The 57,671-nt window shown below is 34.6% G+C and carries 58 protein-coding genes (1 of these 58 running past the window's edge); 26 read left to right on the top strand and 32 right to left on the bottom strand.

The features are described from left to right. From FC97_RS02890 to FC97_RS02855, 8 genes are all read right to left on the bottom strand, one after another. Nucleotides 1-714: the 5' portion of an efflux RND transporter periplasmic adaptor subunit gene (locus tag FC97_RS02890; RefSeq protein ID WP_054642955.1), read on the bottom strand. It extends 198 nt beyond the left edge of the window; 714 of the gene's 912 nt are visible here — the first part of the coding sequence; the start codon lies at nt 712-714; its stop codon lies off the left edge, out of view. A gap of 123 nt (nt 715-837) precedes the next feature. Beyond that, nucleotides 838-2,247 (bottom strand): Na+/H+ antiporter NhaC, encoded by a 1,410-nt coding sequence (gene nhaC / locus FC97_RS02885; protein WP_054642954.1) that lies wholly within the window; start codon nt 2,245-2,247, stop codon nt 838-840. Nucleotides 2,248-2,637: 390 nt separating this feature from the next. After that, complete coding sequence (locus tag FC97_RS02880; RefSeq protein ID WP_054642953.1) at nt 2,638-3,291, bottom strand: amino acid ABC transporter permease; 654 nt, start codon at nt 3,289-3,291, stop codon at nt 2,638-2,640. A gap of 12 nt (nt 3,292-3,303) precedes the next feature. After that, entirely contained in the window at nt 3,304-3,942 is a 639-nt protein-coding gene (locus FC97_RS02875) for an amino acid ABC transporter permease (protein WP_054642952.1), read from the bottom strand. After that, nucleotides 3,935-4,765 (bottom strand): glutamate ABC transporter substrate-binding protein, encoded by an 831-nt coding sequence (locus FC97_RS02870; protein ID WP_087882340.1) that lies wholly within the window; start codon nt 4,763-4,765, stop codon nt 3,935-3,937. Before FC97_RS02870 ends, FC97_RS02875 begins: the two co-directional genes overlap by 8 nt. Nucleotides 4,766-4,778: 13 nt before the next feature. Beyond that, nucleotides 4,779-5,516, bottom strand: coding sequence for an amino acid ABC transporter ATP-binding protein (locus FC97_RS02865; RefSeq protein ID WP_054642950.1), 738 nt, complete (start codon nt 5,514-5,516; stop codon nt 4,779-4,781). A gap of 444 nt (nt 5,517-5,960) precedes the next feature. Beyond that, nucleotides 5,961-7,751 (bottom strand): FtsX-like permease family protein, encoded by a 1,791-nt coding sequence (locus FC97_RS02860; RefSeq protein ID WP_056967770.1) that lies wholly within the window; start codon nt 7,749-7,751, stop codon nt 5,961-5,963. Nucleotides 7,752-7,762: 11 nt separating this feature from the next. Then, a complete protein-coding gene (locus FC97_RS02855) occupies nt 7,763-8,515 on the bottom strand; it encodes an ABC transporter ATP-binding protein (RefSeq protein WP_025086267.1) in 753 nt (250 codons plus the stop codon). A gap of 231 nt (nt 8,516-8,746) precedes the next feature. On the opposite strand from FC97_RS02855, the gene FC97_RS02850 reads away from it, so the two are divergent. Continuing rightward, nucleotides 8,747-9,694, top strand: a complete 948-nt coding sequence (locus tag FC97_RS02850; RefSeq protein WP_054642949.1) for a DHH family phosphoesterase — start codon at nt 8,747-8,749, stop codon at nt 9,692-9,694. Nucleotides 9,695-9,766: 72 nt separating this feature from the next. On the opposite strand, the gene FC97_RS02845 is transcribed toward FC97_RS02850, so the two are convergent. Beyond that, on the bottom strand, nt 9,767-10,222 hold the full coding sequence (locus FC97_RS02845) for a hypothetical protein (protein ID WP_054642948.1): 456 nt from the start codon (nt 10,220-10,222) through the stop codon (nt 9,767-9,769). Beyond that, nucleotides 10,209-10,421, bottom strand: coding sequence for a helix-turn-helix transcriptional regulator (locus FC97_RS02840; protein WP_054642947.1), 213 nt, complete (start codon nt 10,419-10,421; stop codon nt 10,209-10,211). The genes FC97_RS02845 and FC97_RS02840 overlap by 14 nt, the downstream gene beginning before the upstream one ends. Before the next feature lie 547 nt (nt 10,422-10,968). Between FC97_RS02840 and FC97_RS02835 the strand changes: the two genes are divergently transcribed. Continuing rightward, the gene (locus FC97_RS02835; protein ID WP_054642946.1) at nt 10,969-11,250 is read left to right on the top strand and encodes a LasU family protein; all 282 of its coding nucleotides are present in this window, start codon (nt 10,969-10,971) and stop codon (nt 11,248-11,250) included. A gap of 67 nt (nt 11,251-11,317) precedes the next feature. Here the strand turns inward: FC97_RS02835 and FC97_RS02830 are convergent, their stop codons facing one another. The 7 genes from FC97_RS02830 to FC97_RS02800 all read right to left on the bottom strand — a co-directional run bounded on the left by FC97_RS02830 (nt 11,318) and on the right by FC97_RS02800 (nt 16,131). Beyond that, nucleotides 11,318-12,187 carry a helix-turn-helix domain-containing protein gene (locus FC97_RS02830; RefSeq protein ID WP_054642945.1) on the bottom strand — a complete coding sequence of 290 codons (870 nt, stop codon included), beginning with the start codon at nt 12,185-12,187 and terminating at the stop codon, nt 11,318-11,320. 66 nt (nt 12,188-12,253) lie between these two features. Next, a complete protein-coding gene (locus FC97_RS02825; RefSeq protein ID WP_054642944.1) occupies nt 12,254-12,811 on the bottom strand; it encodes a hypothetical protein in 558 nt (185 codons plus the stop codon). 168 nt (nt 12,812-12,979) lie between these two features. Further along, nucleotides 12,980-13,168: a hypothetical protein gene (locus FC97_RS02820; protein WP_143442725.1), complete on the bottom strand. Its 189-nt coding sequence runs from the start codon at nt 13,166-13,168 to the stop codon at nt 12,980-12,982. Between the two features lie 349 nt (nt 13,169-13,517). Next, nucleotides 13,518-14,252, bottom strand: coding sequence for a hypothetical protein (locus tag FC97_RS02815; protein WP_054642942.1), 735 nt, complete (start codon nt 14,250-14,252; stop codon nt 13,518-13,520). Nucleotides 14,253-14,262: 10 nt separating this feature from the next. After that, nucleotides 14,263-15,060: a hypothetical protein gene (locus FC97_RS02810; RefSeq protein ID WP_054642941.1), complete on the bottom strand. Its 798-nt coding sequence runs from the start codon at nt 15,058-15,060 to the stop codon at nt 14,263-14,265. Beyond that, nucleotides 15,057-15,764 (bottom strand): ATP-binding cassette domain-containing protein, encoded by a 708-nt coding sequence (locus tag FC97_RS02805; RefSeq protein WP_054642940.1) that lies wholly within the window; start codon nt 15,762-15,764, stop codon nt 15,057-15,059. Before FC97_RS02805 ends, FC97_RS02810 begins: the two co-directional genes overlap by 4 nt. Further along, complete coding sequence (locus tag FC97_RS02800; protein WP_054642939.1) at nt 15,757-16,131, bottom strand: GntR family transcriptional regulator; 375 nt, start codon at nt 16,129-16,131, stop codon at nt 15,757-15,759. Before FC97_RS02800 ends, FC97_RS02805 begins: the two co-directional genes overlap by 8 nt. A 196-nt stretch (nt 16,132-16,327) precedes the next feature. Here FC97_RS02800 and FC97_RS02795 point away from each other — a divergent pair, with 196 nt between their 5' ends. Then, nucleotides 16,328-16,912, top strand: a complete 585-nt coding sequence (locus tag FC97_RS02795) for a hypothetical protein (RefSeq protein ID WP_054642938.1) — start codon at nt 16,328-16,330, stop codon at nt 16,910-16,912. Here the strand turns inward: FC97_RS02795 and FC97_RS02790 are convergent. Beyond that, nucleotides 16,902-17,600 (bottom strand): hypothetical protein, encoded by a 699-nt coding sequence (locus FC97_RS02790; protein ID WP_143442724.1) that lies wholly within the window; start codon nt 17,598-17,600, stop codon nt 16,902-16,904. The two genes, FC97_RS02795 and FC97_RS02790, sit on opposite strands and share 11 nt — an antisense overlap. 110 nt (nt 17,601-17,710) lie before the next feature. Then, nucleotides 17,711-17,920 carry a hypothetical protein gene (locus tag FC97_RS02785; protein WP_054642936.1) on the bottom strand — a complete coding sequence of 70 codons (210 nt, stop codon included), beginning with the start codon at nt 17,918-17,920 and terminating at the stop codon, nt 17,711-17,713. A gap of 216 nt (nt 17,921-18,136) precedes the next feature. Between FC97_RS02785 and FC97_RS02780 the strand changes: the two genes are divergently transcribed. The 4 genes from FC97_RS02780 to FC97_RS02765 all read left to right on the top strand — a co-directional run bounded on the left by FC97_RS02780 (nt 18,137) and on the right by FC97_RS02765 (nt 22,147). Further along, nucleotides 18,137-19,402, top strand: coding sequence for a GHKL domain-containing protein (locus FC97_RS02780; RefSeq protein ID WP_220096032.1), 1,266 nt, complete (start codon nt 18,137-18,139; stop codon nt 19,400-19,402). Next, the gene (locus FC97_RS02775) at nt 19,389-20,663 is read left to right on the top strand and encodes an ATP-binding protein (RefSeq protein WP_056967768.1); all 1,275 of its coding nucleotides are present in this window, start codon (nt 19,389-19,391) and stop codon (nt 20,661-20,663) included. The genes FC97_RS02780 and FC97_RS02775 overlap by 14 nt, the downstream gene beginning before the upstream one ends. A gap of 3 nt (nt 20,664-20,666) precedes the next feature. Further along, nucleotides 20,667-21,413: a response regulator transcription factor gene (locus FC97_RS02770; RefSeq protein WP_054642933.1), complete on the top strand. Its 747-nt coding sequence runs from the start codon at nt 20,667-20,669 to the stop codon at nt 21,411-21,413. Between the two features lie 146 nt (nt 21,414-21,559). Beyond that, the gene (locus FC97_RS02765; RefSeq protein WP_054642932.1) at nt 21,560-22,147 is read left to right on the top strand and encodes a hypothetical protein; all 588 of its coding nucleotides are present in this window, start codon (nt 21,560-21,562) and stop codon (nt 22,145-22,147) included. 29 nt (nt 22,148-22,176) lie between these two features. Here the strand turns inward: FC97_RS02765 and FC97_RS02760 are convergent, their stop codons facing one another. Then, nucleotides 22,177-22,524: a hypothetical protein gene (locus FC97_RS02760; RefSeq protein WP_054642931.1), complete on the bottom strand. Its 348-nt coding sequence runs from the start codon at nt 22,522-22,524 to the stop codon at nt 22,177-22,179. A 120-nt stretch (nt 22,525-22,644) separates the two neighbouring features. On the opposite strand from FC97_RS02760, the gene FC97_RS02755 reads away from it, so the two are divergent. After that, entirely contained in the window at nt 22,645-22,845 is a 201-nt protein-coding gene (locus tag FC97_RS02755) for a hypothetical protein (protein WP_054642930.1), read from the top strand. Between the two features lie 569 nt (nt 22,846-23,414). Here FC97_RS02755 and FC97_RS02750 read toward each other — a convergent pair. After that, the gene (locus tag FC97_RS02750) at nt 23,415-23,699 is read right to left on the bottom strand and encodes a bacteriocin immunity protein (RefSeq protein ID WP_054642929.1); all 285 of its coding nucleotides are present in this window, start codon (nt 23,697-23,699) and stop codon (nt 23,415-23,417) included. Nucleotides 23,700-23,945: 246 nt separating this feature from the next. On the opposite strand from FC97_RS02750, the gene hflX reads away from it, so the two are divergent. From hflX to FC97_RS02695, 11 genes are all read left to right on the top strand, one after another. Next, nucleotides 23,946-25,241: a GTPase HflX gene (gene hflX / locus FC97_RS02745; RefSeq protein WP_054642928.1), complete on the top strand. Its 1,296-nt coding sequence runs from the start codon at nt 23,946-23,948 to the stop codon at nt 25,239-25,241. 139 nt (nt 25,242-25,380) lie between these two features. Then, a complete protein-coding gene (locus FC97_RS02740) occupies nt 25,381-27,015 on the top strand; it encodes a peptide ABC transporter substrate-binding protein (RefSeq protein WP_054642927.1) in 1,635 nt (544 codons plus the stop codon). Nucleotides 27,016-27,037: 22 nt separating this feature from the next. Beyond that, nucleotides 27,038-27,970 carry an oligopeptide ABC transporter permease gene (gene opp3b / locus FC97_RS02735; RefSeq protein WP_025085030.1) on the top strand — a complete coding sequence of 311 codons (933 nt, stop codon included), beginning with the start codon at nt 27,038-27,040 and terminating at the stop codon, nt 27,968-27,970. Beyond that, on the top strand, nt 27,970-28,995 hold the full coding sequence (locus FC97_RS02730) for an ABC transporter permease (RefSeq protein ID WP_025085029.1): 1,026 nt from the start codon (nt 27,970-27,972) through the stop codon (nt 28,993-28,995). Before opp3b ends, FC97_RS02730 begins: the two co-directional genes overlap by 1 nt. A gap of 16 nt (nt 28,996-29,011) precedes the next feature. Next, entirely contained in the window at nt 29,012-30,058 is a 1,047-nt protein-coding gene (locus FC97_RS02725) for an ABC transporter ATP-binding protein (protein WP_054642926.1), read from the top strand. Further along, nucleotides 30,058-30,987, top strand: coding sequence for an ABC transporter ATP-binding protein (locus FC97_RS02720; protein WP_056967766.1), 930 nt, complete (start codon nt 30,058-30,060; stop codon nt 30,985-30,987). The genes FC97_RS02725 and FC97_RS02720 overlap by 1 nt, the downstream gene beginning before the upstream one ends. A gap of 443 nt (nt 30,988-31,430) precedes the next feature. Continuing rightward, the gene (locus FC97_RS02715) at nt 31,431-33,386 is read left to right on the top strand and encodes an elongation factor G (protein WP_056967763.1); all 1,956 of its coding nucleotides are present in this window, start codon (nt 31,431-31,433) and stop codon (nt 33,384-33,386) included. A 1,214-nt stretch (nt 33,387-34,600) separates the two neighbouring features. Continuing rightward, nucleotides 34,601-35,113 carry a YagU family protein gene (locus FC97_RS02710; RefSeq protein ID WP_025085025.1) on the top strand — a complete coding sequence of 171 codons (513 nt, stop codon included), beginning with the start codon at nt 34,601-34,603 and terminating at the stop codon, nt 35,111-35,113. 8 nt (nt 35,114-35,121) lie between these two features. Further along, nucleotides 35,122-36,435 carry an MFS transporter gene (locus FC97_RS02705; protein WP_054642925.1) on the top strand — a complete coding sequence of 438 codons (1,314 nt, stop codon included), beginning with the start codon at nt 35,122-35,124 and terminating at the stop codon, nt 36,433-36,435. 12 nt (nt 36,436-36,447) lie between these two features. Further along, complete coding sequence (locus tag FC97_RS02700; RefSeq protein ID WP_054642924.1) at nt 36,448-37,782, top strand: replication-associated recombination protein A; 1,335 nt, start codon at nt 36,448-36,450, stop codon at nt 37,780-37,782. 65 nt (nt 37,783-37,847) lie between these two features. Continuing rightward, entirely contained in the window at nt 37,848-38,345 is a 498-nt protein-coding gene (locus FC97_RS02695; protein WP_054642923.1) for a hypothetical protein, read from the top strand. A gap of 114 nt (nt 38,346-38,459) precedes the next feature. Here FC97_RS02695 and rpiA read toward each other — a convergent pair whose 3' ends face one another. The 3 genes from rpiA to FC97_RS02680 form a co-directional block, all read right to left on the bottom strand. Then, nucleotides 38,460-39,113 (bottom strand): ribose 5-phosphate isomerase A, encoded by a 654-nt coding sequence (gene rpiA, locus FC97_RS02690; RefSeq protein ID WP_054642922.1) that lies wholly within the window; start codon nt 39,111-39,113, stop codon nt 38,460-38,462. A gap of 95 nt (nt 39,114-39,208) precedes the next feature. Further along, on the bottom strand, nt 39,209-39,928 hold the full coding sequence (locus FC97_RS02685) for a C40 family peptidase (protein WP_054642921.1): 720 nt from the start codon (nt 39,926-39,928) through the stop codon (nt 39,209-39,211). Nucleotides 39,929-40,144: 216 nt separating this feature from the next. Beyond that, nucleotides 40,145-40,702 (bottom strand): guanylate kinase, encoded by a 558-nt coding sequence (locus tag FC97_RS02680; RefSeq protein WP_054642920.1) that lies wholly within the window; start codon nt 40,700-40,702, stop codon nt 40,145-40,147. Between the two features lie 84 nt (nt 40,703-40,786). Here FC97_RS02680 and FC97_RS02675 point away from each other — a divergent pair, with 84 nt between their 5' ends. Beyond that, nucleotides 40,787-40,996, top strand: coding sequence for a hypothetical protein (locus FC97_RS02675; RefSeq protein ID WP_025085017.1), 210 nt, complete (start codon nt 40,787-40,789; stop codon nt 40,994-40,996). A 193-nt stretch (nt 40,997-41,189) separates the two neighbouring features. Here the strand turns inward: FC97_RS02675 and FC97_RS02670 are convergent, their stop codons facing one another. After that, entirely contained in the window at nt 41,190-41,816 is a 627-nt protein-coding gene (locus tag FC97_RS02670) for an LVIS_2131 family protein (RefSeq protein WP_054642919.1), read from the bottom strand. A 270-nt stretch (nt 41,817-42,086) separates the two neighbouring features. Between FC97_RS02670 and nrdH the strand changes: the two genes are divergently transcribed. The 4 genes from nrdH to nrdF are packed head-to-tail and all read left to right on the top strand — an operon-like array spanning nt 42,087 to nt 45,893. Further along, nucleotides 42,087-42,317 (top strand): glutaredoxin-like protein NrdH, encoded by a 231-nt coding sequence (nrdH, locus tag FC97_RS02665; protein WP_025085015.1) that lies wholly within the window; start codon nt 42,087-42,089, stop codon nt 42,315-42,317. A 2-nt stretch (nt 42,318-42,319) separates the two neighbouring features. Continuing rightward, nucleotides 42,320-42,694: a class Ib ribonucleoside-diphosphate reductase assembly flavoprotein NrdI gene (nrdI, locus tag FC97_RS02660; protein ID WP_056950835.1), complete on the top strand. Its 375-nt coding sequence runs from the start codon at nt 42,320-42,322 to the stop codon at nt 42,692-42,694. Next, nucleotides 42,675-44,852, top strand: a complete 2,178-nt coding sequence (nrdE, locus tag FC97_RS02655; protein WP_162200764.1) for a class 1b ribonucleoside-diphosphate reductase subunit alpha — start codon at nt 42,675-42,677, stop codon at nt 44,850-44,852. Before nrdI ends, nrdE begins: the two co-directional genes overlap by 20 nt. A 15-nt stretch (nt 44,853-44,867) precedes the next feature. Then, nucleotides 44,868-45,893, top strand: coding sequence for a class 1b ribonucleoside-diphosphate reductase subunit beta (gene nrdF, locus FC97_RS02650; RefSeq protein WP_054642918.1), 1,026 nt, complete (start codon nt 44,868-44,870; stop codon nt 45,891-45,893). 40 nt (nt 45,894-45,933) lie between these two features. Here nrdF and FC97_RS02645 read toward each other — a convergent pair whose 3' ends face one another. After that, nucleotides 45,934-46,386 carry a MarR family winged helix-turn-helix transcriptional regulator gene (locus tag FC97_RS02645; protein WP_054642917.1) on the bottom strand — a complete coding sequence of 151 codons (453 nt, stop codon included), beginning with the start codon at nt 46,384-46,386 and terminating at the stop codon, nt 45,934-45,936. A gap of 244 nt (nt 46,387-46,630) precedes the next feature. Here FC97_RS02645 and FC97_RS02640 point away from each other — a divergent pair, with 244 nt between their 5' ends. Further along, nucleotides 46,631-48,916: an L-type lectin family protein gene (locus FC97_RS02640; protein WP_056967761.1), complete on the top strand. Its 2,286-nt coding sequence runs from the start codon at nt 46,631-46,633 to the stop codon at nt 48,914-48,916. A gap of 154 nt (nt 48,917-49,070) precedes the next feature. Then, nucleotides 49,071-51,392, top strand: coding sequence for an L-type lectin family protein (locus FC97_RS02635; RefSeq protein ID WP_056967759.1), 2,322 nt, complete (start codon nt 49,071-49,073; stop codon nt 51,390-51,392). Nucleotides 51,393-51,513: 121 nt separating this feature from the next. On the opposite strand, the gene FC97_RS02630 is transcribed toward FC97_RS02635, so the two are convergent. From FC97_RS02630 to FC97_RS02605, 6 genes are all read right to left on the bottom strand, one after another. Continuing rightward, nucleotides 51,514-51,879: a DUF1634 domain-containing protein gene (locus FC97_RS02630; RefSeq protein WP_054642913.1), complete on the bottom strand. Its 366-nt coding sequence runs from the start codon at nt 51,877-51,879 to the stop codon at nt 51,514-51,516. Continuing rightward, complete coding sequence (locus FC97_RS02625; protein ID WP_054642912.1) at nt 51,879-52,721, bottom strand: sulfite exporter TauE/SafE family protein; 843 nt, start codon at nt 52,719-52,721, stop codon at nt 51,879-51,881. The genes FC97_RS02630 and FC97_RS02625 overlap by 1 nt, the downstream gene beginning before the upstream one ends. Continuing rightward, nucleotides 52,721-53,197: a hypothetical protein gene (locus FC97_RS02620; RefSeq protein ID WP_054642911.1), complete on the bottom strand. Its 477-nt coding sequence runs from the start codon at nt 53,195-53,197 to the stop codon at nt 52,721-52,723. The genes FC97_RS02625 and FC97_RS02620 overlap by 1 nt, the downstream gene beginning before the upstream one ends. 9 nt (nt 53,198-53,206) lie before the next feature. Beyond that, entirely contained in the window at nt 53,207-54,103 is an 897-nt protein-coding gene (locus FC97_RS02615; protein ID WP_054642910.1) for an alpha/beta hydrolase, read from the bottom strand. Nucleotides 54,104-54,116: 13 nt separating this feature from the next. After that, nucleotides 54,117-55,307 carry an MFS transporter gene (locus tag FC97_RS02610; RefSeq protein WP_056967757.1) on the bottom strand — a complete coding sequence of 397 codons (1,191 nt, stop codon included), beginning with the start codon at nt 55,305-55,307 and terminating at the stop codon, nt 54,117-54,119. Between the two features lie 249 nt (nt 55,308-55,556). Then, on the bottom strand, nt 55,557-57,179 hold the full coding sequence (locus FC97_RS02605; protein WP_225868739.1) for a helix-turn-helix domain-containing protein: 1,623 nt from the start codon (nt 57,177-57,179) through the stop codon (nt 55,557-55,559). Between the last annotated feature and the right edge of the window lie 492 nt (nt 57,180-57,671).

Raw genomic sequence — 57,671 nt, 5'->3', positions numbered from 1 at the left:
TAATTTCTCTTCTGTTGAAACGCGGAAATGATAGTAGGAAACGTTATGTGTACTGTAAGGAATACTATCCTTCTGTTCATAATTTCCTGAAATCTTAGTTCCATCATTCTCAACTACTGTTACATTGTCGCCGACTTTAATTTTATCTAGACTATATTCGTTAACATTACCTTGAATAACTGGAGCACCGTAAATGAACTCACGTCCAGTATCATCCTTATAGTAAGTACCATCAATCGGTGCAGTCACTTGGCGATTTTGTGCTTGATTAAGCTTAGTCAATTTAGCCTGGGCCTCTGATAACATCTCTTGATTCTTACTCAATTCAATCTGATCATCCGTTTTTTTATCTGACGAATTGTACTCTTGAATGGCTAATTGTGCTTGATGGATCTCAGCATTAACACTACTGATATCACTACTCATATCTTTGTAAAAGCTAAATAGTACCTGACCTTTAGTTACGTGCTGACCGTTCGTAACACGCGTTGCAACTAAAGTTTCGTCTTCTGACTTAGGTTCGTCGCTAACTACCTTTTTGTCCGTTTCTTGGACAATACCATTGAAATAATTAGTATTATCACGCTGAACAGTATAAGTACTGTAATCATTTTTATTGTCATTATTCTTGAAGCCGTTTCCCAAAACTAGAAAAAGAATAATTGCAATTAAAACAACGTTGATTCCCCAAATAGCTATTTTAATTTTCTTCATAATAATCTCCCTAAATTTGCTTGTCTTTCTAAGCTTAACAGTCTTAAGCTTACGATTAATTGGCATTCTGTCAAATCAAAGAACAAAAAAATAGAGCATTTCTGCTCTATTTTTTTATATTAATTAAGCTGTAACTACTTTGTCACTGCTCGCCTTATCAGTCTCTGGAAGTTTTCTTAATCCAATTCCTGTGAATCCACTAATAATAGAAAGAACCGGTGAAAGTAGACTGAAGAAACAGAATGGTAAGAATGATAATGTTGGTACGCCTAAAGTATTGGCAGCAAAGGCTCCGGCAACACCCCATGGTATCAAGTAGTTAATTACAGTACCACCATCTTCTAGTACACGGCTTAAAGCTAAATTATCTAAGCCTCGTTTATTAAAGGTTGTTTTGAAAGCTTTACCAGGCAAAATAACTGATAAGTATTGTTCACCAACGAAAATATTAACGCCAATTCCGGAAAGGATTGTTGCTGTTACGACTGATCCTGGTGTCTTAAGACGTTGGGCTAATGGTTCCATGGCTGTTTGAATAACGTCAAACTTCATTAATAGTCCACCTAAGGACAATGTTAAGAAAATCAATGAGACTGTACCCATCATGGAAGTAATTCCTCCACGAGTTAATAGAGCATCAACGCTGGTGTTTCCTGTCTTAGATACGAAACCATTTTCGATAAAACCGGCAATGTCTTTAACTGGTGTATTTGGTTTTTCAATGAAAATCATTCCTACCGTTACGGTAACATTCAAAATTAAAGTAGCAATAGCTGGAATTTTCATAATCGCACAGATGAATAACAATGCAATTGGTAGAATAGCCCACCATGAAATCACGAAATTACTATTTAAAACATTTAGAGTTGTATTGATTTTACCCATACCGGCTTTAGTACCGCTGTTACCAATCACAGCGTACAGTATCAAAGAAATAATGAATGCAGGAATCGTGGTCCACATTAAATTCTTAATGTGAGCGAATAAATCATCTTCGGCAATGGCGGCGGCCAAATTAGTTGAATCTGAAAGTGGTGAAGTCTTATCACCAAAGATTGCTCCAGAAATGATGGCTCCGGCTACCAAAGCTGGATTCATACCTAAAGTTTGTCCCATACCGAAAAGTGCGATTCCAATTGTTGAAATAATTGTAAAGGCACTACCAATCGAAGTACCAATTAATGCACAAACTAGAAATACCGATGGAATAAACCAACGAACAGAAATCATATGGAAACCAGCTACCATCATTGATGGAATAATTCCAGCTGCAATCCATGTACCAATCAATGCACCAATCAGAATAAAGATAAAGATTGGTATGATACCATTTTTAACTCCGCTGACAATCCCATCAGAAATATCATCCCAACTACTGCCACGAAGCTTGGCCCATAAAACTAACAATCCAATTACTACTAGGACAGGTGTCTGTGGTGAAAGGCCAAATTTGATAACCCCTACCCCTAAAATAATTAACATTACTGCCAACATGATGATGGCTTCTTTAAAATTTATACTCTTTTTACTCATAATTAATTCCTCCAAATTTTTGTTCTGATTTTCTTGAAGAATTAATATCGAGGATTGCCCCCGCATGTATTTATCATCATTTTACTTACCCCTTGGTATAAAAAAAGTCCCTGCTGCAACAATGCAACAGGGACGATTTACCGTGGTACCACCCAGCTTGAGAAGTATTCAAAAAACACCTCTCCACTCTTGAGAATAACGGATCTCTTTTTCCGCTTGGAAAACCAAGTCATGTCTGGTATTTCATAAATGCATCCTGACCGGTTCGCATCAACCACCGGCTTTCTTACGCCCAGATACATCACTACTTGATTCAGACACTTATATTTGTTTATTTGATTGACACTCACTATAAACGGCTTTTTTTATTCTGTCAACTGATAAATTATTTTAAGCCATTTTATGATCAATATATTTTGATAATAGGGACAGGGCATAACAGACTACGAAGTACATCAGAGCCATCATGACAAAGACAGGGATAATGTAATTTGGATTTTGTCCGTAAACTACTTGCCCATGTTGCATCAATTCTGGCACCACAATGATAGTTGCCAAAGAAGTATCCTTGATCAAAGAGATAAACTGACTAACCATTGCTGGAATCATTTTCTTATAAGCCTGTGGTAAAACAACATGCCACATTGCTTGAATATAAGTCATTCCCATTGATCGAGATGCTTCCATCTGACCGATATCAACTGCCATAATTCCCGATCTGATAATTTCAGCGATCATCATCGATTCAAAGACTGTCATTGCTAAAATAGCAGCTGGAATCGTATCTGGTTTGAATCCGAAAGCTGGTAAACCAAAGTAAACGAAGAAGATGATCAATAGCAATGGCAAATTACGAATTACATCTATAATCACTCCAACAATTTTGGAAACATAACGAATTTTGGAATAACGGATAATTCCTAAGACTGAACCGATAATAAAACTGAGTAACACCGATATAACGGAGATCAAAATCGTGATTTCCAAACCTTGGAGAAGAAATCTGATGTTGACCCATGAATAAGCATTCATCCAATTTTGCATAATATTCTCCTCCTAAGCTAGTTTTCTTTCGAGATATTGCATGTAGTAACTAATTGGTAAAGTGATAATCAAGTAGAATAAACCAACAATCAAATAAGTATTAACTGTATCGAATGTCTGCGATGCAATCGCATTTCCTTGATACATCAAATCAAATCCGGCCACGAAAGCTAAAACTGAAGAGTTCTTAACCAAGTTAACAAATTGATTACCCAACGGTGGAATAACTAATTTAAAAGCCTGTGGTAAAACGATATAACGCATAGCTTGCCAGAAAGTCATTCCTTGTGAACGGGCGGCTTCCATCTGACCGATATCAACTGAATTGATACCAGCTCTAACTGTTTCGGCAATGAAGGCGGATGTATAAATTGTCAGTCCAATTGTCCCTGCTGTAAAACCATTAATTTTGACTACGTAAAGCGGGATAACTAGGTAGAAAAACATTGTGATAACTAACAATGGAATATTACGGAAGATCTCCACATAAATTTTTCCTATAATTCTGAAAAATTTATTGGGAAGCACCTCAAGGATGGCTACTAAGGAACCAATAATTAAACTGAAGAACAATGCCAAAACACTGGATAAAACAGTCCAACCAAATCCAGTAATAAAGGAGTTCCAATTATGAGTTAAAAGATTAATCATGACGTAGCACCTCCTTGTAATTGAATCCAGGTACATTACCAAACCATTTCATGATCAGTTTGTTGTAAGTACCATCTTTTTCTACTTCACTCAAGGCTTTATTGATTGCCTCTCTAAAATCCTTTTGACCTTTATTGACACCAATACCGTATGGTTCTGTAGTAAAAGCCTTACCTCTTAGAACATAACCAGGATTATTCACAGCCATACCAGCTAAGATAACGTTATCGGTTGTCAAAGCATCCCCCTGACCTGATTTCAAGGCGGTCAAAGCCTGAGCATAATCGGGTAACTGTAATACTCGAGCTTTAGGAGCGAATTTCTTAACATTTTCAACTGAATTAGAACCAACCACACCAATAATGGTCTTATCATTTAAATCTTCTACTTTTTTAATTGGTGAATTTTCTTTAACTAGAATTGACTGTCCCGCATCAAAATATGAATCAGAAAAATCAATTGTTTTTTGTCTTTCTGGCGTTATAGTCATTGTAGCGATGATGGCATCGATATTACCATTCTTCAACAGTGGAATTCTCGATTGAGAAGTAACTGTAACAAACTTTGCCTTAGCATCTTTACCTAACATTTTCTTAGTAATGGCTTTAGCTAAATCTATCTCAAATCCCTTTTCCTTGCCATCTTTTACATCAATTAAACCAATCAATCTTGTATCGGCTTTAACACCCCAAGTAATGGTTTTACTTTCTTTAGCATTAGTCAAAACGTTTTGATCTGACAATGGCTTAGAACCACAACCACTTAAAACCAACGCTAGGAGCAATGAGGTGAAAATTAGAGTTAAATATTTTAGACGTTTCATCATCAATTCCTCCTTAATGTTGAATGATTTTACTCAAGAACTGCTTAGCACGGTCATTAGTTGGTTGTTTGAAGAAAATATCTGTTGGATCATCTTCAAGAATCTGTCCATTATCCATAAAGATAACGCGGTTCGCAACTTCTTGGGCGAAGCCCATTTCGTGAGTAACGATTAATGATGTCATATCACTTTGGCTAGTAACATATTTGATAACACCTAATACATCATCAATCATTTCTGGATCTAGGGCACTTGTTGGTTCATCAAACAACATGCAACGAGGCTTCATAGCTAGTGATCTGGCAATTGCTACACGCTGTTTCTGACCACCAGAGATCTGTGATGGCATGTTGTGAGCTTTATCAGCTAATCCAACTTGATCTAATAAAGCCATAGCTGTTTTCTTATTCTCTTCTTCACTAAGCTTCAAAACCGTTCTTGGAGCGAGCATGACATTTTCTAGTACGTCTTTGTTAGCGTAAAGATTGAAATGTTGGAAAACCATCCCTACATCTTTTCTAATTCGATTAATATCAGTCTTCTTGTCGGAAATATCACGGCCATTGACGATCAATTGTCCTTCTTGAATTGTTTCTAGACCATTGACTGTACGAGCCAGTGTACTTTTACCTGATCCAGAGGGACCAACTAATACAACGGTTTCCCCCTTATCAATTTTTAAATTGATATCTTTCAATGCATGGAAATTTCCATAATATTTTTGCACATCGCGGAATTCAATCATTGACATAATTTAGTTCCCCTTTCCTTATTGTTAAATTTTCTTTTTGTTTATTAAGAAAATTTTAATGTGTATTTATGATTTTGGCAACTAATATTTCTTTTGTGAAATTATTATTGGACAATATGTCTCTTGAAATATAGCCTCAAAATGCTATTAGATTAATGTTATCATAACTATAATTTTAATAAAATGTTTTGAATATTTTTTTTTCGAACAAACCATTTTTGAGCTAAATTCGCAAAAAAATAGCAAAATCATCATCGTGATTTTGCTATTTTGAATTGTAGATTTGAGGATTTGTTGAGTGATCCCTACTCTACTTTATTAAGGTCGTTAGACGAATCTAACAATTGAAATTATTTATTGGGGGAAGTGCTTTCCGTTTCCGGAAAGCTGCGATCGATAGGTGAATACCCGTCGATCGCAGTTCCCCGGAAGGAACCGAAACTGTTATTTAAGAACGATCTTCTTATAAAGATATCTCGTTAAGAAATAGTAGCCTAAATATAAAACTAAGAAAATTGCGAATGGTATCTCAATATTTGTATAAGGTTTATACAAAAGCTTAACAAATAGCTGTAAGCCAATTAATACATGGATAATACCCAAGATAGCAGGAACTGAGAATAGCACACCAATTTCTTTATTGATTGTACTGCGTAAGACTTTTTGTCTCGTACCAATCTTGTAAAGCATGCTGTAACGTTTAACGTCTCCATTAGCTCCTGAAAGAATCTTGAACATCAAGCAACTAGCCAACATAGCCAAGAAAGCAATTCCTAGGAAGAAGCCCATGAATTCTAGTCCAGAGAAGAAACCATTAACTAGTGTATAAGCAGAGTACTTATCGCCACCAGCATTTTTAAGTTCTGGGAAACGTTTAATTTCATCTTTTGAAATTTGTTTGATCATTGGTAAATTATTCTTAAACGAAGTAGTTCTAATCAATACGGTTGTTGATTCTTGCCCTTTAACAGCAGCGTATTCAGTATCACTAACAAATTTAGCTTCCATAGTCCTATATTTAGGAAGACGTGTATTCATTAACTCATAAGCTGCGTTTGAATTCTTAGCTGGATCTGAAGACTTCTTTAATTTAAATACCATCGTATCAACATTCATATTGGCATAACCAATTGGTTGACTCTTAAATTGACTGTTGCGATAATAAACAGCTTTACCATCAGATTTAAAATTATAAGTATCTTTTTTCTGAATGCTCAATTGTTTGATATTCTTCTCTTGGGTAGCATTAGGGTTCGTCACTTGAACATCATAATAGTTTTGACCATTTACGACGTTATCAATTTGGTTGTTGAAACCTAAACCAACAGTAATAGCACCTAAAGCTAAAGCAAACATGATTGAAACCATTGAAAGAATCTTAGTGTAATCATTAATACGAAAACTTAACTGTGAAAGAGTAAAATTATTTAAACCCTTTTGTGAATACTTGGTGTTCCTCTTCAACATGACAATAATAGCTGTTACGAAAGCATTGATTGTGAAGTAAGTACCGGCAACAATTGTTACCAAGGCAATTGGAATGCCCAGATAGATAAAGCCAGGATTATGACCAGAAAAGTACATTGTGAAGTAACCAACCGCAAGCAAGATCAAACCAAGTAAAGCTTGGACTGCTTTCATAACGCCGTTACGTTTGATTTTAACTGGTTGACTGTCACGATTTAATAAAGTTAGAACTTTGGTACGACGTAGAGATACTGAATTTCTAATAGCGGAGAACATGAAAATTACGATAAAGAACAATAATGTCCAAAGTAAAGCTGGTAAATAGAAACTGCTAAAATGTTTAACTTTCATGTCTAGTAAGTTAATTAACCAACGACCCACAAAACCTGTAGCTAAAACGCCAATCGCTGAACCAATCAATGTTGAAATAGCACCGATAGCAAATGTTTCAACAAAAATCATACGCGAAATCTTACTACTCTTGGCACCAAGCATCATAAACATCCCGTACTCTTTTTGACGCATACTCAACAAGAAAGTATTGGCGTAATTAACATAAACGATCGTAATAATTGCTAGTAAAACAATCCCAAAGCCGAAGATAAAACTAGTAGCAGCGGCTGGAGAATTGGAACTTAGAAAGGCCTGATTAGTTGCTAGAGACATAAACATATAGAAGATAGCTGATGCAATCATCAAGCCCGAAAATAAAACGGTATAGTCGCGGAGACGATGCTTAATTCCGCTCAAAGCTAATTTGTTTAACATATTTTCCTCCCCTATTCTGCAAATGTTCCTAATGAATCTAGGATCTCTTGATAAAATTCAGCACGTGAATTTTCTTCCTTCTTTAATTCTTGACCAATTTCACCATCTTTGATGAATAAAATACGATCACAGAAACTAGCTGAAAATGGATCATGTGTTACTAAAAGAATCGATACATTATCTTCACGATTGATCTTAGTCAAAGTGTCTAACAAGGCACGCGCACTCTTAGAATCCAAAGCACCTGTAGGTTCGTCACCAAAGACAATTGATGGTTCATGAACCAAAGCACGAGCAGCCGCAACTCTTTGTTTTTGACCACCTGATAATTCAGTCGGATAATGATTTAAAATATCAGTTAAACCTAATTTTTCAGCAATACTTTGAACAGCTGGTTTAATTTTTTTAGCAGCTGTATTTTGTAATGCTAATGGTAAAGCAATATTTTCATAAGCTGTTAAATTTTCTAGCAAGTTAAAATCTTGGAAAATGAAACCAATCTTATTGGCACGGAAATCGGCCATTTGATTATTATTCAACTTAGTAATATCTTCACCAGCAATCTCAACTTGACCACTTGTTGGTGTATCCAATGTAGATAGGATATTTAAAAGTGTTGTTTTACCTGAACCTGAAGCGCCCATAATTCCTACGAATTCGCCAGGCTTAACTTCAAAATTAACATCGGACAAAGCTTTGAATTGTTTTTCTCCAGCTTTTCCATAAATCTTTTCAACGTTTTGTACATCGACAATTTTTTGCATTTGTTCTTCCCTCCATTTGATATATCTATCATAACTGCTCAAGCAATTTGGGTCGTGCGATTCTTCTTACATTTCCTTACATTTTTGTAAGTCGTTGTTAGACTAAGTGCTATAGTATCTTTTAGGATATTCTTTTATTTAGAGCTTTTTATTGACTTACCTAATGATTAAAGGTTAATTTTAGGTAAGTTTGATTCATAATTAATTTAATAATCGTTGGGGTGTAGTCTTATGATTGATGACATTTTAAAAAAGGTTGAACAGTATAATACAATTATTATTCTCAGACATCGCAATCCAGATCCAGATGCGATCGGCTCACAAACTGGCCTAGCTGCCATTCTTCATGAAGTCTTCCCTCAAAAAAAGATTTACGTCACAGGAATCGATTTACCAGTCCTGAATTGGATTGGTAAAATGAAAGATATTCCTGATTCTACTTTCAAAAATGCTTTAGTCATTACAGTCGATACTGCCAATGCGCGAAGGATTGACAATGATGGCGCCTATAAACAGGCCGCTGAAATCATTAAAATTGACCATCATCCCAATGTTGATCCCTTTGGTGATATGAATTGGGTCGATGATACCTTCTCTAGCTGTGCCGAAATGATTTTCTCTTTTACTGAAGAAATTTCTAATTTTGAACTCACCAAAGAAATTGCTGCCAAACTATATTCAGGAATTATCGGCGATACTGTTCGCTTCTTAAATGGTGAGACAAGCTATCGTACACTGATCACTTCTGCTAAATTGGCTAAAACAGGTATCAATATTTCCAAAATAAGTTTGCAAGAAGATCAGATGTCTCTTCAAGTGGCTAGGTTGGAAGCCTACATTCTAGATAACTTACAAATAACCGATTCTGGCTTTGGCTATATTGTGATTCGTAAGGATACTTTGGATCAATTTCATTTAGCTGATGGCGAACTTGATCATGCGGTTCCCCTAATTGGTCGAATTGATAAAGTTAAAACTTGGATTGTTGTCAGTGAAAAAGATTTGAATCGTTTCCGCGTCAATTTACGTTCTAAGTCAATTTCAATTAATGGTATGGCTGAAAAATATGGCGGTGGCGGGCACCCACTAGCTAGTGGTGTTTACGTTGGCAGTATCGAAAAGGTTAATAAGCTAATCAACGATATGGATAATTTTAATAAGAAAGAACTAAAAGTATAAATTAAAAGAACGACCTCCATTAGATATTCATTATTCCTGGAATATCTAATCGAAGTCGTTCTTATTTTTTATTCATTTATCCAAGCGGCTATATTCATAGTAGAAACTCCACTCTTGTACTATCAATATTGCAGTCCCTAAGATGCCAAAGGCATTAATATTGAAGACACTTTCTTCAATCAATTTATAACTCGTTAGAATCAATGAGATTCCAATTACTAAAACAATGAAACCGGCCGTGAATCGCTGACTAAAGAAACTAGCCGTTAAAGCATTCTTAGCTTCACGTTCATCATCATGTTTTAACCCTTGGGGAAAACCATCTCGAGCTATTTTAAAAATATTAGTGCTGCCACCTTTATCCAGTCGTTTTTGCTGGTAAATAAAAAGAACGATTATCAATATAAAGAAAACTGGTGATAGATCCTGCTTCAAAGTCACTTTGGATAATAGCCATAATAAAAAGAATATCGCTAAAAGTGTTACTAAAATGGCTCTCTTGAAAAAATATTTTCTAGTATTGGTCATCACGCTCATCTCCAAATCTGAATAATTCATCGACTCGAATACGTAAAATAGCAGCTAATTGAAAAGCTAAGCTCAAAGAGGGATCGTATTTGTCATTTTCAATAGCATTAATAGTTTGCCTAGTCACACCTGCTAGTTTACTTAACTCATCTTGTGATAATTTCAATTCTTTTCGTTTTTGTTTAATTATATTTTTCATTGTATTCTCCGTAAAAATGTCAAACTCTTTTTACATTTTTAGTATAATATGTTTTACATTTTAAACAATATACAAAACGAATTCATTTTTTAGACGATATAGTTTGCTTAAAAAAATTTCTGGATGCTTAATAGCGGTGAAAATGAAGAATTGTCTCAAGAGGGCGATCCTCATGCGTAATATTATCGAAGTTAGTCCAACTTTTATTCTGTTTATCATATTAATCTTTAGCTTTATTCAAAGATCCGATGGGAATTCTTGGATTGATCCTTTTGCCTTTAGTTTATTAGGACTATGCATCTATCCAACCGTGGCTTTAATAGTAGAAACCATTCGAGTGAAAAAGTATAAATTATTTTCGCGTTCCGAATTACGTCTCATTTGGTATTTAGCCCTAATCTCTATCTTATTTCTGTCCTTAACCACCTATTTGATGGTTATGTGAATCGATGTATAGAACAAATTGATTTTTCGTTCAAAATCGGTTGCTAAAAATATCTATTGAGAGCCTAATAAAGATAAACGATATTATAGGGGGAAAACGATTATGCGTAAAACAATTGAAGTAGCTCCAACAATTATTTTAATGGGTACACTTTTGTTCAGCCTTGTTCAAAAGAATGCCGGCCACGCTTGGGTCAATATGTTTGCTTTTAGTTTAACTGCTCTTTGTGTCTATTCGCCTGTCGCCTTAATGATTGAGGGAGTTCGTACTGGCATGAGAACTCATCATAAATTCCCTAAATCTGAAGTAATCCTTATTTGGTATTTAGGGATTATCTCTACTTTCTTCGTCGTTTTAGCAATTTATTTGATGGGCCATAACTAATTTGGACCAACCATGCAAAGGTAATTAATGGTGGTAACCAAAAAGAACGCTAAAATTAGCGTTCTTTTTAATTTCCGTCTCGTTGTTCATAAAGTTCTTGAGTCAAACTGCCATCACCATCTCGTAAAAGGTCAGCAATTCCTTGTTTATCAATGAATTCAAAATGTTTTCGCTTGAGAAAAGTAACAATCGTACCCAACATTTTTCTTTCCTTACTGTCTTTCCAATAATACTGATTGAGATTCAAATTAACTTTTTTACCATCCAGTAAAGTTATCCTCAATTCGAATTGCTCCACCATGGAACTTGCCGAAATTCCAGCACCACCCATTAACGTCAATTCTTTACTAGGATTATATCCGTACAATTTTAAATAAATTTCCATACTCTTAATCCGTTTATAAGGTATGAATTTAGTTGAACGTATATTCAAAAGTCCCATCAATGGCATAAGAAAGTCTTTTCCAAAAGAAATATCGTCTTCACTGTCTACCGCATAAGTAATTCCATTTTTTTGCAAAGTCCAATAATTACAATATCTCTTATAATCATAGAAACTCATTCTTGTCACAAAAGTATAAGAAATTAGGATTCCAAAAATAATATCAAATACTTTTATTAACGGAGTTCTACCAAAAAGTGTAGTTAAACTTGCCGTAAAAATAACCATAACTAGCACTAAAATAATCTGTGGCCAATGATTCTTGGGTTTACCGTAGTTGAATGGAAAATGGAGATACGGTTCCCCAGTTATCAACTCATCCAACGAAATATCCAACAATCCACTTAAAGAAATCAGATTATCAATACTAGGCAAATTTTCACCTGTCTCCCACTTGGAAATTGACTGTCTAGAAATATTTAAGGCCTCAGCTAACTGTTCTTGCGACATGTTATTTCTTTTACGGTATTTGACAATATTTTTAGCTAAATCCACTTCTCCCACACCCTTTTCATTAATTAAATTATAACCATTAAGGACACGAGAATGACCTTCGATTTATTAAATCAATTTAACTTTATGATTGGTTTGATCAAATGTCTCCTCTAACTTTTCGATAGCTTTATCTTTCCCATAAACCATATCACGTGCAGCACTAACAGTAACTGCAGTCCCATCGGTCAATGTAAAAGTTATATCGATTGGATTATGGATAATTGAAAGAACTGCCGTAATAACAGCCAGATAACCGCTATATGGAATCGCCATCGGCATTTCTTCTGATTCAGATAAATTTCCTTGAATAGTTACCGATTTAATAGAATTAAAATCAATCGTCTTCGCGTGAATTGAAAATGGTAGTAACAAAGCTTTAAAACGCTCTGAATTACTATTTAGGTCAATATATTGAACATATCCATTTCCAACTTCCCAATAATTAAAAAGAACTGGCAGAATCCTGAAGTAATAGCCAATAAATGATATAAGGAAGATAGCAATACCCAATATCAAGCCACCAACTCTACTTAATATCATTGAAACTATAAATCCCGGCAACAAACTTAAAACTAAACTAATCATTAAAGGTCTATAATTTACTCTTTTACCAAATTTGATCATAGAAATTACCTTCTTTCAAAATTTAATTCCAATTCCTTCCTGATCACACCCAGATTATATTGTCGAATTAGGCTTTTTTGCACGCACTTATCGGTTGTCAAAGCACAAAAAAAACGTGACGAATCATTTTAGATTCATCACGCTAATGATTAAATATCTCTACCTGCCTTATCGCAGTAGTGATCCACCAACCATTAAAAATATAACGCCGATAATTAGGCAAACCGTCACTCCAAAAAAGATAGTCAGTTTAGGTTGTTTAACTGTTCTTCTGATATCTTGATACATTTTTTGAGCGATGGCTATTTGCCAAATTCCAATTAAAATTGCTAAAATACCAATAATTTTTCCATTCATGGAATCAGCTTCTTTCATCAATCCCATTTTACTGCATTTATTATCGTTATACAGTCGTTATGAAAAATATCTAGAGAAATTAAAAATCGATCCGATCATTGATGTAGCCCCTATAACAATAATTATTAAGTAAAAGATCCCCTGAACTGAACAGACATTACCCCATGGAAAACCTGCGGTGAAAGAAATTCCAACTAGACCTAGCCAAAAATATTTACTTTTATAAAAATCATTATTGAACTTCACATATATTTCTTCCTTTCTCTTAGATTGAGTCCATATTACCTTATTATCTACCGGAAAATAAAATAATTGCCTCAATGTAGGGTTTTCTAATCATGAACGGATATTATTTTATAGAGCTATACTTTTTCAATATCATTATATTAAGAACAGTAAGGGTAACTATTCCAAACAAATCAAATTCCACTGTCCTACCAAAAATACGATTTTTCACTTCAATATACCAATCAACTCGCATAGTATCTAAATTCCATATATTAATGTAACCAATATAAAAGATCAGTACCGCGACTAACAAATAAAAAATGATCGTAGTTAATTTCTGATTTTGTAATGGTAACAATTGCGACACTAAATGAACAAAAGTACTCAAGGTCCAAATTAATATGATTGCTAGTAAGGACATAGTAATAGCTTTAATTATTAAACCAATTTGTCCCATCTTTACAATACTTTGCAAATGAAAAATCAAACTATTATTATCAATAATCCAAAAAGCTGTTAAAAAAATACTCGTTTCTAAAATCCAAAAATATAAATAAGTTAAAAAGGTTGTAATCAAATTGCTAAAATAGATTTTTATCTCTGTGACAGGAATCAAACTGTACTTGCTATTAAGAAAGACTTGTTCATTCTCCCTTATTAAGAATAATGCCCCTAACAAATAAACTATTAGTGAACTAAAAATCACTTTACCTAAGGGATAATTTTGTGAAAACATTGATCCCCAATCCAAGGGCACTAGTAGAACCAACTCAATGATATTAACTAACAAAATAAAACTCATTAACTTAAATTTATTCCATATTAAATATTTGCTCACACCTAAAACACTATTCATCACTGACCTCCTAGTAATCTGTCTCAATATGTTTCTTTAATAAATAGACATTTATTAAAGTCAAAACTACGATCCAACCGATAAATATAAAGATACTAGTCAGCAACATACTGTTTATTTTTTCTAAAACATTGAAACCATCACCATACATTAAAACGAAGACACCTGACACTGTGGAATTGAAAATCATAAGACAGATATAGGTAATCAAAAAATATAAAACATATTTAATAACCCTCTTCTTTTTCAAAGCAAACTTGTCAGAAATTAGACTGATTAAAAAATGCACTAATGTAACAATGCTCCAAACCAAAGTAATCGAAAGAAAGCCTATAATAAAGGATCTGACAGTCATATCTACATTAGGTAGCTTATAATATGCTTTCGTGTATAAAATGCTAGTTAAAGCATTACCAACTAAAAAATGATTTGCTTGAATGGAACCAAAAATAGTATTAACTATGCCTTCTAAAAACCAGAGGTAAATCAATGCTAAAAGGGAACTTAACATATTACTGAAATATAATTTCCATTCCGTGATTGGAATCATCCGATATTTATTACTAAAAAGTACTCGCTCGTTATCCTTCGTCAATAATACCCAAGTGACAAGGTAAGCAACGAAAGTAAGCAACATATAATACATATACCATTTATCAAACATAACTAATTTGAAAGTCATCTTGTTAGATACCACATCTATTAACATAACGATACCAAAAGCCATCAAATTAATTAGGAATACTAAATTAATCATCTTCCAACGATTAAAGAATAATTGGTTATTCAAGGTTCGCATTCTTGTCATTGTATTTCCCCTAGATAAACTTTTTCATAATATGCTTCAATTCCCAAATGATAGTCAGATTGAATTTTCTCAACTGGAATTAAATCTCTAATTTTTTGATCTTTAATAATCACTACTTCATCCAACAAACTGGCGATAGCTGTAACATAGTGATCACTAATAATAATGGTCGAATCATCGTCTTTCCAACGAATAATACTGCTAATAATTTTCTTACGGGAAATACTATCAATACCGCTTAAAGGTTCATCCAACAAATACAATTTAGCTGATCTGGCCAATGTCAAAGCAATAACCAGCTTTCCTCTGGTACCTGTAGACAATGCGGCCAACTTCTTAGTCATGTCTAATCCTAAGAAATTAGCAATATCTTCATACTTTGTAATTGAGAAATCTTGATAAACTGCACTATAAAAATGTACGATTTCACTGATTTTGTTAGTAGCTTTAAACCCATCAAGATGATCACTCAAACTAACATTTTCTTTAATGGAAACTTTTTTAGTATTACCATTAACCGTTATAACGCCTTCTGGAACAGAATTAACTCCAGCAATTATTCGCATCAAAGTGGTTTTACCAGCGCCATTCTCACCCAAGAGACCAATAATTTTGCCACTATCTAATTTTAAATTGACATCCTCAAGAATCTTTTTGCCACCTTTTTTATAATTGAGCTCTTCAATTTTCAATACATTACTCAAATTTTTTCTCCTTTTGCTTCACATAATTTGAAAAACTATTGGTTATTTCCTGATTGTTCATTTTTAACAAATGTAGCTTGTCGTACGTTGAATCAAAGGTCTCATTAACAATTTGATTCTTCAATTCTTCAACTACTGCCGCATTCTCAGTTACAAAATTACCTTTACCACGTAATGTAATAATGACCCCCTCCTCGATCATTACTTTGAGAGCCTTCTGAACTGTATTAGAGTTCACTGCCAATTCCAAAGCCAATTGCCTAACTGAGGGCATTTGTTCCCCTAGTGAATAACTCTCTGTAATAATCTTTTCTTCTAAGTAATCTTTAATTTGTAAATAGATTGGTATGTTTTCGATATATTCCATCAGATACACGTCCTTGCTGTACTAGTACACTGATACAGTATCGAAGAATATCCCACTATGCAACTATTTAAAGCAAAATTATCTAACGAATTTCTTATACAGAATGTCCTTTATATTTATGAAACCTAAATCAAATAATTATGGTAAATTTGGGGCAAATTGGGTATGGATATGTTTTAGAAAGAACTGATCTCTTATGCTGAAATTTGGAAAAAAACTAAATTATCGGCCCTTATTGATGAGTCTGTTTTGGGCCTTATTATGTGGCAGTCTGTTTGGATTCAACATTTCTAAAAGTCTAGGTATCAGAATTGCTATTATCATTTTTGGAATAATTTTTATCGGTCATTACCTGACCATTTTGCCAACTATCTTTAATTACTGGGATTCTAGCGATAAATTCATCCGTTATAACGATAAAAGCAATCCGTTCAAACGTCTTCTAATCATGCTAATTCCTAAGTTGGATACTTATAAGGTAATTGATAAAAAACTAATTAGGTCGATTCAAATTACTGGATTACCCATGACTAATGATTTACTTTCATCAGCACTGTTTGTCGCTACTGAAGGTGGATTTCTTTATAATCTCATGGTCATGATACGTTATCCGGTAAAAGTGAAGTTGCTCCTAAAAAATGGTCAAATTATTAATTTGAATCTATCACGCGATTACGTTGATCATCCCGCTGAAACCATTGGTAAATTGAAAATTTTTTTAAATGATTTTCCTTCTGAAGAACTGGACTTATCACCTGAAACAAAACACCTTATTTACTGATATTGTCTCGATTAAACTTTTTTGTTAATTGAAAAATAGCTAAATCACGCTTAACTCTTTTAAAAGCCGGATTATTCAGTTCATACTGCCCATTCTTCTTCACCCAAAAAGTATGTTCGACATCCGAAAGATAAAGTTGATCCAGCTGCGAATTAGTATGATGTTCATCACTTAATAATCCACAAATAATCTTGGAACCAATTTCCGGTATCGGTGCATTAGGAATCTGATAGAAGATTTCATTATCTGGATTAGTCGTTTGGGCATAAACATCACGTTCACGACCAAAGCCTCCAGGAAAATTCAAATAAACTTGCTTCCCTTTCAATCCTTTATTACCACTAATTACCTGATCGACCTTTAAAGTTAATTTAGTTTCTGGCTGTGGCGATAACCATTTGATTTTTTGTAAATTCAAAACCGTTCCTTTCACTACATAACGATTCTGATGTTTGAATTGATCTAAAGTAATACCTTTATAATTATCGGTAATTTCAAAATATTGCCGTTTAACTATCTGAACCTGACCAACTTGATGCCGCCAGTCATATCGTTTTTGCTCAAGACGAGTTTTAAAATTAGTTTCTAAGTTGATTTTCTCAGGCAAGTCATTGCCTGTTGTTCCTTCACTACAGCCAGTTACCAAGACTATCAAACCCAGCGTCAACAATCGAAAGCCTCTTTGCATAAAGTTTATCCTTTTTCTTTTTATGCTAACAAAAGACTATTTTTCGAGATACAAAAATACGCAACAAAACAACTTGAAATTGTTTTGTTGCGTACTATTTTTAACCATAATTATCTCATAGATAATATCGACATCCCCATACCTATTATCAATATTCCAACAACAAAACTAGACCAAACCGCATAACCAACAAAATGAGAAGTGGTCTTATTGCCGTCTTTTTGAATCTCATGAACATACTTACGTGAATTAAAAAGTTGATAAATACCAAGTAATATTACCACAATACCCACTACATACTTGCCTATCGTAAAGCCCATGATATTACTTCCTCTCAATTAATTGACCAGAATATAGCACTACTTTAATGACAAGTGTGAACAATATCCTGAATCAGGGAGTTTTGATTCATGAATGAATTTCATGCGTTTCGCGACAAAAAAATTGTTCCTTTAAATATTATGCAATAATTAATATATCGATATAAAGGGGGCGTGTTACAGGTGGGGACAATAATCTACACTATAGGAAAATTATTGGCATGGCTTATTTTCTATGGCGTTTTCTATTCACTATTTCATTTTAAAAAATATTATTTACCAGGATTCATTCTAGTATCCTTTTTATCAGAAATATTTTTGAAAGATTATTCATATCTAATCACGTTTTCCTTTGTCTATCTAGTTCTCTGGCATCATAAAAAATGGAATTTAACTCTAATAAATACCCTTCTATTATCATCCCTAATACGTTTGATTTATGAAACTTTAGCCGACACGATAATCGCAGATAAGATCTCCACTCATGTAATTTCAGGCATACTTCTCTTTGTAGTCGCCAGTTTTTTAATTAAAGTTATTACCGCAATAGTATTCATCTTTCTTTATAAACGTTTTGATATCGAGGAAAAATGGCAAATTGATCAATCGTCTCTTCTCAGCATTTTATTAATTTATCTATTTACCGCAATTTACGTATTTATGCACTTTATTCAAGAAAACAAAGCCTATTCCGATTTAACTATCGGAGTTTTTGCATTCATTATTATCCAATGTGTTTTTATCGCGGTTCTCTTTGGTAAAGCTAGTCAAACTCAACAACTAGCGTATAAACGTGAACTGACTAAGGAACAACTAAAGAATTTAAAAATGTATACCGACCAGCTTGAAAAAGATCATCTTCATCTTCGTGAATTCGAACATAGTTACAAAGATGGTATCGCGACACTTCGATCTGTTGCTGGTGATGGTGATTATACTGCAATGAAACAAGCTTTAGAAAAACTGGAAGTTTACTCCAATGGTTACTTTGACAATATTTCGATGCAACTATTCAAAGATTTAAACAACGTACAAAATTCTTATTTGAAAAGTCTTTTTATCAGTAAATTGACCTTGATTCATCAGGATAATATCAAATGTCACTTTGAATGTCGCAATGTCATCGAGGATATCGACATTAATATTTTTGACCTGGTTCGACTCTTAGGTATCTCTATCGACAACGCCATCGAAGCTACTAAAGGACAAAATGGTGCTCAGATTCAAATCGCCATCGTCAAAGAAAAACAACAATTATCCTTTTTAATCAACAACACAATTCATTCCGAAACTAAAATTCAAACTATGATGCAAGAAGGTTTCACCACCAAAAAGAACCACTCCGGTCTAGGAATGGTCAACGTCCAAGATATTAAAAAGAAATATCCCAATCTATTCGTTCAATATCGGAAAAATAATGATTGGTTCAATCTCAACATCACACTGCTTGATTTAGGGGGTGCTGAATATGTCAATCATTAGTCCTCAACTTTTTACCATCTTTTCCAACTGGTTCCTTTTCTTTTTTCTTTTTAGCAATCTTTATCAAAATCGTCTTTCTAATAAGAAAAAAATAATCCTCTATCCTAGTTTCATTATTGGGTTCACAATCATAGAAAGTTTGATTCCCTTTACTAAGTTGCCACTAGATATATTCACCTATTTCTATCTTCGCAAATCTAAAGATATCGATTATTATTTACTTAATGTCTTCATTATTACCGCAGCTGTTAAAATTATAGCCATTTTTATATCCACGGTTATCTTCGCTATTATCGTTACTATTGATAATTTAGATGCCAATTCTTTTCCTCAGTTAATTATTATTTATTCATCAATTATCGTTGTTTCAATTATTTTTATTCTAATTTACAATTTCTTCAATATAAATAAGCGTTTAGATAAGAAAACACCACTTACAACCATCATTTTGGGATACGTTTATCTAATCTTTTTTACTATTCTAATTCTTGTTCAAAGTTTTAAAAACTACCCTTATTTCATTTTAGGAACTCTATTATTCATCGTTATCCAATCTTTTTTCGTCATCATAATTTTCCTTTATCGAAGACTACGAAATCACAAGGCCTACCAAGACAAATTTGCTGAAGAACAAGTTAAAAATCTCAAAATTTATACTGATCAACTAGAAAGTGATCAATTAAAATTACGGCATTTTAAGCACGATTATAAGAATTTGCTATTCAGTTTAAAAACTGTCGTTGATGAACAAGACAACATAGCAATGAATCAGGCCTTAGATAAATTGGAAAATTACTCTGATGGTTATTTGAATAATCTGTCGATGGATTTATTTCAAGACATTAAGAATGTTCACAATTCTTATTTGAAGAGCCTTTTGATCAGCAAAATTAACACTATCAATCAAAAAGATATTGCTTCCCATTTCACTTGTAATCAAGAACTAGATGACTTACCTATTAATATCTTTGATTTTATCAATCTACTCGACACCGCTATCGATAACGCTATCTACTTCACACAAAAACAAAATAATGGCGAGATTTACCTCAGTATCAACCAAGAAGGTCAACAACTAGCTTTTCTAATTTATAATTCCATTGCCAATCAACCCAATACTGCAATAGAAGAGAAGAAGCACCTTGATAGATTATTACACATCAGAACACTTCGGAAAAAATATTCTAATTTGTTCATTCAGTCCAATCAAAGTCAAAAATGGTTCCGTTTCAATATTATTTTAATTACCAAGGAGGATTAACTTATGTATCCAATAATTGTTTGTGAAGATGATGATGCTCAACTTGAACAGCTCCATACTTTGATCAAAAACTATATCCTTTTTCACAGTGACTTATTCAAAATCGAATTAATAGCTAACAATCCTGATGACGTTCTCACTTATCTTGAAAAAGAGGACCCTGAAAATGGTATCTATTTCTTAGATATCGACTTACAGAATAAAATTGACGGTATTCAATTGGCTGAAGAGATTCGCAAGGTTGACGTTCAAGCTAAAATCATCTTCGTCACTACCCACGATGAACTGGCACCTTTAACTTTGAAACGAAAAGTTGCTGCAATAGACTTCATTGAAAAAGATCAACCACTGGAAAACTTTCGTCAGGAAATCTATGATACCTTAACTTATGCTCAACAATTAATCGATGAAACTAGAGCCGTTCAAAAACGTGGCTTCTCTTTTGAAGTCGGTACGCAAGTCTACAATTTAGATAAATCAGAAGTTATTTTTGTAGAGGCCTCTGACATTCCTCATCGGCTCAATATCTTTTCAACTAACGGAAAATTCGAATTCTATGGGAAATTAGCTGACTTGGAAAATAAGTATGATTTTCTCTTTAAAATCAGTCGTTCTTGTCTCATTAATCTTGAAAATATTCATCACATCAATTTTGCCAATAGGGAAATCGGCTTTTCTAACGGTGAAACTAGAAAATTCTCAATCGGAAAATCCCGCAAACTCAAGAGTCTCATCAAGGAAACTCTCTAAATTTTTAATTCAAGAATAAATTAACAGTCATTCATGATATTTTTTTATTTGTATTATAATAAAGATGTATATTTAAACTATCAAAAGTACCAAAGTTTTAGTCATAGATTCAGGCCATTTAATGTATTTTGAAGGGAATGTTTATTATGTTGAAATTCGGGAAAAAAGTTAGTTTCAGGCCTCTTATTGTAAGTCTTACAATCGGTTTATTAATAGGATTTATGTTTAGTGATATTTTTTCATCGGGTAGTATCGGTTTCATTTTTGGAACATCATTCTTTTTATTAATATTCCTGGGACATTATTGGAGAGCCTCATCAGTATTATTCAATTATTGGAAATTTAACAATGGAATTATTAAATACAATGACGTTAATAATCCTACTAATGTTCTCTTAATGATGCTATTGCCTTTATCAAGCCCTTTAAAATCATTTTCTGTTAATGATATTCAATCAATTATCGTTAACGGTGATTTGAAGGCAACTACTACACCAATGGCGGTTCCTTTTTCTGGATATTTAGGACTATTCTCTGGCTCTATCGCCATTGCTAAAAGTCAAAATAACTTAGATGTAACTTTGAAAAATGGACAACAAATTACTTTAGATTACTCAAGAGACTTTTCTTACAATCAAAAAAAGACCATCGAAAAATTAGATAAATTCCTCGATAGTCTCGATTCAGTAAAAGTTATTAATAAAGCTAATCACAACGTTAATTTAGGTTATTAGAATTAGTCAAAAAAGATGTCCTCTTTAAATTAAAAGAAGGCATCTTTATTTTTTCCTAGAATATCAATAATTGAATAAGCATTAGAGAAACTAGTCGTCTTCTGTGACAATTGAGTTATCTCTTTCCAGAGTTTTTCAGTATAGTAATTGAATACCAAATGCTCATTAGCTCTAGCATCATTAACCTTTTCAATCATTTGTTTGAATTCCTTATCAAAAATAGTTCCACGATATTGTTTTTCAACAAATTCCTGAACGGTATCTTTGATATAATGTTCCATTTTTTGATTAATTGCAGACTCATTGATTTGTTTAGAAAACGAATTATTAAACTCAACCAATAATGAAAGCAATAATCTTTGTTTTGAATGATCCATTTATTTACTCACCCACCACTTAATATAACCGATTTTTACTTCAATAGATACCAAAAATTACTATTACCCGATGGTGTATAATTTAAAGTATACCTTAATTATGGTTCAGGAGAATATTTAATGAATAAACAATTTTATAAAACGATGAATTTTTGGTACGGCGTTATCCTATTAGTTGTCGGAATTATCTTTATTGATCACTCCACTAAACAAATTTGGGGTCTTATTGATGCAATTTTTATTATTTCAGCTATTATATGTTTCCTAATGGGATTTTTCCGTAAACCCAAGCCTAAGAAAAAGAGCGATTTACGATTATAGAACTTCACTATTTGTAATAAAAGAAGTACTTGATTAAAATTGCCGCCTTCCGCAAAAATTGAAAATGCTGGTGGAACGCTGTGGGCATGACTTGAAGCTAAAAATCTCGCACTTTGTGCGGCATTTTGGATCTTCAAGATCAGCCTCATTGTAACCGGCAAAGCCGCTAACAATGACTTCACAGCTGACCGCATTTTCAATTTTTACTCCAGACTGATAAACTGCTCTATTTATTATCTCTTTTTCTAAATTTTTAAAACAAAATAATAGCATCTATTTAGAATTAACGTACATAATTACGTCTCTAAATAGATGCTATTTTAAATTTTCGAATCATTCTGGATAAGTAATATATTCCACCATCTAGTCGGTAATAGAAAATTTGTGGGCCCTAAGTGGTGAAATTCTACTTAGCTTGCGAAGCAAGGTTAGTAAAAGACCGAGCTTGGAGATCCATTATTTTGCACGAAGTGTGAAATAATTAGCTTCAAGCCGTGCCCACGGCGTTCCACCAGCATTTTCAACTTTTGTGGAAGACGGAATTTTAAGCACATCCCATTTCGAAACCACTAACCCAAATTCATCGGATTAACATGACCCCAACGATCAGCGATAGGCTTTTGTAACTTTTGTCCCAATTCAACAACTGACTTAGGTGCTTTGTATTGATGCGTTAATAAATAACGATTAATTTGACTATTCAACTTGCCACTGACACTTACAATATTCTTGTCTTCACTCAAATCTTTATAAGCCTTAACTATTGTGGCATAAAGATCTTTATCTGCTTTTACAACCTCTTCTTGAGCAGCTGCATCAACTAACTTCATTAATTCTTCAGTTTTATCGTTCATACTTAATCTCCCCCAATACAAATATATTTATAATTATACTCTAAGTAGTCAATTTCTAATTCATATTTTAATTAAGTAATCGTTTTCTACCTATTATATAGCGTGAAATGAACTTACATGTTATTATTTAAACAGTTTATTGAAAGGATGGTATTGAAATCATGCGCTTAAGAACAAATATCATTGCACACAAATAATAAAAAGGCATTATTATCCCTGGGGTAAATAGTGCCACCAGGAGGATTTATGACTGAATCTAAATTAACATACGAAAAAACACGCGTTATTGTGGCGGGAGTTAGTCACCTACAACCTGACTTCGAGTACACAATGCAAGAACTTGCTTCATTAGTTGAAGCCAATAATATGGAAGTTGCCGATACAATTACTCAAAAATCTGACTCTGTCAGCGGTGCAACTTACTTCGGTTCTGGTAAAGTTACTGAAATTAAGGAAATTGCCAATGCAGATGATGTTCAAATTATCGTTTTGAACGACGAATTAACACCATCACAAATTAGAAACTTGGAAAAAGAAACTAAATTGAGTTTCATGGATCGTACTGAATTGATCCTGCAAGTCTTCTCTAATCGTGCCCAAACTAAACAGGCTAAACTTCAAGTTGAAATTGCCAAATTACAATATCAACTTCCTAGAATTCATCCATCAGGTAATCCATTGGATCAGCAATCTGCCTCCGGTGGTTTAGCTAACCGTGGTGCTGGTGAATCAAAACTAGAACTTGATCGTCGAGTTATTCGTAAACGTATCACAGCTTTGCGTAACGAATTGAAGACAGTTGATAAAACTGTTAATGTTCAAAGTAGACGTCGCACTAATACGTCATTACCTTTAGTTTCTCTAGTTGGTTACACCAATGCTGGTAAGTCGACTACTATGAATGGTCTATTGAACTTTAACAAGGAAGATTCTGACGACCGTAAAGTTTTTGAAAAGAATATGCTCTTCGCAACACTTGATACTAGTGTTCGCCGAATCGATTTAGCTGATAACACTAGTTTCTTGTTATCCGACACTGTTGGCTTTGTCAGCAAGCTACCACATAACTTGGTTGAATCATTCAAGACAACCCTAAAAGAAGCTCAGGATGCTGATATCTTGATCCAGGTCATTGATATTAGTGATGAACATTGGAAGAATATGCTTGAAGTTACTGAAAAAACTTTGAAGGAAGTTGGTGTGGTCGACAAGCCAATGATTTATGCTTTCAACAAAGCTGATCTTAAACCTGACCAACAATTCCCTTCTATCGAAGGCGACAATATTTATTATTCCGCTCTCGATAGCAAATCAATTGAAACTCTAATCCAATTGATCAAACAAAAGATTTTCGCTAATTATAAAGAGACGACACTTCTAATTCCTTATGACAAACAAAAAGTTACTGAAGAAATTTTAAGAAATTCTCAAGTAACAAAAAAAGAATTTACCAACGACGGATCTTTAATTACCGCCAATTTAAGCCCCGAAGAATTAGAAAGATTTAATAATTACATCGAAATGGAGTCATCTAGCAAATAGATGGCTCTATTTTTTTTTGCATTTTTAGACATAATGTATTATTATTTTATAAAACATTAGAATTTTTCTAATTAAGGGCGATTTGTTTTTAATGTTCATTAGTACATTCTAAGAATAATAATTTTAGGGAGGTTAAACAATGAAATCTAAGAAGTATTTACTTGCATTGTTACCGATATTTCTATTCGTACTAGTTCTAAGTGGTTGTGGTTCCGCTACTGAAAAAGACAGTAAAGATACACTTGCAATTAACTCTGGAGATGTTATTGCAACCATGGATTCATCTATGAACACTGATGCTATTGGTGCTCAGCACTTAACCAACACAATGGAAGGTCTCTATCGATACGATGGTAAAGATTTGAAACCGGCCATTGCTAAGAAAGTCGTTAAACCAACTAATGGTGGTAAAACTTATACTTTTGATTTAAGACATACTAAATGGTCAAATGGTAAGCCGGTTACAGCTAACGACTTTGTCTATGCTTGGAGAAGAACCGTCGATCCAAAGACTGCCTCACAATATGCTTATATCTATACTGGTATTAAAAATGCTGACAAGATCAATGCCGGTAAGAAACCTGTAAATACTTTAGGTATTAAAGCTTTGGGTAAATATAAACTTGAAGTAACTTTGGAAAATGCTATTCCATACTTTAATACTTTGATGGCTAGTTCAACCTTCTACCCTCAATACAAACCATCAGTTGAAAAAGCTGGTAAACAATATGGTTTGAGCAGTACTGGTATGGTCTTCAATGGACCTTTCAAACTAGTTAACTGGAACGTTTCTAAAAACAGTTGGACTGAAGTTAAGAACAACAAGTACTGGAACGCTAAGTCCGTTAAATTAAAGACTTTGAAATATTACGTTGTTAAGGATCCCAATACCGGCTTAAACCTTTATGACGCTAACAGAATTAACCGTTATGAAAAACTTGGTGGAGATACAGCTCGTCAAGTATCCAGTTACAAGACTTTCTCAATGGATAAGCAAACAGCTAACTTCTATCTTGAATTGAACCAAAAGAAATACAAATTCTTCAGAAACGCCAAGATCAGACAAGCTATCTCAATGTCAATCAACCGTGAACAATTAACAAATAACGTTCTTGGTAAGACAGGTGGTATCGAACATACTATTGTTCCTGTCGGCATGTCATACAACCCAACAACTAAAGTTGATTTCACTAAAGAAAAGATGCTTCAATCATCAAATCAATACACCGAATACAATCCTAAAGAAGCTACAAAGCTTTGGAAGGAAGGAATCAAAGAAACTGGTCAAAAGAATCTTAGTTTCACCCTTCTAGGTGACGATACAGATAATTCCAAGAAACAAAACGAATACCTTCAAGGACAAATGGAAAAGAATTTGCCAGGTATCAAGATCACTTTATCAAACGTACCATTTAAGTCTCGTCTAGATAAATCAACATCTGGTAACTTCGATATCGTTGTTACTGGTTGGAACGCCGATTACCCAGATCCTGTTACATTCCTAGACATCTTTACAACTGGTAACGTTCAAAACAATGGTAAGTACTCAAATGCTCAATATGACGCTTTGATTAATAAATCAAAGACTACCGATGCTACAAATGAAGATGCTAGATGGCAAGATCTCTTACAAGCAACTAAGATCTTAACTGACGATCAAGGTGCTATTCCTTTGTATCAATCATATCAAGCTAACTTAACTAGAAGTAACGTTAAGGGTTACCGTATCACACCAAATGGTAGTTATAATCTAGTTACAGCCTACAAAAAATAATTATGTTGAGGGAGATTAAATAATGGCTAAATATATTCTCAAAAGAATTCTTTATTTATTCTTGACCCTTTTCATTATTGCGACGATAACTTTCTTCATGATGAAGATGCTTCCTGGTACTCCGTTTTCCAACCAAAACCGTATGTCCGCGGAGCAACTGAAGATCGTTAAAGCCCAATATGGACTGGATCAATCAGTATTTGTTCAATATATTCGTTACATTGGGGGATTATTACAAGGTAACCTTGGTACTTCTTTCCAATTCAACAACGAACCTGTTACAGCATTAATCGGTCAAAGACTTGCTCCATCAATGCAAATTGGTGCTCAAGCCATGGTCGTTGGTACTATTGGTGGTATCCTTCTAGGTGCCCTCGCTGCTATTCGTAAAAATACATGGGTTGATACACTTGCAACATTCATTTCAATCCTTGGTCTATCAATTCCATCTTTCGTTTTAGCCGTTTTACTTCAGTTCTATCTAGCCTACAAATGGAAGATTTACCCAGTTGCTCTATGGGATAACTTCCAATCAAGTATCCTACCAACACTTGCTCTATCGGCCTTACCATTAGGTACTGTTGCTCGATTTATGAGAACCGAAATGGTGGATGTTATGAGTAGTGACTACATTGAATTGGCTAAGTCAAAAGGTAATTCAAGTTGGGGCGTTGTTGCTAAGCATGCGCTTCGTAACTCATTGATCCCAGTTGTTACTATTATTGGACCTATGGCCGTTTCAGTTATGACTGGTTCCATGGTTGTTGAGAATATCTTCTCAATTCCTGGTATCGGTGAACAATTCGTTAAATCAATTACTACAAATGACTACCCTACAATCATGGGGCTTACAATCTTCTATTCATTCTTGTTGATCATAGTTTACTTAATCGTTGATATCCTTTACGGTCTCATCGATCCAAGAATCAGACTAGGAAACGGAGGTAAAGAATAATGGAACAGATTCCTCAAATTCCTAAGGAAAAATTCAGATTAATTCACGACGAAAATAATAAAGACCAAGAAAAAATTGGTACTCCTTCACTTACATACATGCAGGATGTTCGTCGTCGTTTGTTCAAAGATAAAGTAGCCGTTGTTTGTTTAGCGCTAATCTCAATCATTGTCGTTATTTCAATCTTGGCTCCAATCATTGCCCCACATAATCCAAATGCACAACAAGTTACAATGTCTAACTTGCCTCCTAAGTTGGGTAACCTAAATATCCCTGGTATGAATGGTTATCAAAATATGGGTGGACACATGGTTGATGCTTATAAACAAGCTGATGCTCCTAAGGGTACTTTCTACATTCTAGGTACTGATTACCTTGGACGTGACCTTCTATCAAGAATTATCTATGGTACAAGACTTTCATTAGTCGTTGCTGTACTTGCTACTCTAGTTGACCTTCTAATCGGTGTACCTTATGGTATCGTTTCTGGTTGGAAAGGTGGCAAAACTGATACATTCATGCAACGTATCGTTGAAATTGTTTCATCTATTCCTAACTTGATCGTTGTTATCTTGATGATGATCATCCTAAAACCAGGTTTGACATCAATCGTTATTGCGATTGCCATTACCGGATGGGTCACAATGGCTCGTCTGGTCCGGGCACAAACCTTCCAATTAAAAGAACAAGAATATATTTTAGCTGCTAGAACATTAGGCGAACCTTCAATGAAGATTGCTACAAAGCACCTAATTCCTAACCTTTCATCAACAATTATTATTCAAACAATGTTTACTATTCCAAATGCTATCTTCTTCGAAGCTTTCCTAAGTTTCATTGGTATTGGTATTCCTGCTCCAAATGCTTCATTAGGTACCCTTCTATCAGATGGTCAAAAAGCCTTTAGATTCTTACCATATCAAATGTGGGCTCCAGCTATTATCTTGAGTGTTATCATGATTGCCACAAACCTTCTAGGTGATGGTCTACGTGATGCCTTTGACCCACAATCATCAGAAAACTAACTAAGGAGAAATCACAATGGATAAAATTTTAGAAGTAAAAGATTTGCATGTTGATTTCGATACCTACAATGGTGTCGTTCATGCTATCCGTGGTGTTAGCTTCCACTTAAACGCCGGTGAAACCTTAGCAATCGTTGGTGAATCTGGTTCTGGTAAGTCCATCACAGTTCGTTCGATCCTACAATTACTAGCTAAGAACGGAACAATCTCAAAGGGAGAAGTGCTCTATCATGGAGACGATCTCTTACAAAAATCTGATAAGGAAATGGATAAGCTTCGTGGAAATAAAATTTCTATGATCTTCCAAGACCCTATGACATCGCTTGACCCCACTATGACAATTGGTAAGCAAGTTGCGGAACCTTTGTTGATCCACAACAACGTTTCTAAAAAAGACGCTCTCAAGCGTGCTGAAGAAGTTCTACGTTTAGTAGGTATTCCTAATCCTCAAGCTAGAATGAATGACTACCCTCACCAATTTTCAGGTGGTCAAAGACAACGTATCGTTATCGCTATTGCCATCGTTGATTACCCTGAAATTCTAATTGCCGATGAACCAACAACTGCTCTTGACGTTACTGTTCAAGCTCAAATCATTGATTTATTAAAAGAATTACAACAAAAAATTGGTACTTCAATCATCTTTATCACCCATGACTTAGGTGTTGTGGCTGGTATCGCGGATCGTGTAGCAGTTATGTATGCCGGACGTTTGGTTGAATTTGGTTCAGTCAATGACATCTTCTATAACCCTCAACATCCTTATACTTGGGGTCTACTAGACTCAATGCCAACACTAGATACCAACGAATCAGATCGTTTGAATTCTATTCCCGGTACACCACCAAACCTTTTGAACCCACCAAAGGGTGATGCCTTTGCACCTCGTAATGCTTACGCTATGGAGATTGACGAAGAGCAACAACCACCATTCTTCAAAGTTTCTAAGCATCATTACGCCGCAACATGGCTACTTCATCCAAATGCTCCAAAGGTAACACCACCAGCAAGTATCCTTAATCGTTTCGAAAAATTTAAGAAGTTAGGAGGCAATGTGAAATAATGGCTGACGAAAGACAAGTAATTGTATCCGTAAAAAATTTAAAACAGTATTTTAACATTGGTAAACCTAACATGGTTAAGGCCGTTGATGATGTTTCCTTTGATATTTATAAAGGTGAAACCTTCGGTTTAGTTGGTGAATCTGGTTCTGGTAAAAGTACTACTGGTCGTAGTATCATCAGACTTTATAATCCAACCGATGGTCATATTTATTTCAATGGCCAAGACATTAGTAAAATTAAGAGTCACGGTTCTAAGATGAAGGAATTCCGTCGTGAAATGCAGATGATTTTCCAAGATCCTTATGCTTCATTGAATCCTAGAATGAAAGTTAAAGATATCATCGCTGAAGGACTTGATGTTCATCACTTAGTTAAGAATGACGACGAACGTGACAAACGTGTCCGTGAATTACTCGACATGGTTAACCTGAACCCTGAACATATGACTCGTTACCCTTATGAATTCTCTGGTGGTCAAAGACAACGTATCGGTATTGCCAGAGCTTTAGCTGTTGATCCTCAATTCATCATCGCTGATGAACCTATTTCAGCCCTTGATGTGTCTATCCAAGCTCAGGTTGTTAACTTGATGCAAGATATTCAAAAGAAACAAGGTTTAACTTATCTCTTCATCGCCCATGATCTTTCAATGGTTAAATACATTTCAGACCGTATTGCCGTTATGTATCGTGGTAAGATCGTTGAATTAGCTAACTCAGATGAAATTTACAACAATCCACTTCATCCCTATACACAGAGTTTGCTATCAGCTATTCCCGTTCCTGATCCTGCAATCGAAACTAAGAGAACTAGAATCGATTTCGATCATAAACGTCCATTTGAAGATGATCAAAGACTACAAGAAGTACTTCCCGGACACTTCTTATACTGCAACGACGAAAAAGCTGCTAGTCTTAAAAAAAATTAGTAAGTAACATCTAACAAATCAGATCCTACAAATCCAATTCATGTTATTTACACAAAGAAAAGAGCTTGCCATAAGGCGAGCTCTTTTTGTATTTGTCTTTTTCATAACAATTTCTTCTTTCTGTTTAAGTTTATAAAATTCTATATCTTTGGGGAGGAGATATATCTATTTTTAGGGAGATTAGAGTTTAAAAAGATTATTTATTATATAGTTTAATTTTCATTTTAAGTAATTTAGTATTTCGTGGAGAAGTTTTTGTAATCATCGATCACCTCTTTGTTTTTGACTATGCTTAAATAATAACGGGAATTTATGAATATATGATTAGTAAATTACGAAATAAATAATAAGTAATTGTGAAGAAAATTTGACGAACCGTCTTTTTTAGACAAAAGTGATAGTAAAATATATAATAAGTTCTTTTTGAGAGGAGATTCATTCATATGAAACATATCGTAACCGGAATCGTGGCACACGTTGATGCTGGTAAAACTACCCTTTCCGAAGCTTTGCTCTATAAAACCGGTCAACTACGTAAATTAGGTCGTGTTGACAATGGCGATGCTTTTTTAGATTCCGACGACTTAGAAAAGAAACGCGGTATCACTATCTTCTCCCATCAAGCCAATTTACAGTATGAGAATTTAAATTTGACCCTCTTGGATACTCCAGGACACGTCGACTTTGCATCTCAAACTGAACAGGTTCTAAGCGTCTTAGATTATGCCATTTTAGTAGTTTCCGCTACAGATGGTGTTCAAGGATATACCAAAACACTTTGGAACTTATTGCAAAATTATCGCATTCCAACATTTATTTTTGTTAATAAAATCGATGTCGCTGGCGTTGATCAGACCCAGGTACTTGAAGACTTACAGAACAAACTTTCTCCTGGCTGCATCACCTTTTCTAACGTATTATCAGATGACACGTATGAAGAGATTGCCCTTCAAGATGACGATATCCTCAATCAATTCTTGGAATCAGGAACCTTAACCGCTGACACCATTCGCCAAATGGTCCAGAAACGTCAAATTTTTCCTTGTTACTTTGGATCTGCTTTGAAAATTTCTGGAATCGACGAATTTCTTCAAGGATTCGAAACTTGGACTAACGAAAATCAATATGATAATACTTTTGGTGCTAAAGTCTTTAAAATCTCACATGATGAAAACGATGAACGTTTAACTTGGATCAAAGTGACCGGCGGAGTTTTACATAACAAAGATATTTTGCTTGAGGATCAAAAGGCCAATCAAGTCCGCATCTACAGCGGAGCTAAGTTTGAATTGCAACAAGAAATCCCCGCCGGTGGAATCTGTGCAGTGACCGGTTTAACCAATACCTATCCCGGTCAAGGTTTGGGCAAAGAAAGAAATGCTAGTGATCCCACGATTCAGCCTGTCCTAACCTATACCGTCGATCCTAAGGATAATGATCTACATACTTGTTTAACTGCTTTAAGACAATTAGAAGATGAAGATCCACAACTTCACGTTACTTGGTCAAATCAGCTAGAGGAAATCCGTGTACAAATAATGGGTGAAGTCCAATTAGAAGTACTTCAACAATTACTTTTACAAAGATTTAATTTAGACGTCACATTTAGTGAAGGTAGTATTCTTTACAGAGAAACCATTACTAAAAAAGTCGAAGGTATCGGTCACTTTGAACCTCTACGCCACTATGCCGAAGTCCATCTACTAATGGAGCCAGCTAAACCAGGCAGTGGTTTAACATTCGATTCACAATGTAATCTTGATACCTTAGGTCGCAACTGGCAACACCAAGTATTATCCAACCTAAGTGCCAAAGAACATCTCGGCGTTTTAATCGGTGCTCCAATTACCGATATGAAAATCACCTTGATCAGTGGTCGGGCAAGTAATGTCCACTCCGTCGGTGGTGATTTTCGTGAAGCAACTTGGAGAGCCGTTAGACAAGGATTGATGATGCTTGAACAATATGACGGTTGTCAATTATTGGAACCATGGTACCAATTTCGTTTAGAAGTCGAACAAGATCAAGTCGGTCGTGCCATGAATGACATTCAAAAAATGAACGGAACCTTTGATACTCCCGAAGTAACTAACAATCAAACCAACGTTCTAACCGGAATCGCTCCAGTATCTCAAATGCAAGGTTATAGTAAACAAGTTCGAGCTTACACACATGGACAAGGGCAATTAGAATGCATCATACTCGGTTACCGCCCTTGTCACAATGCAGATGAGATTATTGAAAAAGCACAGTATCAACCAGTTTCCGATTTGGAAAACACACCTGATTCAGTCTTTTGTGCCCACGGAGCAGGCTATCCAGTTGCTTGGGATCAAGTACCCCAAACCGCTCACCTACCCTATACCTATCCTTTAGCAAACTTAGAAAAGAACGAATAAACCTAATAGTTATTTCGAAAGTTTGATTAAAAATTCCGTCTTCCGCAAAAGTTGAAAATACTGGTGGAACGCTGTGGGCATGACCTAGAGCTAAAAACATCGCATTCTGTGCAGCATTTTGGATCTTCAAGATCAGCCTCATTGTAACCGGCAAAGCCGCTAACAATAATTTCACAGCTAACCACATTTTTAACTTTTACTCCAGACTAATAAACGGATCTATTGGTTACCTTTTTTCTAAATTTTTAAAATAATAGTTCTATCTTATAGTTCTTATCTAATTCAAGAAAGAACCATTTTCCATCCATCTTTTTAATTATTTGATAACTCATCAAAAAATAGAACCAGGAACTAGTCTGGAGTAAAAAATCTGTGGGTCCTAAGTAGCGAAATTCTACTTAGCTTGCGAAGCAAGGTTAGTAGAAGACCGATCTTGGAGATCCATTATTTTGCACGAAGTGTGAAATAATTAGCTTCAAGTCGTGTCCGCTACGTTCCAGAGGCCCACAGATTTTTTACGGAAGATGGCAATTCAAACACATCCCCATCCAAAACAAATTTTAAGAACATCAAAAAAAGTCTGCCAATATAGCAGACTTTTTATTTACGATATTTATATGTAGGATAAATATCTTATTTTAACTTTTTATCTTAAGGGGGGAGATAAATAAAGTTTTTTAATTGTGTTTATAAGGGGATTAAACTTTTAAAAAAATAGGGTTTTAATTAATATTAAGGGGATTATTCCATTTGTTAAGTGAGTAATCTAAAATTCATCATCTAATTAATGCAGCTTCCAATTTCATTGGGTCACTTCTTTCAAATTTTATCTTGAGATATATCTTTTAGGGGGGAAGATATATTACTTGAGTTTATAAGGGTTTTAATTTTGTATATAAGTTTTAAGGGGTTTATTTCTATTCATTTTATGTTTTCAATAAGTATATTTAAAAAAGGATTAATTCTAAAAGGATTGTTTGTTCATCCGGTCACCTCTTTGTTATTTGACTATGCTTAAATAATAACGGGAATTTATGAATATACGGTTGCCAAATTACGAATTAATTTATAACAATATGTGAAGAATTTATGACCAAAGGGTCTAAAATTCCATATTGTCTGTTTTTTACTACTCTCACAAGACCAATTACCTGAATTAGTCTCCACTCTGATTTATACTAAAATTAAAATAATGATAGAAGTGGGGTATTAATATGCACTTAAATAAAGAACAAAAAGCCAACTTGAAGGCTGCCGTTATCGCCGGAACAGCTGCTGGAATAGTTTCTGGGTTTGTTAAATTAGGCTGGGAGAATGTTTTGCCACCACGTACAGCTGAACGTGATGCTGTGAATCCTCCTCAAACCTTAATGGAACAAATGGGTATTCCTAAGAAAATCACTCGTGGAACTTACACATATTCTGGTCACCAAATGCCTTGGGCAAGTTTTATGATGCACTTTGGTTTCTCAACATCATTTGCCATCATTTATGAAGTTTTGGCAGAATATAAACCATTCATCAGAAAAGGCTCTGGAGCAATCTTCGGATTAGCTATCTGGGTTGCTTTCCATATTGGAATCATGCCTATGATGAAAACTGTCCCAAGTCCTAAGGATCAACCTACTGAAGAACATATCTCTGAGGCACTCGGTCACATTGCTTGGATGTGGACAAACGATATTGTCGGCCGTGAACTCTATCGTCGCTTAACTGCACAGAAATAAGGTTTCCTTTGAACAAATGGAACACCTCATTAACTGAAAGAATCAGTTATGGCCTAAGTGATGCCGCCGATAATTTAGTCTTTCAAATGATGACCACCTATCTACTCTTCTTTTATACTGACGTTTTTGGACTGACAGCAAGTGAAGTTGCCATTCTTTTCGTCGTAGCCAGAGCAGCTGATGTCTTTGAAAGTCTAATAATTGGAATTATGATCGACAATACCCATTCTCGTTGGGGTAAGAGTCGACCTTTCTTTCTATGGTATTCCTTCCCTTATGTCATCTTCGCAATCCTAACTTTTGTTACACCTAATTTTCTACCACATTCAGGAAAATTGATCTGGGCTTATGTAACCTATTTAGGATTAGGATTCTTTTATACTGCTGTTAACTTACCAATTACTTCCATCTTGCCTACTATGACTGATAATGAACAGGAAACAACATTGTTGGGTGTTATCAGACAATTCTCTGGTAGTTCCGTTCAAATCATTGTAGCCGTCTTTACTATTCCTCTAGTCAATCTCTTTGGTAAAGGTGATCAACAAAAGGGCTTTTTGGGAACAATTATCCTCTTTGGTATTATTTCCCTAGCCTTAATTTTGAATACATTCTTTCATGTTCGTGAACGCTATACTGACGACAATATTAATCATCAACCTATTTCCAAAGTTTGGGGAATGCTCAAGCAGAATCGGCCATGGATTGTTATTTCCATTGTTATCTTCCTTTATTGGTTGACTACTTCTATTAAGAATCAAACAACTATTTACTATTTCAAATACGTTCTTCACGATGAAAACCTAGTTTCAATAGCCAACAGTTTCACATTAACAGCTTTGATTGGTGTTGTTGCTATCTATTTTGTTTCCGTCAAATTAGGTAAAAAGAAAACAATGTTACTAGGTATCATCATCGCCTTTATTGGACAAATAATTATCACTTTCGGTGCTTATTCAAAGAATCTAGCTCTTATCTTCAGTGGTATCTTTGTCAACGGAATCGGTGGAGGTTTCATCATTGGCCTAGTTTCAATCATGATTGCGGATACGATTCGTTATGGTACTTCAATGGGAATTCAAGCTGAAGGTGTATTAGCTTCAACAGACGACTTCGGTGTTAATTTGGGATTAGGACTCGGTGGTTTAATCACTGCTGAATCGCTTCAAATCTCAGGTTACGTTTCCAATAAAACCCAAAGTGCCAGTACTATTTCGGCAATCAATTTGAATTACGCTTTGATTCCATTAGGTTTGTATATAATCATGTTTCTGATTTTGCTTGGATACAATGAGAAAAAAATTCAGAATGCTATTAAATGAAGAAGGTAAAAAATGCAACAGGAATCACTCTTTGCTACTAATAAAAATAATGACAACAATAGCCCTCTAGCTAATCGGGTCCGCCCAACAACACTAGAGGGTTTTGTCGGTCAACAACATTTAATCGGTGATGGCAAAATTCTTAAAGAAATCATCGACCAAGATAAAATTCCCTCATTAATTTTCTGGGGACCTCCTGGGGTGGGGAAAACCACCTTAGCTGAAATCATTGCCAAGAAAACTAAAGCTAATTTCATAACTTTTAGTGCCGTCACTAGCGGTATCAACGACATTAAAAAAGTTATGAAGGAGGCCGAAATGAACCGGGAAATGGGCCAAAAGACTATCGTCTTTATTGATGAAATTCATCGTTTCAACAAGGCTCAACAAGATGCTTTCCTACCTTTCGTCGAAAAGGGCAGTATTACCTTGATTGGTGCCACAACTGAGAACCCATCTTTCGAAATTAACTCTGCGTTACTATCAAGATGTAAAGTCTTTGTTTTAAAGTCTTTAACTAAAGATGATTTAGTCGATCTATTGAAAAAGACCCTCGCCAATTCTAAAGCATTTCCAAAGTTAAAAGTTGATATTGACGATGACACTTTAGAATTGATTGGTAATTACGCTAATGGCGATGCCCGAGTAGCTTTGAACACCTTAGAAATGGCTGTTATCAATTCAACGGTTCATGATAAGACTGCCAAAGTAGATTTGGAAGATATTCGTCAATTACTCAATACTAAATCCCTACGCTACGATAAAAATGGTGAAGAGCATTACAACATTATCTCCGCCCTGCACAAATCGATGCGCAACAGTGATACCGACTCAGCCATTTATTGGGTCACCCGCATGCTTGAAGGTGGCGAAGATCCACTCTACATTGCTAGACGACTGGTTCGTTTTGCCAGTGAAGATATTGGATTAGCTGATACGAATGCTTTAAATGTTGCGATCAATGCTTTCCAAGCCTGTCAATTTCTTGGTATGCCTGAATGTAATGTCCATTTAGTTGAAACTGTAATTTATCTGTCCGTTGCTCCCAAGTCCAATGCCACTTATAAAGCTTTATTAAGAGCTCAGAAAGACGTTAAGAAGTATGGCAATCTTCCTGTACCTCTTCAGGTCAGAAACGCTCCTACGAAACTTATGAAGAATCTCGGTTATGGGAAAGATTATCAATTGGCTCACGATTATGCTGACAAGCTAACGACCATGAAAACAGTGCCTAAAGAAGTTGAAAATAGCACCTACTATCGACCAACTGAACAAGGTAAGGACCGCCTCTTCAAACAACGTTTAGAATATATCGAACAATGGCATCAGGAACATGACACTAAGTAACATGTTCTTCTTTTACATTTAGTGATAGAATGGGGTCTTAATTTAGGACTGAGGGGTTTCATAAAATGAGACGACGTAATTTATTAGTTATTTTATGTTTAGTGCTAGTCGGAATATTTTCATTTCAAAATACAACTGAAGTTAAAGCTGTTAGTTTTGTTCATACATTTAAAAAGACAACGATGGTTTCTAGAAGCGAGCAAAAAGACGATTTCACCTATGACTTCACTCGGATAAAGAAACCCAAGCTTAAAGCCAAAACAGATTGGTTGACCGACAAAATCGGAAAAAATTCTGGTAACGATCACTATTATCGAGTTGCAACCAACAAATGGGTCAGTACTGATGATGTGGCTCTAGTTAATAAGGGTATCAACCGCCCTATTACAATTTCTACAGGCCATAATATTTGGAAATTTAACTACAAGACTTACGAATTCACTTACACAGGACGTCGACTAGCAGCCGGTACGTGGGCTAGCGATGAAAGAATTCAACTCCCTCGTGGAATATCCTATTGTAAGGTTGGACCAAATGAGTGGATTCAAAACATTCATTATTAAAAATTTTAAATAAACAAAACAGCCTCTATTAAGGGATTCAAGTAAAAAATATATCTTGAATGCCTAATAGAGGCCTTTCTTTTGATTAAAATCATCAAATTAGAGATCACAATTTTATTTTCTTTGTAAATGAATAACATCACTATCAGTTGATAGCAAAGCGTCGGTAACTAAATTCTTGAAATATGAAGTTCCCACAACGCCTGTCATTTGAGCCAATTTGGTATCAATTTCGTCGATTCTATCCCAGTTATTAAAATGGCAATCCACCAAAGCATTACCGTTAACCGTTCTAACCATTCCAGCCATTTCACTAGATTGACGTACTTCTACCTTTCCACCTAACTTCTCTACTTCTACTTTCACTTGAGGTATAGCTAATTCCATAACCTCTAAACACAATGGTATTTCAACATTAAATGTCTTTGTTGAACGTGATTTTGGTGCCAAGATGATATATCTTTTTGCTAAATTAGCATACAATTTCTCAAAAGTATGGATTCCGCCGTTACTCTTTAAAACATTCAAATTATCATCCAGACTATCACAGCCATCAAAGGCCAAATCAAAATGATCAACTTGTTCCAATGGTACTACTGGAATATCCAATTCACGACAAAGATCTCTCGTCATTTCTGAAGGACTTGAAACCTTAATGGATTTATCAGTTATTGATCTAATTAGACGGCCCACGGTTCTTCCGCCACCAAAACTAACGTACATATTGGGTTCTATCAAATCTCGTGCTTCTTCAATTAATTTTTCCATTGTATCTCCCTTAAGAAATTTACTCTGTAATTATTTTATCTTGAGACACAAAAAAAGACCACCGAAGTGGTCTTAAAGGTTATTTCAATTTTGAATTATAGAACCTTAACAGCAAATGAAGGCATGAAGTAACTTGAGATTGATGAGATCTTTACAGATTCACCAGGTTGTGGTGCGGCGATGTATTGGTTGTTACCTAAGTAGATAGCTACGTGATAACTTGAACCTTTGCCACCCCAGAATAGAAGGTCTCCGGCTGATGCTTGAGAAACAGCTTCTTGTGTACCGGCACTTTCTTGAGCTACTGTGTATGAACCAATGTTCTTACCTGTTGCTTGGTTGTAAACGTATGATGTGAAACCTGAGCAGTCGAAACCACTTGGTGTCTTACCACCCCATACGTAAGGTGTACCTAAATACTTCTTGGCTGTACTAATAACGTTAGCAGCTGTTGATTGTGTAGTAGCAGTTGTTGTTGCAGCAGCTTCTGTAGTTGCTTGACTAGCAGTTGTTACATCAGCACCACTTAACCATTCGTTGTTACCTACAAGGTACCATGTTGTACCGTTGTCATCTACAACAGCCTTAGCTACACGCCAGCTTGTGTTTGATCCAAGAATACGGTTAGAAATCTTTGAATCTGAAGATGGTGTACTGAATAGTGCTGAATTGTTCTTTGTACGTACAACTGAAGGAGCATTTTGGACAGTTGTTGCAGCCTTAGCTGAAGAAGCGTTTGATAGACCTAAACCTGTAACTGCCATTGCTGCAGCAGCTGTAAATGAAATTAGACTTTTTTTAACGTTATTATTCAAAATTGAAATCCCCCATGAATTGGTATATTTTTTTAATTGTTTAAATTTTTATTATTTATTAATTTCTTATCACTCAACGACCACTATATTACTCTCCGAATATTGCAGAACTGTTACAACAATTGTATAAGAATGTTACACTTTGAAACTTTTGACAAAAATAGGGCTATAAACGTTGTTTTACCAACATTTATAGCCCTATTGTGAAAAAGCAAATTAATTTACTTTTTTACTTTTTATTATCTGATCGACCCTTTTTTTAGTGATTTCGATGTCATTATTAACGATTTTATAGGATTTTCCTTCTAATTCTTTAGGAATTCTTAAATCTCTGAGGAATTCATCACTATTTATACGTGAAACCAGACGCTTGTGATCATCTCCACGTAGTTTTAAACGTTTGGCAACTGTGTCATAGTCTACTTCTAAAAATATCACAATAGCATTTTCGCCATATCTTTCTTTATATGAGATGGCTCCTTGTGTATCGACTACAATACTAGCAGCATCATAATTTTCCCAAGTCTTATTAAGACTTTCTTCTGAAGACCCATACCAATGACCACTGTATTCAACTTTTTCCAAATAATGATTCTTAAAAAAGGAATCTTCCGTTTCAAAATAGTAATCAATACCGTTTTTTTCGCCATCACGTGGTAATCTAGTAGTGTGAGTGATGACACTTGGTATACGATAAGTATTTTTCAAATATTTGCTAATGGTAGTCTTGCCGGTACCACTTGCACCGGTAATTACAATAATTTTTTTATCCATTATAGAACCCCTATGTTTGAAATATTTCTTCTACTATATTAATATACTAGTCTGTTAAGTAATTAATCCGAGGAGATTTTACATATGAAAATAGAAGATTTAAAGGTTGGAACTGTTTACGACTGCTCCGTTGATGAAGATATGGATTACCCATTCCAAGGCAAAGTTGAAAAAATCTACGAGCACTCTGCTTTAATGGAAATTGTAAAAAATGATCCTAAAGATAATGCTAATAAAACTGAACTAAACAACAAGATTGTTGTAAGCATCAAGAAAATCAAAAAAGCTAAGTAATTATAAAATATATGTATTTCCAAACAAAGAGCTGAATATAACATGTTCAGCTTTCGAGTATTAAGGAAAATAGGAGCAGGTAATCGTACTTGATTACCTGCTCCTATTTGTTTTAAACGGAAAAATTTATATTATCTTCCACATTTACACTGCATATTGGTTAACAAAGTAGTTATATTCCAAACTATTTTCTTTATTTTTCAACATTAATAAATGAACTAGCAGGTACTCTCAAAACACGATATTCCATTGCAAAACGGTTAGCCTTTAAACCTAAACCATTTCTGAAATTATTCTTGTACTTGGCCTGCATTGTTATAACGTAAGCATCTTGATACTTAGAATCAAGTTTCTTAATTTTTTTAACGGGCCAATTCAAACGTAATCCGGAAACAGTAAATGGTAATGTTGCATCCGAAACAGTAGCATTTTGACTTGAGACCGTATATTTAGAATTATTCAACCAATATTGATAAACATCAGTTGATGAACTAGATTCCTGCTTATTGATTTTAACGTAATAACCCTGTCCGTCATCTGTCGTTTGAACGATCATCGGATTATATTTATAACTAACAGTAATATTATCCTTATCATTCAAATCAACCTTAGTAAACAAGCTAGTGTATAACATCCCACTAACAGCTAAAATGACGACAACAATTTCCAATAGATCTGTTAAAATTGTTACTCCAGTAATTTTCTTCTTTTGTTGAACAAGAATTTTTAAATGACGATTTCTAATATTAAATACAACAAAGATTAATAGTGCAATTACAATAATCCATGCAATAATTCCCACAAAATTCCAAGAACTCATAGTTTTCTCCCAACTAAATTAATTGTCTTAAACACTTCATAACTTTATAATAGTCATTACGCTAATTTTACCACGAATCGAAAAAATATTTGAAACTGAGATACAAAACGGTCGAAATTGTGTGGGCACATACGTTTGTCGATTTTTTATAATGACAGTATAACCACGCTATATCGTGTATTAGCCGTTATGTCGAATACTATATGTTGTGTTTAAATTTTCAAATGATTATACTAATTGGGAATAGCAAGTTGAAAGGAGTTACTCACTATGAATAACGTAATCGTATATAGCAAGAACAACTGTATGCAATGCAAAATGACTAAGAGATACTTAAAGGAGCACAACGTTTCCTTTGAAGAAAGAAACATCAACCAAGATCCAGAATATTTAGATCTTTTAAAACAACAAGGTTTTAAGAGTGTTCCTGTAGTTATGAACTCTGTCAGCGATCCTATCGTCGGTTTTCGCCCAGACAGTCTTAAAGACCTCGTAGGTTAATCATGAAAAAAATAGCTTATTATTCTATCACCGGACAGACTAGACGGTTCGTTAATAAACTAGGAATAGATGGATATGAAATAACCGACGCCGACCCCTTTTACCAAATGGGTCGGCCATTTATTCTTATCGTACCTGCTTACGATGACGATATGATGGATCCTGTAATCGACTTTTTACAATATAAAGATAACGCTCAAAATTGTATTGGCGTTGCCGGTGGCGGTAATCGTAATTTCAATACTCTATATAATCACACCGCAAAAGACATCGCCCATGGATTAGACGTTCCGGTTGTCTTTGAATTTGAATTCAATGGTACACAAAAAGACGTCGAAAACTTTAAGAAAGTAGTGAATGAAATTGGGATTAAATAACCTAGATGCAACTAAACTTCATTATTTCAAATTGAATAATGAAATCAACATCCCTGTAGATGATAAGATTCCACTTAATAAGGATAAGGAAGCTGTTAAAGCCTTCTTCACTGAAAATGTTGAGCCAAATACTAAGAAGTTTGCTTCTTTCAAGGATCACATTGACTATTTGATCGACAATAACTTTATTGAAAAAGAAGTTATCGATGAGTATCCACATGAATTTGTGGCTAATCTTTATGACTACTTATTAGATCAGCATTTTCAATTCCAATCTTTCATGGCTGCATATAAGTTTTATAACCAATATGCCTTAAAGACTAATGATGGTGATCTCTATCTTGAAAATTACGAGATGAGAATTCTTTTTAACGCCCTTTTGTATGCTCGTGGAGATCAAACTTTAGCTAAGAGTCTAGCTACTGAAATGATTGCCCAACGTTATCAACCCGCAACACCTTCATTCTTAAATGCCGGTCGTAAACGTCGTGGAGAATACGTTTCTTGTTTCTTATTACAAGTAACAGATGACATGAATAGCATTGGTAGAACAATCAACAGTGCCCTTCAGCTATCACGAATCGGTGGTGGTGTCGGTATAACGCTATCCAACTTACGTGAATCAGGTTCACCAATTAAAGGCGTTGATAACTCTTCATCTGGTGTCCTACCAGTTATGAAGTTATTGGAAGATAGTTTCAGTTACAGTAACCAATTAGGCCAAAGACAAGGTGCTGGTGCCGTTTATTTGAACGTTTTCCATCCAGATATCATTGACTTCCTATCTGCTAAAAAAGAAAATGCCGACGAAAAGGTCCGTGTTAAGACTCTTTCACTAGGTGTCATCGTACCTGATAAGTATTACGAATTAGTTCGTAATAATGAAGATATGTACCTCTTCAGCCCTTATTCAGTTGAAAAAGTTTACGGTGTTCCCTTCTCATACGTTGATATCACTAAAGAATATGACAATATGGTCAAAGACGACCGTATCAAGAAATATAAGATTGAAGCTCGTGAACTAGAAGACGAAATCAGTAAACTACAACAAGAATCCGGTTATCCTTACGTTTTGAATATTGATACTGTTAACCGCGACAATCCTATCGATGGTAAGATCATCATGAGTAACCTCTGTACTGAGATTCAACAAGTCCAGATACCTTCTGAACTAAATGATGCTCAAGAATACGTTAAATTGGGAACTGATGTTAGTTGTAACCTTGGTTCTACTAACATTTTGAATATGATGCAAAGCCCCGACTTCGGACAATCAATTCGTTCCATGACTAGAGCCCTAACTTTTGTCAGTGACGCTTCTAACATTACTGCTGTGCCACCAGTAGCAAATGGTAACAAGAAGAACCATTCTATCGGTTTAGGGGCAATGGGACTCCATACCTTTTTAGCTAGCCAACACCTCGAATATGGCTCTCCTGAAGCAATTGAATTCATCAATGTCTACTTCATGCTAATTAATTACTGGACATTAGTTGAGAGTAACAATATTGCTAAAGAACGCCACGAAACCTTTGCTAATTTTGAAAAATCAAAATATGCAGACGGATCTTATTTTGACAAGTATCTAGACAAGAGCTTTGCCCCTAAACTTGACGCTGTCAAAGAACTCTTCAATGATATCTTCATTCCTCAACCAGAGGATTGGTCAAAACTAAAAGACAACGTTATGCGTGATGGAATTTATAACGCCTATCGTATGGCCGTTGCCCCAACTGGTTCTATCTCTTACATCAACAACACTAGTGCTAGTTTGCAACCTATTACTAGATTAGTTGAAGAAAGACAAGAGAAGAAAAATGGTAAGTTATACTTCCCAGCACCACTTTTGAGTAACGATACTATCAAATACTACAAGTCAGCATATGATACTGATATGCGTAAAGTTATCGATACTTATGCTTCAGCTCAAGAACATATTGATCAAGGAATGAGTTTGACACTCTTCATGCGTTCAGAAATTCCTGCTGGTCTTTATGATTGGAAAGATGCGGACGATACTAAGCAAACAACACGTGATCTAAGTATTTTACGTAACTATGCTTACTACAAGGGTATCAAGTCACTTTACTACGTCAGAACTTTTACTGAAAATAATGATGAAATCGGCAGTAACGAGTGCGAAAGCTGCTCTATCTAGGAGGAAATTTTTATAATGGTTGATACATATTACAAATCAATGAATTGGAATAAACTAGAAGACCAAATTGACAAGGAAACTTGGGAAAAGTTAACTTCACAATTTTGGTTGGATACACGTATTCCACTTTCCAACGATTTAGACGACTGGCGTACCCTCAGTCCTGCTGAGCAAACTGTTGTTGGACACGTTTTTGGTGGCTTAACACTATTGGATACTCTTCAATCACAAGATGGAATCCAAGCAATGCTAAAGGATACTCGTACTCAAGCTGAAACAGCTGTTTTCAATAACATTGAATTCATGGAATCAGTTCATGCCAAGAGTTACTCATCTATCTTCAGTACCTTGAATAGTGCTGAAGAAATCGAAGAGATTTTTGATTGGACAGATCACAATGAATACCTTCAAAAGAAAGCTAAATTCATTAATGATATCTATCAAAATGGTGAACCACTACAAAAGAAAGTTGCTAGTGTTTTCCTAGAAAGCTTCCTTTTCTATTCAGGATTCTACACACCACTTTATTATCTAGGTAATAATAAACTAGCTAATGTTGCTGAAATCATTAAGTTGATCATTCGTGATGAATCAGTTCACGGAACTTATATTGGTTACAAATTCCAATTAGGTTTCAACGAATTGAGTGAAGACAAACAATCTGAATTAAAAGACTGGATGTATGATCTACTCTATACTCTCTACGATAATGAAGAGAAATATACTAAAGAATTGTACAAAGAAGTTGGTTGGGTCGATGAAGTTCTTGTTTTCCTTCGTTATAACGCTAATAAAGCTTTGATGAACTTAGGACAAGAACCATTGTTCCCTGATGGTAATGCTGAAGATGTTAATCCTATCGTTATGAACGGTATTTCTACCGGAACAAGTAACCACGACTTCTTCTCACAAGTTGGTAATGGTTATCTAATGGGTAAAGTTGAAGCTATGAAAGATTCCGATTACGATATCGGACGTACTGGCGACAACAAAACACCAGATGGCAATTCACTTTTCGATAAAGTTAAAAAATTGAAATAATAAGCTATAAAAATAAGGATTCACCTTAATCGGTGAATCCTTATTTTGTTATATTCGTAAATAATTTTTTAGATAAATCTTCCAAAGTATTCCATTCATCAGCTGTGAAATTACTCTTTGCTACCAATATCTCTGGTAATTCATTAATATCCTTACGCTTGGAGATTCCCAAGTCAGTCAATTTTACATTAACAACTCGTTCATCATCTTTACTACGTTGACGAGTCACTAACCCTTCTTTTTCCATACGCTTTAACAAAGGTGTTAAAGTCCCTGAATCGAGTGAAAGCAATTCACCCAGTCTTTTAACTGTAACATGATCATATTCATAGAGTGAAACTAATACCAAATATTGTGGATACGTTAAATTATTTTTGCTAAGTCCATCGTGATATAACTTTTGAATCGCACGTGAAGTTGCATAGAGAGAGAAACATAAGTGGTCGTCCAAGGGGATTGGCTTGGTAGCATCAATTGCAATCTTTTCTGCCATATAAATCATCCCTCCTTATTTCATTTTATGCCTACATTTTATTCTTAATCTAAGGAATTGTAAACTATTCTATTTCACACAACTTAATTTAAAATATCTCACATATAATATAAAATTTATAATCAAATATTTATATTTTTTAAACTCAAATAATAATAAAAATACTTAAATTAATTGAGATTATACATAATGCATTGGTACAATTTGTATGAAATAAGGATATTTCCTATTGAGAGGGATCCATATGAATATTTTTTATCGAAAAAAATTTTTGATTTTTGGTATTTTTTTGTGCATTTCAATTTTGTCTTTAACCTTTCTTTCTACAAAGGTTGTCGGAGCCGATATTGGTGACTCTGACTACGAACATGCTCTTACTACCACGCCTAAAGGACTTAATTGGGATAATAATAACTTCGTGATTGCTAAGTTTCCACCTAAGCCAGTTAATGCACCAAGTAACAGCCCTTCAGGTAAAAAATATAGTTATGAAAATAATGCCACTATTGTCCGTTCAAAAAATCCTGCAACTAAAGATACTAGTGTTATCAGTTTAACCAACGGTACCTATCAAGTTGGTGCCGTTTGGAGTAATTTTGAAAAAGAAAATTACTTTGATCTAAGTCATGAGCAAATAGCCTCGATGTGGATATATTTTGGTAATACTGGTGGAGAGGTTCCTGGAGATGGAATGGCATTTGTTCTACAAAATGATAAAAGAAAAGAAAATGCCATTGCTCTCTCATCCACTGGAATACCTGTAAATGGTCAATCATTAGGCGTTTGGGGAGCCGATTGGGATAAAACAAATTCAGATCCTGAAAATATTGCTAAAACAGCTATCCAGAATAGTTGGGCCATGGAATTCGACACTTATAAAAATCTATTAACCGGCGCCAATGAGATTTCTGGTGAGGGAGTTTCTTTCGACGCTAACAATCCTGGAAACCTTTCTCAACATATTGCTACCGGATTTCCCGCTTCATACAAAACCTACATAAAACAGAAAGCTGGTAACACCAATCCACCAATCTATTATTACACCATGCACCATGACAATTTTATTGGAATGAATAATTTAGTCGATAGCAATTGGCACCATGTCACTATCAAGTGGTCTCCAGATATCAGTATAGATAACCAACAGACTCCGGCAGGGGGAACGATGACCTACAGTTACAATGACAAGAATCCTGATGGCTCCATCCCTGATGCTGAAAACATAAAAAGTACTAGCTTTCATTTAGATACTGCCAACTTCAATCTTCAATCTGACAGTAAACTCTATTGGGGGTTTACCGGCTCTACTGGTAAATACTATGAAAATAACTTGATGATTTTTGAATCTATTCCTTCCTTTGTTGATGCGGAAGCAACCACCAGGATCCATAATAATACTCAAAATCGGGACATCATAAAAAACGATAGTCAAGTCTATCCCAATGATGACATTAGCTATTTTTACAATCTAGATTATAAAGGCTGGACTAAGACGTGGAATAACATTGATGCCAAAATGAACGTACCCAAAAATATTCATTTTACCAATGGAACAATCACCTATCCCACAACTGGACATACTTACCAAATACCTAGTGATAAATTTCTTAACGATCCCGCTTCTATCGAATATGTCCTTCCAGAACAGCTCAATCAAGATAGTCGTAAAGCAATAGTGGAACTCAAGGGGCACACAGAAACAATAGCTACTGAAAAACTCAACGTTCCTAGCGCACATGCCTCATTTGAAGGTGATAATTTAATCACCGATACTAATACAGTTCCCTTTTTCATACAGGCACGTAATTTAACTCTAAAAAGTGATTTCCCAGATATTAAAAAAATCGGTCAACATGAAGATGTCGATATCCCTGCAGAATTGGAATATCACGACGGAACTTCCTTAATCAATTCCAATATGACTGTCTATCCATCAATAAATGATAAGAATTTGCCTAGTTTTAAACTAAATGATGCTAATCCTGCCAACGGTTTTATACTCCATTTAAGTAATGACCAATTATCTTCTAAGATAAATATCGTTAAATTTTATGTCATAGACAATTTAGGTAATAAAACTAACGTGATCACTAAACAGATCAATGTAGGAGGAACCGTTCAATTTGGATCAGTATCACCACAATTGAACTTCAAAAACGTAAATCTCACTTCACCAAATGAAATCATTCCTCGAATGAACAATTGGCAAATCGACGTAATTGATAGCCGAGAGAAAGGCAGCTCCTGGTCTGTCCAAGCCAGTGCAAGTAAATTAACGGATTCAAAAACTCATCAAAAATTTGATGGTGCCTTAATTTATCGAGATCATGCCGGTAAAGTATCATATTTGAATAATGATCTAACAATAGCCGAAAATTTTAAAGATGACGATGATACTCAAGAGAAGAGTATAACTGAAAATTGGAATTCTCAAGATGGAATTCTTTTGCTATCTAATTCTCAAAATAAAGCCGGCAATTACTCCGGTGAAATAAATTGGTCACTAGTTGATTCGCTCAACAATAAATAAGCTCATTACAAAATAAATGATATTTTTGAATATCATTTATTTATTTTTTATATATAAAAATACAATGTGTTTTAGTCTTATATAGCATGTTAAATATTCATTTATTTGTTAAAATTTTCTTGTAAAATGATTTTGTCAGATGAAAGGAATATTCATGACTAAATATAATAGTTTGAAACAACTGTTATTAATTTTTACCGGAGTAATATTTTTGCTTATAATTCATTCATTTAACTGTATTCAAATAATCAAGGCTGACGATAATGTCGACTATGAACATGCTTTAGCGACCGCACCTAAGGGTTTGAACTGGAACAATGATGCCTTTGTCATTGCTGATTTTCAGGCTGCTGCTGAAACGCGGTTACGCAGACCCGTTATCGTACCTTCAAACAACATGTTTAATTCAAGTATGACTAACAATGCTCAAATAACCCAATCAACTAATCCTGACCCAAATACTAAGGGAACCAGTGTTATCAAAATGACTAATGGTAAATATCAAACTGGTGCTGTTTGGAGTCATATGGGTTCTGATAATTATTTTGATATTCAACATCCCCAGAAGGCTTCCATGTGGCTTTATTTTGGACCTTCTACTAGCTCTACAGGGTTTGTTGGTGATGGTATGGCTTTTGTTCTTCAAAATGATAAAAACAAAGAAAATTCAATTGCACTTTCTGCAGATGGAATTCCCGTTAATGGGCAAGCCTTAGGTGTTTGGGGAGCTGATTGGGATCATGAGAATCAAAACTTTCCTGATAGACTTGCTAAAACCGCTATTCAAAAAAGTTGGGCCTTGGAATTCGATACTTTTGTCAATCGGTATAAGCCAAGCACTGGTGGTACTGGTGAAGGTGTTTCTTTTGATTTGAATGTTGGGAATGCAAGTAATGGTGATCGTCACATTGCCGGTAATTATCCCGCATTAGCAACCACTTATAAAAGTGATGGTGACTACCCTGGATTCTTTACAATGGATCATGGAAAAAATTATAAACTCCACTCTAACTTAGTAGACGGAAAATGGCATCATGTTACTATCACTTGGATTCCCAAAAGCGATAATGATCATTCTCAAGGAACCTTAACCTATGCCTACAACGATAAAGATCCAGTTACGGGAACTCCCATTATCGATCCTAAGAAAATAGTACAAACATCTTTCAATATCGATACAAAGAATTTCGGACTGGAAGGAAATAACACTAAACTTTATTGGGGATTTACTGGTTCTACTGGGAAGTACTCTGAAAATAATTTATTAGTCTTTGAATCCATCCCCTCTTTTGTTGATGCTGAAGCAATCCCGGCTATTTATGATGATTCTCAAGGCGGAAGTGAAATTACTGAGAGTAATAACACCGTCGATCCCAATAGTGATATTAGATATACTTACACATTAAATTACAAAGGATGGACTAAAAATTGGGATAAAATTCATACAAAAGTAGACGTGCCTGATCATATTAAATTCACCAGTGGAACAATAACTTATCCAAACTCATCGGACAGCAAACCGCACCAAATAGATCCAAGTGTTTTTAGCAATTCCAACGCTACCAAACTCGACTTTCTCTTACCAGACAAACTTACACCTGAAAGTAGAACGGCTATTATTGAGTTACATGGTAAAACTGAAAAAAATGCCACGGAAACTTTGACAGTCCCCGCGGCTCATGCTTCCTTTGAAGGCGATAATCTTATTACCGACGCTAATACCATTCCATTCAAAATTAGATATAGAAAATTAAATCTGTCCAGTGACTCACCTAATATTATCAAAGTGAAAGAGAATGAAGATGTTTATATTCCAGCTCAAGTAACTTATGCTGGTAGCAATAATAATCCTTACTATCAAAATCTAACGGTTTATCAAAAATTAAATAATAATTCTACCGAAGCACAGAGTATTACCGCTGATTTATCTGGTAATTTTGAGCTTCCCATAGCTGGCTATTCGTTAGACAAAATTAATACTGTTTCTTTTTACGTCAAAGATCAAGATGGAAATACTAGCAATACTATTACACGACAAATCACAGTCGGTGGTAATTTAGCTTTTGATTATGTACAAAATATAGTTTCGTTCAAGCCCATTAATGGATCCTTTACCGATGAAGTTCTACCGCGACTTGGAAAATGGCAAATAAATGTCGTTGATAGTCGTGAAAAAGGTAGTGAATGGTCTGTTCAAGCTAAGGCTAATGATTTAATCTCAAACGATAATAATAAATTAAAATTACTAGGTAACATATTTTATCGAGATACCAGTGGAAAAGATCATGATATCGACAAAGATTTTCCCGTTGCTACACACGTAAAAGATACTGACGGTACCCAAGTTAAAAATATTGCTGATACGTGGACTGACAACAGTGGAATACTATTAGCTGTAAAAAAGGGTAACAAAGCCGGAGTTTATACAAGTAAGATATCATGGTCACTAATCGACTCTATTTCAAATAAAACATGATAATTTTACAATCTTCACTGAAACATAGCATCAACAATAATAAAAGGAGCATTCATATCGACCTACATAATGCGGTCGACATGAACACTCCTTTTTAATTTTCAAAAATTATAATTGCTCTCTAACTACGATATCCCATAAACATAGCAAATATTAAGATTACTAAAACAATCGTAGTAATAATTACATATAGATTATCATGCTCTTTATAGAAAGCATAAATTGAAACAACAACACGCAATACAGGTGTCAAAATAAGTAAGAAAACACCTAGCATAATAACAGCATATGATTTTCCAGCTGCCACTCCGGCAAAAATTGCCATGAACCGACGTGGAAATTCACCTGAAGCATAGCCACTACCACTCATAAAGTATAAGGCCATACCTATTAAAATAACGATTGCTGAAGTGATAACACCGATACGCAAAATTTTACCAATTACTAATTCAACCTGTCGTGTTTCTTCATGTGTATTATTATTCATTAGATGTTCACCCCAAATCCTTTAAGAGCCATTTGTACTCCCATGTAAAGAATAATAGGAATAAAAATCATTCTGATGATTCTTGGCTTCAAGACTTGCATCAAACGTGCACCAATTGTTGCCCCAACTAAAACACCAATTGCTAATGGAGCAGCAATATCGGGACGAATTGAACCATTAAAGAAGTATACCGTTGCACTGGCTGCAGCAGTAACACCCATCATCAAATTACTAGTAGCACTTGATGGTTTTAAAGGCATCTTCATAATTGTATCCATAGCGATAACTTTGAAAGCACCACTACCAATACCTAGTAAACCACTGGCTAATCCAGCAGCCCACATCATGATAAATCCGCCTGGAACATTCTTCATTGAATAATCAATCTGTTTTTGTTCCGCTTTATCATAATAAGTACTCGATAATTTAAACTTATCAACGATTGGATCGTGACCGGTATAAACGTTCTCACCTTTTTTATCCATCAACTTACGAATCATATTATAAGTTGAGTAAAGTAAGAAGAATCCGAATAAGACATATAAGAAATTACTGGAAAATACGCCTACCAACAAAGCGCCCATGATGGCACCCACAGTTGTTGCAATTTCCAAGAACATGGCCACACGCAAATTTAACATGTCGTCTTTTAAGTACGCAATTGTAGAGCCAGAACTCGTTGCAATAACTGAGATGATACTAGCACCAATCGCATACTTAATATCTAATCCCATCATAATAGTCAGAACTGGCGTAATAATCATTCCGCCACCAATCCCCAAAATTGCACCAAGAACTCCAGCTCCTACTCCCATTACTAAAAGTAGTAGCATTGAATTCATTATTTTTCCTCTTTCTCATCTTCATCTTTTTTAGAGAAACTCTCTAGAGAAGTTTCATAGTTCTCTTTCATTATATCCATTGTGTGTTTTATTTCATCATTTTTTAAGCTATTTTCAGAAATTAAATCAATATGAAATTTAGAGGCATTTAGATAATCACAACTAGTTGAGAGGTAAATCTTTGTTTCAACTTCAGCATCGTCGTCAAAGAAATGTGTTACTTTCTTAGCGTCGGTGAATGGCAAATTGATGATCCCACTTTCTAAATAAAAATCGATTGGAAATTCTGCATCGGCAACATGAATAATTACTTGTGAAAGTTCATTATCAGCTAAATCTTTTTCCAACTGTTCTTTAGCCTTATTTAATGACCAGAGATCTTCTTGTAGTAAATCATCTTTACTTATATCTAACTTAGTTTGTTTAAATTTTTCATCTTGAATATTTTCAATAAAATCAGTAACTTTAATTTTCATTATTTTCTCCTAGAGGTACAATTTCAAAAAGTTTTCCACAGCACCTTGATATTTTTTAGAATCGACATAGTAGCTCCGTATGTGAACCCCTTGACTTTCATAAGATCTTCTCGGGAATTTTCCACATGTTAATAACTTTTCGCGCATTTCAAATGGTACAGTAAAATCATTTTTTCCATGCATAAACAAAATTGGTAAAGTATTTTTAGTCAATGCCTTCATACAGTCTGCCTTTGCATACGAAAAGCCAGCTCGTATTCTTGAAATTAGCGAGATTCCCTTGATCAAATATCTGCCTTTAATATGATACCTTTTTTGACAGTGATAACTCAAGATGTTCGAAGCACTCGTATATCCAGAATCTTCAATCACCAGTTTAACATTCTTTGGCAATTGATACTGTGTCGTCAACATAACGGTAGCTGCACCCATGGATGCACCAAATAAAACAATTTTATTCTCAGAATATTTATCATTAACTTCTTTGATCCAGTCTAACAAGTCTAAACTCTCAATATAACCAAACCCCAGATACTTACCTTCACTTTTACCAGCAGCCTGATTATCAATCTGTAATGTATTAAAACCTAATTTATCAAATAATTGAGCATGGACATCCAACGATTTATGATCTACTCCAAATCCATGAACCAAAATGACCGTTGTAGAACTCTGATTATCAGTGAACCATCCATACAACTTACTATGATTAAATTTCGAATTTATTTGCCATTCTTGTTTTGGCTTTTTTAAATATGTTTCTGTTTGTTCAACTAGTCCTTCATCCATTTTGACTTTCGGAGCTTCTGCGCCTAAAGCTTTTGAACCTCTTTTTTGAATAAATAAAAAAAAGGCGTTCAAAATTAGAACGACTAGTAATAACAATATCAAAAGAAAAACTATCATGATATTCCCTCACTTACGCTAATTCTTTAACGCCTATCATAGCCACAGCCACGATAATCATTGAAATAGTAATTCCGACAAATAATGTCGAGAATGATAATGCCGTAATAATTAAACTACCGGCATAAGGACCAACCGCACGACCTAAGGAACCAAAGATACTGTAGAAACTTTGGAAAGTTCCGCGATTCTTATTCGTCGACATCTTACTCAATAAAGCTGGGATAGTTGGAAAGACCATTGATTCACCAACTGTTAAAACCAACATACTAGTTATGAATGCTAAATAAGTCTTAGCTCCTGGCAATAGTAAGAAAGACGAACCCATAATTACAGTCCCGATAAAAATTTGATACTTCAAAAGTTTAAATATTTTTGAAATGACACGATTCATAACTGGTTGAATAATCAATAATGAACCGGCATTAATAGTAAAGACAAGTCCATATTCACGGGTTGTGTATCCTTGATTAAGCATGTAAGCTGACAAATTGCTGTCCCACTGTGAGTAACCTAACCAAACGATAAAAATCGATGCACAAATAATGAAAAGATTTAACTTGAAACGTCCCGATCCAATTTCAATTCGTGGATCAACGTTATCATTATCATAACTAGTTAATTCGTTAGAATCATCATGTTCTGAAACGTGCTCCAATAAATTAGCTTTAAATAATAAAATAATTGAACTTAAAACGAACAACAACATTGGTATAAAGAAAGTAAAGAAAATGCTCCACTTGAATATGAATCCAACTGCGGTTGAACCCACGGCAATACCAATATTCGATGCCAAATACATATTATTAAAGATTACTCGACTATTTCCTGACATTTGTTCCGCTACAAACGCCGTATAAGCGTTAACTGCCGTATAGATTAGTCCCATTCCGAATCCTAAGATAAATAACATAATGGCATACGTTGGCCAAACATGATGAACTGACATACCTAACAAGGATACGATTGAAATCATATAACCAATGTACAAAGTACCACGTTTGGAAAAACGATCAAACATAATACCACCCATGGCATTCCCAATCATCATAAAAGCTGAATAAACCATCAATGTAAATCCAGCTGTTACCAAGGATTCATGCAGATTCTTATGAATAAAAATTGTGTTAACTGGTAAAATAAATCCCATTACCAAATTGAACGCAATATTTAAAAGTAGTAACCACATTCTTTGTGCTCGCATTTTTTCACCTCTTCTATAAATTTTCCTATAAAAAAAACCATGGTATAAATTAACCATGGTTTTTTTGGTAGTACTCAAAATGAGTAAATAGATTCCGGTTCACATCCAGTTTCTATAGATATCACTCACAAATCCGGTGAGTAGTGCTCGATACCCTACCTTCATAAGTGCCATCCTAATTCGATGGCTCTCGACTCATCGCACAAGTCTCATCATAATATATTCTGAAATTTGTTGCAACTTTTTTCACTAAAGATTTGGATTTTCGTTAACTTTCTCTTCTGTCCAGATCTTGTAAATCAAGTTTAATAAGCCACCCATTTGTCCATCTACACCGTTATACATCCAACGATAGATACATACATCTTTACCCATTTGATCTTCTGGTGGATTGGCACTATTAGCTGTAACAATAATATCAGCCTCTGTAGGATCGCTGACGATCTTAGCATATGGCAATGATTGTAATGTTACTGATAAGTCTGAGTAAACCAAGAAGAATGATTCTAGTTCGAGGTAAACTTTAACCTGAATGTTCTTATTATATAGTGAGAAGAATCTATATGCGATTGCATAGATAGCTTCTGAAATTTGTTTAGCTTTTCCATCCAATGATTGATACTTATCACGAAGCATTAGATGTTGGACAGTTGAGTAGATTTTACTCTCAAGTCCTTCATCATTTAACTTACTAATAGCATCACCAAAACCTGAATACAGATTAAGGATCTCAATGTAATTGTGATCTAAGGCTAGAACACCAATAATACATGTAGTTAAATTATATTTATATCTTAAAAATTCACTATGTGACATCGCCATATCAGAAATTGTTTGTTCAACGTCAATTGGAATTAATTCCAAGAAATCATCGATGAAGTTAGCAAACAATGGATTATATCTAACCAATTGTTTAGAAACAGATTGAAGATAATCCTCTGAAACTTCAAAAGTGGCTGGAACACACATTAAAAGAATATAAAAATCAGCTGATTGGAACATTTGCTCTTCGTAACTAACATCTTCTTTAATAGCACGTTTCAATTCGCGAACCTTTTCGCTACCGGTATCTCCCTCAAGCATTGAACCAGCGCTTTCAAAAATATTAGGGAAAGGATAATTGATAACATTCAAGGCATCCATATTCTTAACATGATTGCCGGCTAAAATACGATACAAATGAGCCATAACAACATAAGCATAGAAAGTTTTAGTAATATGGTTAGTTGGTTTAAGACGATATTTGTCCAAGGCAATATCAACAACTTTAAAGGCCGTCTTTTGTGTGAAATCTTCAAATGGCCATACGTAGCCCCTAGTAGCATTCCAATACAATGCCGCAATAGCCAAACGAATTGATTCCTCATCACCTACGAAGCGCATTGGTTCATAAGCTATTCTGACACCGAAACGCTTTAAATAACCTCTCATTGGCTTTAAATGACGTAAAACTGTTGCTTTACTACTATCAAGTGTCTGATAGAAATGTTTAAATGAACTTTCTTTTTCTTTTACGATTGCATCTAAGAATAGATAACCATCAGAATTAGTCGTTAAGTAAGCATGATAAGCGTCTCTGGTAACGTCAAACATTTCTTCAGTTGAATACTTACTTTTCTTCAAGATTCGTTTAAAGTCTTCTTGAATCCCCAAGAAAGTATTGTAGACACTGCCGTAACTCTTATTCATTTGATAAGCAGCTTTTCGTAAGTTAATATCCTTTACCTTAATATCACGGTTACGATATGTTCCGATAAGATCTGCACTAGCTAATTGATTAGTTCTTATTAACTTTATTTTATTAAATAATTGTATTTTTTCAATTTCGGACTTTGATAAAAATAAGTCAGTAAAGCTATCCAAGAACTCCACCCCCATAGATATAATTAATTCTATTATAATAGAATATACCCAAAGTTTTATAACTTATATTTATATTATCGTAAATATTTTCCTAAATAAGTAACCTACAACATTTTAGAACTTAAATAAATAGACAAGATATTTATAGAAATATGAATATATTTTATTATCTATACCAATAAGTTATTTTACGCCTTATTTTAAATAAGTATAGCCCTTGGACGTTCCTTAATTCAGAAAAAAACAATTTTCATAAAAAGTAAAAAACTAGGTTAAAAGAATCTATCTTTTTGAAAGAACCAATCATTATTTCATAAGGAATAATGGGATATTTGAAAAGGACCTTTTATTTGCAAAATAAAAGGGTCCTTTAAAATAGACATATTAGCCAATTTAAAATAAATACTTCAGAAAATTATATTTATGATTTCTGAAAAAATATTTTTTAGAGACACAAAAAAAGGAATCAACCTAAGTTGATTCCTTTACCATTAGCGTGGC

Origin of the sequence: Companilactobacillus kimchii DSM 13961 = JCM 10707, from assembly GCF_001435445.1 — a bacterium.
GTDB lineage: Bacteria > Bacillota > Bacilli > Lactobacillales > Lactobacillaceae > Companilactobacillus > Companilactobacillus kimchii.
Note: the sequence above shows the minus strand (reverse complement) of the source record. Positions and strands in the feature narration are given on the sequence as shown.

Coding starts and splice junctions, on each gene's coding strand:
- FC97_RS02840 (WP_054642947.1), bottom strand. CDS start 10,421: ATGAAAAATATAATTAAACAAAAACGAAAAGAATTGAAATTATCACAA.
- FC97_RS02630 (WP_054642913.1), bottom strand. CDS start 51,879: ATGAATAATAATACACATGAAGAAACACGACAGGTTGAATTAGTAATT.
- FC97_RS02700 (WP_054642924.1), top strand. CDS start 36,448: ATGCAACAGGAATCACTCTTTGCTACTAATAAAAATAATGACAACAAT.
- FC97_RS02725 (WP_054642926.1), top strand. CDS start 29,012: ATGGATAAAATTTTAGAAGTAAAAGATTTGCATGTTGATTTCGATACC.
- nrdF (WP_054642918.1), top strand. CDS start 44,868: ATGGTTGATACATATTACAAATCAATGAATTGGAATAAACTAGAAGAC.
- FC97_RS02865 (WP_054642950.1), bottom strand. CDS start 5,516: ATGTCAATGATTGAATTCCGCGATGTGCAAAAATATTATGGAAATTTC.
- nrdE (WP_162200764.1), top strand. CDS start 42,675: ATGAAATTGGGATTAAATAACCTAGATGCAACTAAACTTCATTATTTC.
- FC97_RS02720 (WP_056967766.1), top strand. CDS start 30,058: ATGGCTGACGAAAGACAAGTAATTGTATCCGTAAAAAATTTAAAACAG.
- FC97_RS02625 (WP_054642912.1), bottom strand. CDS start 52,721: ATGAATTCAATGCTACTACTTTTAGTAATGGGAGTAGGAGCTGGAGTT.
- FC97_RS02750 (WP_054642929.1), bottom strand. CDS start 23,699: ATGAACGATAAAACTGAAGAATTAATGAAGTTAGTTGATGCAGCTGCT.
- FC97_RS02870 (WP_087882340.1), bottom strand. CDS start 4,765: ATGAAACGTCTAAAATATTTAACTCTAATTTTCACCTCATTGCTCCTA.
- FC97_RS02615 (WP_054642910.1), bottom strand. CDS start 54,103: ATGATAGTTTTTCTTTTGATATTGTTATTACTAGTCGTTCTAATTTTG.
- FC97_RS02645 (WP_054642917.1), bottom strand. CDS start 46,386: ATGGCAGAAAAGATTGCAATTGATGCTACCAAGCCAATCCCCTTGGAC.
- FC97_RS02820 (WP_143442725.1), bottom strand. CDS start 13,168: ATGAATGGAAAAATTATTGGTATTTTAGCAATTTTAATTGGAATTTGG.
- nrdI (WP_056950835.1), top strand. CDS start 42,320: ATGAAAAAAATAGCTTATTATTCTATCACCGGACAGACTAGACGGTTC.
- opp3b (WP_025085030.1), top strand. CDS start 27,038: ATGGCTAAATATATTCTCAAAAGAATTCTTTATTTATTCTTGACCCTT.
- FC97_RS02675 (WP_025085017.1), top strand. CDS start 40,787: ATGAAAATAGAAGATTTAAAGGTTGGAACTGTTTACGACTGCTCCGTT.
- FC97_RS02765 (WP_054642932.1), top strand. CDS start 21,560: ATGTTGAAATTCGGGAAAAAAGTTAGTTTCAGGCCTCTTATTGTAAGT.
- FC97_RS02785 (WP_054642936.1), bottom strand. CDS start 17,920: ATGGGCTTTACGATAGGCAAGTATGTAGTGGGTATTGTGGTAATATTA.
- FC97_RS02880 (WP_054642953.1), bottom strand. CDS start 3,291: ATGCAAAATTGGATGAATGCTTATTCATGGGTCAACATCAGATTTCTT.
- FC97_RS02815 (WP_054642942.1), bottom strand. CDS start 14,252: ATGAATAGTGTTTTAGGTGTGAGCAAATATTTAATATGGAATAAATTT.
- FC97_RS02795 (WP_054642938.1), top strand. CDS start 16,328: ATGCTGAAATTTGGAAAAAAACTAAATTATCGGCCCTTATTGATGAGT.
- FC97_RS02620 (WP_054642911.1), bottom strand. CDS start 53,197: ATGAAAATTAAAGTTACTGATTTTATTGAAAATATTCAAGATGAAAAA.
- FC97_RS02610 (WP_056967757.1), bottom strand. CDS start 55,307: ATGCGAGCACAAAGAATGTGGTTACTACTTTTAAATATTGCGTTCAAT.
- FC97_RS02800 (WP_054642939.1), bottom strand. CDS start 16,131: ATGGAATATATCGAAAACATACCAATCTATTTACAAATTAAAGATTAC.
- FC97_RS02695 (WP_054642923.1), top strand. CDS start 37,848: ATGAGACGACGTAATTTATTAGTTATTTTATGTTTAGTGCTAGTCGGA.
- FC97_RS02875 (WP_054642952.1), bottom strand. CDS start 3,942: ATGATTAATCTTTTAACTCATAATTGGAACTCCTTTATTACTGGATTT.
- FC97_RS02845 (WP_054642948.1), bottom strand. CDS start 10,222: ATGACCAATACTAGAAAATATTTTTTCAAGAGAGCCATTTTAGTAACA.
- FC97_RS02680 (WP_054642920.1), bottom strand. CDS start 40,702: ATGGATAAAAAAATTATTGTAATTACCGGTGCAAGTGGTACCGGCAAG.
- FC97_RS02835 (WP_054642946.1), top strand. CDS start 10,969: ATGCGTAAAACAATTGAAGTAGCTCCAACAATTATTTTAATGGGTACA.
- FC97_RS02635 (WP_056967759.1), top strand. CDS start 49,071: ATGACTAAATATAATAGTTTGAAACAACTGTTATTAATTTTTACCGGA.
- FC97_RS02760 (WP_054642931.1), bottom strand. CDS start 22,524: ATGGATCATTCAAAACAAAGATTATTGCTTTCATTATTGGTTGAGTTT.
- FC97_RS02670 (WP_054642919.1), bottom strand. CDS start 41,816: ATGAGTTCTTGGAATTTTGTGGGAATTATTGCATGGATTATTGTAATT.
- FC97_RS02850 (WP_054642949.1), top strand. CDS start 8,747: ATGATTGATGACATTTTAAAAAAGGTTGAACAGTATAATACAATTATT.
- FC97_RS02770 (WP_054642933.1), top strand. CDS start 20,667: ATGTATCCAATAATTGTTTGTGAAGATGATGATGCTCAACTTGAACAG.
- FC97_RS02710 (WP_025085025.1), top strand. CDS start 34,601: ATGCACTTAAATAAAGAACAAAAAGCCAACTTGAAGGCTGCCGTTATC.
- FC97_RS02790 (WP_143442724.1), bottom strand. CDS start 17,600: ATGCAAAGAGGCTTTCGATTGTTGACGCTGGGTTTGATAGTCTTGGTA.
- FC97_RS02640 (WP_056967761.1), top strand. CDS start 46,631: ATGAATATTTTTTATCGAAAAAAATTTTTGATTTTTGGTATTTTTTTG.
- rpiA (WP_054642922.1), bottom strand. CDS start 39,113: ATGGAAAAATTAATTGAAGAAGCACGAGATTTGATAGAACCCAATATG.
- FC97_RS02825 (WP_054642944.1), bottom strand. CDS start 12,811: ATGATCAAATTTGGTAAAAGAGTAAATTATAGACCTTTAATGATTAGT.
- FC97_RS02855 (WP_025086267.1), bottom strand. CDS start 8,515: ATGCAAAAAATTGTCGATGTACAAAACGTTGAAAAGATTTATGGAAAA.
- FC97_RS02755 (WP_054642930.1), top strand. CDS start 22,645: ATGAATAAACAATTTTATAAAACGATGAATTTTTGGTACGGCGTTATC.
- FC97_RS02730 (WP_025085029.1), top strand. CDS start 27,970: ATGGAACAGATTCCTCAAATTCCTAAGGAAAAATTCAGATTAATTCAC.
- nhaC (WP_054642954.1), bottom strand. CDS start 2,247: ATGAGTAAAAAGAGTATAAATTTTAAAGAAGCCATCATCATGTTGGCA.
- nrdH (WP_025085015.1), top strand. CDS start 42,087: ATGAATAACGTAATCGTATATAGCAAGAACAACTGTATGCAATGCAAA.
- hflX (WP_054642928.1), top strand. CDS start 23,946: ATGACTGAATCTAAATTAACATACGAAAAAACACGCGTTATTGTGGCG.
- FC97_RS02740 (WP_054642927.1), top strand. CDS start 25,381: ATGAAATCTAAGAAGTATTTACTTGCATTGTTACCGATATTTCTATTC.
- FC97_RS02715 (WP_056967763.1), top strand. CDS start 31,431: ATGAAACATATCGTAACCGGAATCGTGGCACACGTTGATGCTGGTAAA.
- FC97_RS02860 (WP_056967770.1), bottom strand. CDS start 7,751: ATGTTAAACAAATTAGCTTTGAGCGGAATTAAGCATCGTCTCCGCGAC.
- FC97_RS02810 (WP_054642941.1), bottom strand. CDS start 15,060: ATGACAAGAATGCGAACCTTGAATAACCAATTATTCTTTAATCGTTGG.
- FC97_RS02775 (WP_056967768.1), top strand. CDS start 19,389: ATGTCAATCATTAGTCCTCAACTTTTTACCATCTTTTCCAACTGGTTC.